The 57,671-nt window shown below is 66.3% G+C and carries 43 protein-coding genes and 1 pseudogene; 30 read left to right on the plus strand and 14 right to left on the minus strand.

The window, feature by feature from the left end; all coding sequences use genetic code 11:
- Positions 1–439 precede the first annotated feature (439 nt).
- The 5 genes from BDI24065_RS32560 (at position 440) to BDI24065_RS32580 (ending at position 14,305) form a co-directional block, all read left to right on the plus strand.
- Positions 440–1,480 carry a rod shape-determining protein gene (locus BDI24065_RS32560; RefSeq protein ID WP_175034662.1) on the plus strand — a complete coding sequence of 347 codons (1,041 nt, stop codon included), beginning with the start codon at positions 440–442 and terminating at the stop codon, positions 1,478–1,480.
- A gap of 273 nt (positions 1,481–1,753) precedes the next feature.
- Entirely contained in the window at positions 1,754–2,377 is a 624-nt protein-coding gene (locus BDI24065_RS32565; protein ID WP_254609904.1) for a YdcF family protein, read from the plus strand.
- 595 nt (positions 2,378–2,972) lie between these two features.
- Complete coding sequence (locus BDI24065_RS32570) at positions 2,973–11,582, plus strand: autotransporter-associated beta strand repeat-containing protein (protein ID WP_175034664.1); 8,610 nt, start codon at positions 2,973–2,975, stop codon at positions 11,580–11,582.
- A 152-nt stretch (positions 11,583–11,734) separates the two neighbouring features.
- Positions 11,735–13,957 (plus strand): amylo-alpha-1,6-glucosidase, encoded by a 2,223-nt coding sequence (locus BDI24065_RS32575; RefSeq protein ID WP_175034665.1) that lies wholly within the window; start codon positions 11,735–11,737, stop codon positions 13,955–13,957.
- A gap of 96 nt (positions 13,958–14,053) precedes the next feature.
- Positions 14,054–14,305, plus strand: a complete 252-nt coding sequence (locus BDI24065_RS32580; protein WP_175034666.1) for a hypothetical protein — start codon at positions 14,054–14,056, stop codon at positions 14,303–14,305.
- 497 nt (positions 14,306–14,802) lie between these two features.
- On the opposite strand, the gene penR is transcribed toward BDI24065_RS32580, so the two are convergent.
- Positions 14,803–15,693 (minus strand): beta-lactamase transcriptional regulator PenR, encoded by an 891-nt coding sequence (gene penR, locus BDI24065_RS32585; RefSeq protein WP_175034667.1) that lies wholly within the window; start codon positions 15,691–15,693, stop codon positions 14,803–14,805.
- Positions 15,694–15,820: 127 nt separating this feature from the next.
- On the opposite strand from penR, the gene blaPEN-bcc reads away from it, so the two are divergent.
- The gene (gene blaPEN-bcc / locus BDI24065_RS32590) at positions 15,821–16,768 is read left to right on the plus strand and encodes a PEN family class A beta-lactamase, Bcc-type (protein ID WP_175034668.1); all 948 of its coding nucleotides are present in this window, start codon (positions 15,821–15,823) and stop codon (positions 16,766–16,768) included.
- A gap of 480 nt (positions 16,769–17,248) precedes the next feature.
- On the opposite strand, the gene BDI24065_RS32595 is transcribed toward blaPEN-bcc, so the two are convergent.
- Positions 17,249–17,449 carry a hypothetical protein gene (locus BDI24065_RS32595; RefSeq protein ID WP_175015810.1) on the minus strand — a complete coding sequence of 67 codons (201 nt, stop codon included), beginning with the start codon at positions 17,447–17,449 and terminating at the stop codon, positions 17,249–17,251.
- Positions 17,450–18,113: 664 nt separating this feature from the next.
- Positions 18,114–19,324, minus strand: a pseudogene (locus BDI24065_RS32600) (IS3 family transposase); the annotation flags it as partial.
- Between the two features lie 538 nt (positions 19,325–19,862).
- On the opposite strand from BDI24065_RS32600, the gene BDI24065_RS32605 reads away from it, so the two are divergent.
- The 6 genes from BDI24065_RS32605 (at position 19,863) to BDI24065_RS32630 (ending at position 27,712) form a co-directional block, all read left to right on the plus strand.
- Positions 19,863–20,546 (plus strand): TagK domain-containing protein, encoded by a 684-nt coding sequence (locus BDI24065_RS32605; RefSeq protein WP_175034669.1) that lies wholly within the window; start codon positions 19,863–19,865, stop codon positions 20,544–20,546.
- A gap of 63 nt (positions 20,547–20,609) precedes the next feature.
- On the plus strand, positions 20,610–22,832 hold the full coding sequence (locus BDI24065_RS32610) for a type VI secretion system Vgr family protein (RefSeq protein WP_254609899.1): 2,223 nt from the start codon (positions 20,610–20,612) through the stop codon (positions 22,830–22,832).
- A gap of 35 nt (positions 22,833–22,867) precedes the next feature.
- The gene (locus BDI24065_RS32615) at positions 22,868–25,420 is read left to right on the plus strand and encodes a hypothetical protein (RefSeq protein WP_175034670.1); all 2,553 of its coding nucleotides are present in this window, start codon (positions 22,868–22,870) and stop codon (positions 25,418–25,420) included.
- A complete protein-coding gene (locus tag BDI24065_RS32620; protein WP_254609900.1) occupies positions 25,410–26,378 on the plus strand; it encodes a hypothetical protein in 969 nt (322 codons plus the stop codon). The genes BDI24065_RS32615 and BDI24065_RS32620 overlap by 11 nt, the downstream gene beginning before the upstream one ends.
- A gap of 214 nt (positions 26,379–26,592) precedes the next feature.
- A complete protein-coding gene (locus tag BDI24065_RS32625; RefSeq protein WP_254609901.1) occupies positions 26,593–27,426 on the plus strand; it encodes a hypothetical protein in 834 nt (277 codons plus the stop codon).
- Positions 27,427–27,457: 31 nt separating this feature from the next.
- The gene (locus BDI24065_RS32630; RefSeq protein ID WP_175034671.1) at positions 27,458–27,712 is read left to right on the plus strand and encodes a PAAR domain-containing protein; all 255 of its coding nucleotides are present in this window, start codon (positions 27,458–27,460) and stop codon (positions 27,710–27,712) included.
- 402 nt (positions 27,713–28,114) lie between these two features.
- Here the strand turns inward: BDI24065_RS32630 and BDI24065_RS32635 are convergent, their stop codons facing one another.
- Positions 28,115–28,483, minus strand: coding sequence for an antibiotic biosynthesis monooxygenase family protein (locus tag BDI24065_RS32635; RefSeq protein WP_175034672.1), 369 nt, complete (start codon positions 28,481–28,483; stop codon positions 28,115–28,117).
- A 32-nt stretch (positions 28,484–28,515) separates the two neighbouring features.
- Positions 28,516–28,962, minus strand: coding sequence for a MarR family winged helix-turn-helix transcriptional regulator (locus tag BDI24065_RS32640; RefSeq protein WP_175034673.1), 447 nt, complete (start codon positions 28,960–28,962; stop codon positions 28,516–28,518).
- Positions 28,963–29,139: 177 nt separating this feature from the next.
- Between BDI24065_RS32640 and BDI24065_RS32645 the strand changes: the two genes are divergently transcribed.
- Positions 29,140–29,646, plus strand: a complete 507-nt coding sequence (locus BDI24065_RS32645) for a hypothetical protein (RefSeq protein WP_175034674.1) — start codon at positions 29,140–29,142, stop codon at positions 29,644–29,646.
- A gap of 145 nt (positions 29,647–29,791) precedes the next feature.
- Here BDI24065_RS32645 and BDI24065_RS32650 read toward each other — a convergent pair whose 3' ends face one another.
- Positions 29,792–31,168 carry an ATP-binding protein gene (locus BDI24065_RS32650; RefSeq protein WP_175034675.1) on the minus strand — a complete coding sequence of 459 codons (1,377 nt, stop codon included), beginning with the start codon at positions 31,166–31,168 and terminating at the stop codon, positions 29,792–29,794.
- Positions 31,165–31,827 (minus strand): response regulator, encoded by a 663-nt coding sequence (locus tag BDI24065_RS32655; protein WP_011354376.1) that lies wholly within the window; start codon positions 31,825–31,827, stop codon positions 31,165–31,167. Before BDI24065_RS32655 ends, BDI24065_RS32650 begins: the two co-directional genes overlap by 4 nt.
- Positions 31,828–32,059: 232 nt before the next feature.
- Here BDI24065_RS32655 and BDI24065_RS32660 point away from each other — a divergent pair, with 232 nt between their 5' ends.
- From BDI24065_RS32660 to BDI24065_RS32690, 7 genes are all read left to right on the plus strand, one after another.
- A complete protein-coding gene (locus tag BDI24065_RS32660) occupies positions 32,060–32,413 on the plus strand; it encodes a YgiW/YdeI family stress tolerance OB fold protein (protein WP_175034676.1) in 354 nt (117 codons plus the stop codon).
- A gap of 55 nt (positions 32,414–32,468) precedes the next feature.
- Positions 32,469–33,329: a MurR/RpiR family transcriptional regulator gene (locus BDI24065_RS32665; RefSeq protein WP_174936872.1), complete on the plus strand. Its 861-nt coding sequence runs from the start codon at positions 32,469–32,471 to the stop codon at positions 33,327–33,329.
- Between the two features lie 55 nt (positions 33,330–33,384).
- Positions 33,385–33,810 (plus strand): GNAT family N-acetyltransferase, encoded by a 426-nt coding sequence (locus BDI24065_RS32670; RefSeq protein WP_175034677.1) that lies wholly within the window; start codon positions 33,385–33,387, stop codon positions 33,808–33,810.
- Between the two features lie 192 nt (positions 33,811–34,002).
- A complete protein-coding gene (locus BDI24065_RS32675) occupies positions 34,003–35,670 on the plus strand; it encodes an ankyrin repeat domain-containing protein (protein WP_175034678.1) in 1,668 nt (555 codons plus the stop codon).
- Between the two features lie 175 nt (positions 35,671–35,845).
- A complete protein-coding gene (locus BDI24065_RS32680; RefSeq protein WP_175034679.1) occupies positions 35,846–36,706 on the plus strand; it encodes an isocitrate lyase/PEP mutase family protein in 861 nt (286 codons plus the stop codon).
- 335 nt (positions 36,707–37,041) lie between these two features.
- Positions 37,042–37,308: a YodC family protein gene (locus tag BDI24065_RS32685; protein ID WP_175034680.1), complete on the plus strand. Its 267-nt coding sequence runs from the start codon at positions 37,042–37,044 to the stop codon at positions 37,306–37,308.
- A 101-nt stretch (positions 37,309–37,409) separates the two neighbouring features.
- Positions 37,410–38,576 (plus strand): cytochrome P450, encoded by a 1,167-nt coding sequence (locus BDI24065_RS32690; RefSeq protein ID WP_175034681.1) that lies wholly within the window; start codon positions 37,410–37,412, stop codon positions 38,574–38,576.
- 15 nt (positions 38,577–38,591) lie between these two features.
- Here the strand turns inward: BDI24065_RS32690 and BDI24065_RS32695 are convergent, their stop codons facing one another.
- Positions 38,592–38,918 (minus strand): superinfection immunity protein, encoded by a 327-nt coding sequence (locus BDI24065_RS32695; protein WP_011354384.1) that lies wholly within the window; start codon positions 38,916–38,918, stop codon positions 38,592–38,594.
- Between the two features lie 101 nt (positions 38,919–39,019).
- Positions 39,020–39,439, minus strand: coding sequence for a rhodanese-like domain-containing protein (locus BDI24065_RS32700; RefSeq protein WP_175034682.1), 420 nt, complete (start codon positions 39,437–39,439; stop codon positions 39,020–39,022).
- A gap of 111 nt (positions 39,440–39,550) precedes the next feature.
- Here BDI24065_RS32700 and ftrA point away from each other — a divergent pair, with 111 nt between their 5' ends.
- Together ftrA and BDI24065_RS32710 are read left to right on the plus strand one after the other, a co-directional pair.
- The gene (gene ftrA, locus BDI24065_RS32705) at positions 39,551–40,525 is read left to right on the plus strand and encodes a transcriptional regulator FtrA (protein WP_175034683.1); all 975 of its coding nucleotides are present in this window, start codon (positions 39,551–39,553) and stop codon (positions 40,523–40,525) included.
- 141 nt (positions 40,526–40,666) lie between these two features.
- Complete coding sequence (locus BDI24065_RS32710) at positions 40,667–41,464, plus strand: hypothetical protein (protein ID WP_175034684.1); 798 nt, start codon at positions 40,667–40,669, stop codon at positions 41,462–41,464.
- A gap of 67 nt (positions 41,465–41,531) precedes the next feature.
- On the opposite strand, the gene BDI24065_RS32715 is transcribed toward BDI24065_RS32710, so the two are convergent.
- Positions 41,532–43,871, minus strand: coding sequence for an Orn/Lys/Arg decarboxylase N-terminal domain-containing protein (locus tag BDI24065_RS32715; protein ID WP_175034685.1), 2,340 nt, complete (start codon positions 43,869–43,871; stop codon positions 41,532–41,534).
- Between the two features lie 3 nt (positions 43,872–43,874).
- Positions 43,875–45,407 carry an arginine/agmatine antiporter gene (adiC, locus tag BDI24065_RS32720; protein ID WP_175034686.1) on the minus strand — a complete coding sequence of 511 codons (1,533 nt, stop codon included), beginning with the start codon at positions 45,405–45,407 and terminating at the stop codon, positions 43,875–43,877.
- A 424-nt stretch (positions 45,408–45,831) separates the two neighbouring features.
- On the opposite strand from adiC, the gene BDI24065_RS32725 reads away from it, so the two are divergent.
- The 5 genes from BDI24065_RS32725 to BDI24065_RS32745 all read left to right on the plus strand — a co-directional run bounded on the left by BDI24065_RS32725 (position 45,832) and on the right by BDI24065_RS32745 (position 51,225).
- Positions 45,832–46,902: an NAD(P)H-dependent flavin oxidoreductase gene (locus BDI24065_RS32725; RefSeq protein WP_175034687.1), complete on the plus strand. Its 1,071-nt coding sequence runs from the start codon at positions 45,832–45,834 to the stop codon at positions 46,900–46,902.
- Between the two features lie 80 nt (positions 46,903–46,982).
- Positions 46,983–48,437, plus strand: coding sequence for a M20 family metallopeptidase (locus BDI24065_RS32730; RefSeq protein ID WP_175034688.1), 1,455 nt, complete (start codon positions 46,983–46,985; stop codon positions 48,435–48,437).
- Positions 48,438–48,492: 55 nt separating this feature from the next.
- The gene (locus tag BDI24065_RS32735) at positions 48,493–49,602 is read left to right on the plus strand and encodes a malate/lactate/ureidoglycolate dehydrogenase (RefSeq protein ID WP_175034689.1); all 1,110 of its coding nucleotides are present in this window, start codon (positions 48,493–48,495) and stop codon (positions 49,600–49,602) included.
- Positions 49,599–50,339, plus strand: coding sequence for a TfoX/Sxy family protein (locus BDI24065_RS32740; RefSeq protein WP_175034690.1), 741 nt, complete (start codon positions 49,599–49,601; stop codon positions 50,337–50,339). Before BDI24065_RS32735 ends, BDI24065_RS32740 begins: the two co-directional genes overlap by 4 nt.
- A gap of 307 nt (positions 50,340–50,646) precedes the next feature.
- Entirely contained in the window at positions 50,647–51,225 is a 579-nt protein-coding gene (locus tag BDI24065_RS32745) for an NnrU family protein (RefSeq protein ID WP_175034691.1), read from the plus strand.
- A 50-nt stretch (positions 51,226–51,275) separates the two neighbouring features.
- Here the strand turns inward: BDI24065_RS32745 and BDI24065_RS32750 are convergent, their stop codons facing one another.
- Positions 51,276–52,655 carry an amino acid permease gene (locus BDI24065_RS32750; RefSeq protein ID WP_175034692.1) on the minus strand — a complete coding sequence of 460 codons (1,380 nt, stop codon included), beginning with the start codon at positions 52,653–52,655 and terminating at the stop codon, positions 51,276–51,278.
- 420 nt (positions 52,656–53,075) lie between these two features.
- Between BDI24065_RS32750 and BDI24065_RS32755 the strand changes: the two genes are divergently transcribed.
- Genes BDI24065_RS32755 through BDI24065_RS32765 form a run of 3 tightly spaced genes read left to right on the plus strand, consistent with a single transcriptional unit; the run spans position 53,076 to position 55,508 of the window.
- Positions 53,076–54,131 (plus strand): aromatic ring-hydroxylating oxygenase subunit alpha, encoded by a 1,056-nt coding sequence (locus tag BDI24065_RS32755; RefSeq protein ID WP_175034693.1) that lies wholly within the window; start codon positions 53,076–53,078, stop codon positions 54,129–54,131.
- A 16-nt stretch (positions 54,132–54,147) separates the two neighbouring features.
- Positions 54,148–54,321, plus strand: a complete 174-nt coding sequence (locus BDI24065_RS32760; protein ID WP_277396401.1) for a rubredoxin — start codon at positions 54,148–54,150, stop codon at positions 54,319–54,321.
- Complete coding sequence (locus tag BDI24065_RS32765; protein WP_175034694.1) at positions 54,318–55,508, plus strand: NAD(P)/FAD-dependent oxidoreductase; 1,191 nt, start codon at positions 54,318–54,320, stop codon at positions 55,506–55,508. Before BDI24065_RS32760 ends, BDI24065_RS32765 begins: the two co-directional genes overlap by 4 nt.
- 158 nt (positions 55,509–55,666) lie before the next feature.
- Here the strand turns inward: BDI24065_RS32765 and BDI24065_RS32770 are convergent, their stop codons facing one another.
- Both BDI24065_RS32770 and BDI24065_RS32775 read right to left on the minus strand, forming a co-directional pair.
- Positions 55,667–56,608, minus strand: a complete 942-nt coding sequence (locus BDI24065_RS32770; protein WP_175034695.1) for a LysR substrate-binding domain-containing protein — start codon at positions 56,606–56,608, stop codon at positions 55,667–55,669.
- 191 nt (positions 56,609–56,799) lie between these two features.
- Positions 56,800–57,537 carry a sulfite exporter TauE/SafE family protein gene (locus BDI24065_RS32775; RefSeq protein WP_175034696.1) on the minus strand — a complete coding sequence of 246 codons (738 nt, stop codon included), beginning with the start codon at positions 57,535–57,537 and terminating at the stop codon, positions 56,800–56,802.
- Between the last annotated feature and the right edge of the window lie 134 nt (positions 57,538–57,671).

Here is a 57,671-nt window from a genome sequence, read left to right on the forward strand (position 1 = left end):
CCGGCGCGCTGGCGGCGGCGACCGGGGCCGCGGCTGCTGCGGCTGCGGCTGCGGCTGCGGATTCCGCGGCCGGCAGCGGTTGCGCGGCGACCGTGCAGCACCAGAAGGCGACGAGCGTCGTGCAAAGCGGGCGCACCCGCGCCCAGCGGAAGGAAACGGTCGCTGTCATGGAGGAAATACCTGGCGTGATCGGGCGTCTGAGGCCTGCCGGGAGCAGGCAAGACCGAGAGATTACCGTGTTTTACAGGCGCAATGCGAGAGGCTGTTGCGTAGCCTGAGGTGTCCGAAACGGCATTTTTGACAATTCCGTCGCGAAAAAATCATCGGAATTGCCTAAAGTATCGGAACGATTTGCCGCTAAGTTCGTGATGGGGCGGCATGGACGCGCCGCGGAAATGCGGCGCGGCTGCCCTGGCCCGTTCGATTACAAAGGTTTGATATGTCGACACCGCTGTTCGGAAAGTTGTTTGCGCAACCCGTTGCGATCGACCCTGGAACGGCGAGTACGCGGATTTATACGCACGAACGCGGCGTGGTGCTGAACCAGCCGTCGGTCGTCTGCTTCCGCAAGGCCGGTGCCGGTGCGACCGACGCGCGGCCGACGCTCGAGGCCGTCGGCGAGCTCGCGAAGGCGCTGCTGGGCCGCGAACCGGGGCATCTCGAAGCCGTGCGGCCGATGCGGCACGGCGTGATCGCCGACGCGCACGCGGCCGAGCAGATGATCCGCAGCTTCATCGACATGTCGCGCACGCGTTCGCGCTTCGGCCGCCGCGTCGAGGTCACGCTGTGCGTGCCGTCCGATGCGACGGCCGTCGAGCGCCGCGCGCTCCGCGAGGCTGCCTTCGCGGCGGGTGTATCGGAGGTCGAACTGATCGAGGAATCGCTGGCGGCCGGGCTCGGCGCGGGCCTGCCGGTGACCGAGCCGGTCGGCTCGATGGTTGTCGATATCGGCGGCGGGACGACCGAAGTCGCGGTGATCGCGCTCGGTGGCATCGTCTACCGCGAGGCGATTCGCGTCGGCGGCAACCAGTTCGACGCGGCGATCGTCAACCATGTCCGCAACCTGTATGGCGTGCTGCTCGGCGAGCAGACGGCCGAGCACGTGAAGCAGACGATCGGTTCGGCCACCAGCGCGGTGCCGCGCAGGTCGACGCGCGCGGTCGGGCGGGGTGTCGGCGACGGCCTGCCGCGCTCGATCGAGCTGTCCAACCACGATGTGGCGGACGCGCTGGTCGCGCCGCTCAAGCAGGTGATCGGCGCGGTGAAGTCGGTGCTGGAGAACGCGCCGGCCGAACTCGTGACCGACATCGCGAATCGCGGCGTGGTGCTGACGGGCGGCGGTGCGCTGCTCGCGGATCTCGAACGCCTGCTGTACGACGAGACGGGGCTCGTCGCCCGGATCGCCGACGAGCCGGCCACCTGCGCGGTGCGCGGCGCCGGCGAGGCGATGGGGCGGCTCACGATGTGCCAGGTCGACTGATCCGGGTCGTGCCGGGCCGGGCATCGCGGTACGGCCATTCCTGTTCTTTCGATCTCCGTATTGGCTGCCCGCTTCGCCGGGCACGTTTCTTCGGTCGACTTGCCGGAAGGCCGGGCGCAGTCCGCCGTCCGGCATCGGTCCGTCGCGTGGACACCTGATCGCGCACCGTGCTAGCGTTACGCGCCCGTCCGGGGCCGGGCAAGCCGACACGCCCGACGACCTGAGAGACCGAAAACCTTGCAAAACCACACCAAACGGGGCGTGTTCGCCCGCATGGGCCGCCTGCTGGCCGTCGTCGCATGCCTCTGGATTGCCGCGGCGGTCGCGCTCGTCGCGTACGGGTTGCGGATGCCGAGCGAGCCGGCCGACGTCGCCGTGATCTTCGGCAACGCGCTCGACGAGACCGGCGCGCCGAAGCCCGTGCTCGCCGCCCGGCTCGACGTCGGCGTGCGCTGCTATCGCACGGGGCAGTGCCCGGCGTTCCTCGTCAGCGGCGCGATCGACGGCCCCGGGCTGAACGAGGCGACCGCGATGCGCGACTATCTCGTGGCGCGCGGCGTGCCGGCCGACCGGATCGCCGTCGACGACCAGGGCGACAACACGCTCGCGACCGCGCAGCACACGCTCGCGTACCTGCAGGCGCACCAACTGTCGCGCGTGCTGATCGTCAGCCAGTACTACCACCTCGCGCGGGCACGGCTCGCGTTCGAGCGCGTCGGCATTGCACGGGCGAACATCTCCGCCGCGTATCCGGGCCGTTTCCAGTTGCGCGACGTCTATTCGAGCTGGCGCGAAGTGCCGGCGTATGCAGTCTATGCGGTGCGGTTGTGGGTGAATCCCGATGCGCGGCCGGTTTCGTTCCGCCCGATGCTTTATCTGATGAGCCTGTTTTCCTGACGGGGCGCGGATTTTTCTGTCGATGCGCGACGAAAATCCAGGCAAGCGAATAGGCGTCCGATATTGTTTATTTGTATGAAGAATTTGAGGGCGGATTATATTTTTCCGATGCTTTCGGGTGCGAAAATATTGCGTCGCAAAAAATGATGGCGATAATCAAGCCGCTATCAGTGTTTTCACGGATGCATCGGTTCTGGTGTTTTTAAGAGAGCTTTATATAAGCTGACAGGTGACATACGAATTTACCTGTTTGAAGTGCTCCGATAAGTAAAAAATGCGCGTTCGCTGATTTCCGGTCCGACTGGGAAAAGATCGACTGGAAAAGCCTGTTTTTTTGAGCTAGCCTTGTCTGACAAAAAGCAGGGCGGTAATCAAATCAACCAGAAAATCGCTGCAGAAAAACGAGGGGCCACCGACATGTCATTCGACTAGTTTCACGCCTGCCTCCCAGGGCCAATTAAAGATTCGTCCATGAATTAGCCGACGTCGCATCGCGACAGCCGGGGCGAATGCTTTTGCGCGAGATTTTCCGCTGCTGGCTGTTCGGTTTCACGGTAATGCGAATTCCAATAACGAACCAATAACGAGGAAAAGCATGAATCTTGCGCGTTCGAAAAAAGCCGGCGAGCCGTTTCCGAAATTGCTGCTGCCGACGGGTGTGTTCCTGGCGCTGTCCGGCGCCGGTATCGTGCCCGCCCAGGCGACCTGTACCACGGCGGGCACGACGGTGACCTGCTCCGGCGTCGCGAATCCGCTGGCGCCCAGCTATTCGAACAGCGCAAACAACATCCACGCGACCGTCAACGCGGGCGCGAGCCTCGGCGTACTGCTCGGCGTCGGCGGCACCGCACTGTCACTGACGGGCAGCAACACCCAGCTGACCAACAACGGCACGATCGACCCGTCGGCGCTCGGCACCGGCCTCGGCGTCCTGTCGAGCGGTACGGTGATCGGCAACTCGGCAGCGAGTGCCGGCACCAACGTCATCAACAACGGCACGATGAACGGCTCGACCGGCGTGGCGATCAGCGGCGTGACGGGCATGGCGCTGTCGGTCCAGAACGGCACGGGCGGTACGACGACCATCGCCAACACCGGCACGATCGGCTCGAATGCGCTGGTCGGCGCGACCCTCGTCGGCGCGGATGCCCCCGTGGTCGCCGCATACGGCGGCGCCACGGTCAACATGACGAACAGCGGCACGATTACCGGCCGCGTGTCGCTCGGTTCGAACGGCACGCCCGGGGCGGGCAACTCGTTCGTCAACTCGGGCACGATCAACGGCAGCGTGTCGATGGGCGCGAACAGCACGAACTCGTTCACCGCGGTGACGGGCTCGTCGGTCAACACGGCGGGCGGCACCGGGGGCGCGCTCAACATCACGGTCGGCCCGGTCACGCTCGGCGTCGCGGCGACGGGCACGGTCGACGGCGGCGCGGGCGGCGACAACACGCTCAACCTGCAGCAAGGGGCCGGTGCGAACGGCACGATCGCGGTCAACAACTACATCAACTTCAATCACGTCGACGTCCAGAGCGGCAACTGGACGATCAACGGCGCGTCGAGCGCGCAGGACGCGACGCTGGCGGGCGGCGTCGCGATCATCAGCAACAACGCATCGCTCGGCACGGGCACCATCACGGCCACCGGCGGCGCGCTGCAGGCGGGCACGGCCGGGCTCAACGTCTCCAACAACGTGCAGCTCAACGCGGGCGGGCTGACGGTGCAGGGTTCGACCGGGCTCACGCTGTCGGGCACGGTGTCGGGCGGCGGCGCGCTGACGAAGAACGACAGCGGCACGCTGACGCTGTCCGGCGCGAACAACTACACGGGCGGCACGAACCTGAACGCCGGCGGCATCGTGGTCGGCAACAACGGGGCGCTCGGCACCGGCGCGCTGAACGTCAACGGCTCGGTCACGCTCGACTCGAGCACGAACACGACGCTCAACAACACCGTCAATGTCGCCACGGGTACGACGCTGACGGTCGGCGGCAGCAACAATCTCGGGCTGGCCGGCAGCATCAACGGCAACGGCGGCCTCGTGAAAAACGGCGCGGCGACGCTGACGCTGACGGGCGCGAACACCTACACCGGCGACACGACGATCAACAGCGGCACGCTCGCGCTGGGCGCAGGCGGCAACCTGGCGGCGTCCGGCACGGTGAACCTGACCGGCGCGGGCGCGACGTTCGACATGAGCAACGCATCGGGCACGCAGACGATCGGCGCGCTGGCGGGCGCGGCCGGCACAAACGTGAACCTCGGTGCCAACGGGCTGACGCTGGACGGCAGCGGCAATGCGACGTACGCCGGCACGATCGGCGGCACGGGCGGCGTGACGCTCGCCGGCACCGGCACGCAGACGCTGACCGGCAGCAACGTCTACACAGGCGGGACGAACCTGAACGGCGGCAACCTCGTAGTCGGCAGCAATACGGCGCTTGGCCTTGGCGCGGTGAACGTCAACGGCCCGGCGTCGCTCGATGCGACCACCAACGTGTCGCTTGCGAACGGCATCAACGTTGCCACCGGCACGACGCTGACGCTCGCCGGCAGTAACAATCTCGGCCTGGGCGGCACAGTCTCGGGCGGCGGCGGGCTCGTGAAGAACGGCGCGGCGACGGTGACGCTGTCCGGCGCAAACAACTACACCGGTGGCACGACGCTGAATGCCGGCGGCCTGGTGCTCGGCAACAACGCGGCGCTCGGCACCGGCACGTTGACCGTCGGCGGTGCGGCGACGCTCGATACGAGCACGAACCTGTCGGTCAACAACGCGGTCAACCTCGCCACCGGTTCGACGCTGACACTGGGCGGCAGCAACGCGCTCACGCTGAGCGGCGGCATCGGCGGCGCGGGCGGTCTCGTGAAGGACGGCGCGGCGACGACGACGTTGACCGCCGCGAACACCTACACGGGCGGCACGACGATCAATGCCGGCACGCTGGCCGTGGGCGCGGGCGGCAGCCTGGCAGCGACGGGCGCGGTGAACCTGGCTGGCGCGGGTGCGGCGCTCGACGTGAGCGCCGCGACCGGTGCGCAGTCGATCGGCGCGCTGTCGGGTGTCGCGGGGACGAACGTGAGCCTCGGCGCGAATGCGCTGACGCTGGGCGGGACCGCCAGCGGCACCTTCGGCGGCGCAATCGGCGGCACCGGCAGCCTGACGCTGGCCGGCACCGGCACGCAGACGTTGAACGGCGCGAGCACTTACTCGGGCGGCACGAACCTGAACAGCGGCAGCAGCGTGGTGCTCGGCAACAATGCGGCGCTCGGCACCGGCGCGCTGAACGTCGCAGGCGCAGCGACGCTCGACACCAACGCGAGCCTGTCGGTCGCCAACGCGGTCAATCTTGCGAACGGTTCGACGCTGACGCTCGGCGGCAGCAATGCGCTTGCGCTGGGCGGCGGCATTTCCGGGGCGGGCGGTCTCGTGAAGAACGGCGCGGCGACCACGACGCTGACCGGTACGAACTCCTACACGGGCGGCACGACGATCAACGCCGGCACGCTGGCGGTGGGCGCGGGCGGCAGCCTGGCGGCGACCGGCGCGGTGAACCTCGCCAACGCGGGCGCGGCGCTCGACCTGAGTACGGCGACCCGTGCCCAGACGATCGGCGCGTTGTCGGGTGTCGCGGGGACGATCGTCAACATGGGCGGCAACGGGCTGACGCTGGGCGGCACCGCCAGCGGCACCTTCAGCGGCGTGATCGGCGGGACGGGCAGCCTGACGCTGGCCGGCACGGGTACGCAGACGCTGACGGGTGCGAACGTCTATACGGGCGGCACGAACCTGAACAGCGGCGGCGTCGTGCTCGGCAACAGCGGGGCGCTCGGTTCCGGCGCGCTGAACGTCGGCGGCGCGGCGACGCTCGACACGAGCGCGAGTCTGTCGGTCAACAACGCGGTCAATCTCGGCACCGGTTCGACGTTGACGCTCGGTGGCAGCAACGCCCTCACGCTGAACGGCGGCATCGCCGGCGCGGGCGCTCTCGTGAAGGACGGCGCGGCGACGACGACGTTGACTTCCACGAACACGTACACGGGCGGCACGACGATCAACGCCGGCACGCTGGCGCTCGGTGCCGGCGGCAGCCTCGCGGCGACGGGCGCGGTGAACGTGGCCGGCGCGGGCGCGACGTTCGACGTGAGCGGTGCGACGGGGGCGCAGACGATCGGCGCACTGAGCGGCGTCGCCGGCTCGGCCGTGAGCCTTGGCGCCAACGGCCTGACGATGAGCGGGACCGCCAGCGGCAATTTCGGCGGCACGATCGGCGGCACCGGCGGCCTGACCGTGGCCGGCACGGGCACGCAGACGCTGTCCGGCGCGAACACCTACACGGGCGGCACGACGATCAATGGCGGCAGCACGCTGGCGCTGGGTGCGGGCGGCAGCCTCGCGTCGACCGGTACGGTGAATCTCGCTGGCGCGGGCGCGACGTTCAACCTGGGCGGTGCATCGGGCGCGCAGACGATCGGCGCGCTGACCGGTGCGGCCGGCTCGGCCGTGAACCTCGGCGCGAACGCGCTGACGTTGAGCGGCAACGGCAACCACACGTTCGGCGGCGCGATCGGCGGCACCGGTGGCGTGACGTTCGCGGGCACCGGCACGCAGACGCTGACGGGCGCGAACACCTACACAGGCGGCACGACGATCGGCGCCGGCGGCACGCTCGCGCTCGGTACGGGCGGCAGCCTGGCCGCAACGGGCGCGGTGAATCTGGCCGGTGCGGGCGCAACGTTCAACCTGAGCGGCGCATCGGGTGCGCAGACGATCGGCGCGTTGAACGGCGCGATCGGTACGAACGTGAACCTGGGCGCGAACGGTCTGACACTGAGCGGGACCGCCAGCGGCACGTTCGGCGGCGCGATCGGCGGTACGGGCGGTGTGACGTTCGCGGGCACGGGCACGCAGACACTGACGGGCGCGAACACGTACACCGGCGGCACGACGATCAACGGTGGCAGCACGCTCGCGCTGGGCGCGGGCGGCAGCCTCGCATCGGGCAGCGCGGTGAATCTGGCCGGTACGGGCGCGACGTTCAACCTGAGCGGCGCATCGGGCGCACAGACGCTCGGCACGCTGACCGGCGTCGCCGGCACGAACGTGACCCTCGGAGCGAATGCGCTGACGCTGAACGGCAGCACCAACGGCACGTTCGGTGGTGCGATCGGCGGCACGGGCGGTGTGACGTTCGCGGGCACGGGCACGCAGACACTGACGGGCGCGAACACCTATACGGGCGGCACGACGATCAACGGCGGCAGCACGCTGGCGCTGGGTGCGGGCGGCAGCCTCGCATCGGGTGGCGCAGTGAATCTGGCCGGCACGGGCGCGACGTTCAACCTGAGCGGTGCATCGGGCGCACAGACGATCGGCTCGTTGAACGGTGCGGCCGGTACGAACGTGACCCTCGGCGCGAACGCGCTGACGCTGAGCGGGACAGCTAGCGGTACGTTTGGCGGTGCGATCGGCGGCACGGGCGGTGTAACGTTTGCGGGCACCGGCACGCAGACGCTGACGGGCGCGAACACGTACACCGGCGGCACGACGATCGACACCGGCAGCACGCTCGCGCTGGGTGCGGGCGGCAGCCTGGCTTCAGGCAGTGCAGTGAATCTTGCCGGCACGGGCGCGACGTTCAACCTGAGCGGTGCGACGGGCGCGCAGACACTCGGCACGCTGAGCGGCGCGGCCGGCACGAACGTGAACCTGGGTGCGAATGCGCTGACGCTGAACGGCAGCACCAACGGCACGTTCGGCGGCGTAATCGGCGGCACGGGCGGCGTGACGTTTGCGGGCACCGGCACGCAGACGCTGACGGGCGCGAACACGTACACGGGCGGCACGACGATCAACGGTGGCAGCACGTTGGCGCTGGGTGCCGGCGGCAGCCTGGCGTCGGGCAGCGCGGTGAATCTCGCCGGCACGGGCGCGACGTTCAACCTGAGCGGCGCATCGGGCGCACAGACGCTCGGTACGCTGTCCGGTGGCGCCGGCACGAACGTGAACCTGGGCGCGAACGCGCTGACGCTGAACGGCAGCGGCAACAACACGTTCGGCGGTGCGATCGGTGGCGCGGGCAGTGTGACGTTCGCGGGCACCGGGACACAAACGCTGACCGGCGCGAATACCTATACGGGCGGCACGACGATCAACGGTGGCAGCACGCTGGCGCTGGGTGCGGGCGGCAGCCTCGCATCGGGCAGCACGGTGAATCTGGCCGGCACGGGCGCAACGTTCAACCTGGGCGGCGCGACGGGCGCGCAGACACTCGGCGCGTTGAATGGCGCGGCCGGCACGAACGTGAACCTGGGCGCGAACGGTCTGACGCTGAGCGGGACCGCCAGCGGCAATTTCGGCGGTGCGATCGGCGGCACGGGCGGCGTGACCTTCGCGGGCACCGGTACGCAAACGCTGACCGGCGCGAATACGTACACGGGTGGCACGTCGATCGGTACTGGCAGCACGCTGGCGCTGGGTGCGGGTGGCAGCCTGGCGTCGGGTAGCGTGGTGAATCTGGCCGGCACGGGCGCAACCTTCAACCTGGGCGGCGCATCGGGCGCACAGACGCTCGGCACGCTGACCGGCGGCGCCGGCACGAACGTGAACCTCGGCGCGAATGCGCTCACGCTGAACGGCAGCACCAGCAGTACGTTCGGTGGTGCGATCGGCGGCACGGGCGGCGTGACGTTCGCGGGCACCGGCACGCAGACGCTGACGGGCGCAAACACCTACACGGGCGGCACGACCATCAACGGCGGCAGCACACTGGCGCTCGGCGCAGGTGGCAGCCTCGCGTCGGGCAGCGCGCTGAATCTCGCCGGCGCGGGTGCGACGTTCAACGTGAGTGGCGCGACCGGCGCACAGACGATCGGTGCGCTGAGCGGCAGCGCCGGCACGAACGTGAACCTGGGCACGAATGCGCTCACGCTGAACGGCAGTGGCAACGGCACGTTCGGCGGCGCGATCGGCGGCACCGGTGGTGTGACGTTCGCGGGCACCGGCACGCAGACGCTGACGGGCGCGAACACCTACACCGGCGGCACGACGATCAACGGCGGCAGCACGGTGGCACTCGGCGCGGGCGGCAGCCTCGCTTCGACGGGCGCGGTGAATCTCGCGGGCGCGGGCGCGACGCTCGACGCGAGCGGCGCGACCGGCGCGCAGTCGATCGGCACGTTGAACGGTGCGGCCGGCGCGACCGTCAATCTCGGCGCCAATGCGCTGACGTTGAACGGGAGCGGCAACGGTACGTTCGGCGGGACGATCGGCGGTGCCGGCGGCGTGACGATCGCCGGCACCGGTATCCAGACGCTGACCGGCGCGAACACGTACACGGGCGGCACCACGATCGCGGCCGGCGGTGCGCTGCAACTCGGCAACGGCGGCACGTCGGGCAGCATCGCCGGCAATGTCGTCGACAACGGCGCGCTGATCGTCAATCAATCCGGCAACGTGACGATGGCGAGCGTGCTGTCCGGCGCGGGTTCGCTGACGCAGGCCGGCAGCGGGCAACTGACGTTGACGGGCACCAGCACGCTGAGCGGCCCGACCACGGTCAGTGGGGGCACGCTCGCCGTCAACGGTTCGCTCGGCCAGTCGACCGTCACCGTGCAGAGCGGTGCGACGGTCACGGGCACCGGCACGATCGGCGGCCTCGTGGTGCAGGGCGGTGCAACGGCGGCCGCGTCGCAGCCGGGCGCGGCGCTGAACGTGGGCGGCAACGTCACGTTCCAGCCGGGCTCGACGTTCCAGGTCGCGGCCGCGCCGCAGCAAAGCGGCAGCCTCGCGGCGAGCGGCACGGCGACGCTGAACGGCGGCACCGTGCAGGTGCTCGCGAACCAGAGCGGCTACCAGCCGAGCACGACCTACACGATCGTGACCGCGGCGTCGGGCGTGCAGGGCGCGTTCAGCCAGGTGAATGCGAACTATGCGTTCCTGATGCCGACGCTCAGCTACGACCCGAATCACGTGTACCTGCGACTGGTCGAGAACGGCACGTCGCTGCCCGATGTCGCGACGACGCCCAACCAGCGCTCGGTCGCGGCCGCGCTCGGCGGGCTCGGCGCGGGCAACCCGCTGTACGACGCGATACTGACGACCGATGTGGCGACCGCACGCCGCGCATACGGGCTGCTCGACGGCGAACTGCAGGCGAGCCTGAAGAGCATGCTGCTGCTCGACAGCCGCTATGTGCGCGACGCGGTGACCGACCGCGTCCGCCAGGGCCTCGCGCCCGGATCGGGGCCGCTTGCCGCGCTGTCGTCGGGTGGCGCAGCCTTGTGCGGCGACAACACGGCCGGCGCGGTCGACCCGACGCTGCCGCCGGAACGCCGGATCGGCTCGCGCGACGGCTGCTACGGCGGCACGCCTTACCAGCCGGTCGTCTGGGGGCAGGCGTTCGGCGGCCGCAGCCGGCTCACCGGCGACGGCAACACGTCGACGATCAACCGCAGCATGACCGGCTTCATCGCCGGCGCCGACATGGCACTCAACGACAAGTGGCGTGCGGGCCTGGCCGCCGGTGTCACGCACAGCTCGCTCGACAACGACCAGAGTTCGTCGGCGTCGGTGAACAGCTACTACCTGTCGCTGTACGGCGGCGCGCAGTACGGCGCACTCGGCGTGCGCGGCGGCGCGTCGTACACGTGGTACCGGATCAACAGCGATCGCTCCCCGGGCTTCGCGGGCTTCTCCGATCACGACTCGGCCGGCTACGACGCGAATTCGGCGCAGGTGTTCGGCGAAGTCGGCTACGCGCTGCCGGTCGGCCCCGTGGCGATCGAACCGTTCGCGGGCCTCGCGTATGTGAACCTGCACACCGACGGCTATACGGAAACCGGTGGCGCGGCCGCGCTGCGTGCCGGCGGGCAGACGACCCACGTCGGCTTCTCGACCCTCGGCTTGCGCGCGGCGTCGCAGCTCGGCTCGATCGGGAGCGGCACGTTCACCGCGCGCGGGACGGTCGGCTGGCGGCATGCGTTCGGCAATGTGAGCCCGTCGTCGGCGTTCACGTTCGCGAACGGCGGTACGTCGTTCCAGGTATCGGGCGTGCCGATTGCCCGCGACAGCGCGGTGCTCGAGGCCGGCATCGACGCGAACATCACGAAGCGCCTGACGCTCGGCCTCACGTACAGCGGCCAGTACGGCAGCGGCGTGCGCGACAACGCCATCCTCGGCAACATCCTGTGGAAGTTCTGACCAGCGCCTGACGTGCCTGCGCGATGCCATGCGGCGGCGACTCTGTCGCATGGCATCGCGTCTTTTTCGTCGCTGCGCACGTCCCCCGTTCTGTCCTATCCTGTGCGAAACACGCGACGCGCCGCGCGTTGCGTTCCGACACAGGAGCATCGATGCCGAATCACGCCGAAGCCAAGACGACGCAGGCGCAGTCAGTCGCGCCTGCTGCCCCGACCCCAGCGTCGGCCACCGCATTCATCGCGCCCGAAGCCGATCCGCAGGCACTGGCGCGCAACAACCAGTACGTCCTGAAATCCGGCGACGCGTTCGTGGTCAGCGACGCGCTCGGCGACATCGGCGGTCGCGACGACGGCCTGTTCGTCGACGACATGCGCGTGCTGTCGACGTGGCGCCTGACCTTCGGCGGCCGCGCGCCGTCGCTGCTGTCGGGCGCGACGAGCGCCGACAACGCGTCGTTCACCGCGCACCTGACGAACCGCCCGCTGCCGCCGCTCGGGGGCCACGAAACGCCCGAGGGCGTGATCCACATCGAGCGGATGCGCGTGCTCGCGGGCGACGTGCTTTACGAAGCGCTGACGCTGACGAACTACGGCGCGAGCGAAGCCGAGGTGCCGCTGTCGCTGTCGTTCGCGGCCGATTTCAAGGACATGTTCGAAGTGCGCGGCACGCAGCGCCCGAAGCGCGGCACGGTCGTTGCTCCGCGAGTCGATGCGGGCGCGGTGCGGCTGCGCTATGACGGCCTCGACAGCGTCGAGCGCAACGTGACCGTGCATTTCTCGCCGGCACCCGATGCTTTGTCGGTCGATCGTGCCGATTACACGCTAACGATCGCCGCGCAGGCCTGCGTGTCGATCTACCTGACCGTCGATGCGACGCTCGGCCCGGTGCATGCGGCAGGACCGGGATGCGGCCGCGTCGCGCTGCGCACCGCGCTCGTCGGCGTGCACCGCGAGATGCGCGCGCGGCGCGAATCGATGGCGCGCGTGAACACCGGCAATCCGCTGTTCGACGCGTGGCTCGACCGCTCGCTCGCGGATCTCGGGCTGCTCACGACGCAGCTCGACACGGGGCCGTATCCGTATGCGGGCATTCCGTGGTTCTCGACGCCGTTCGGCCGCGACGCGGTGATCACGTCGCTGCAGATGCTGTGGCTGCAGCCGTCGCTCGCGCGCGGCGTGCTGCGGTTCCTGGCCGAGCACCAGGCGCGCGAGACTTCCGCATTCCGCGACGCGGAGCCCGGCAAGATCATGCACGAGTTCCGCCGCAGCGAGATGGCCGCGACGGGCGAGGTGCCGTTCGCGCTGTACTACGGTGGCGTCGATACGACTCCGTTGTTCATCGTGCTCGCGGGCGCGTATGTCGAGCGCACCGGCGACGATGCGCTGATCGACGAGCTGTGGCCCGCGCTCGAACGCGCCGCGCAATGGGTGATCGACAAGTGCGACCGCAATCCTTACGGACTGCTCGATTACCAGCGCACGTCGGAGCGCGGCCTCGCGAACCAGGGCTGGAAGGACAGCCACGATTCGGTGTTCCACGCGGACGGCCGCTTCCCGGACGGGCCGATCGCGCTCGTCGAAGTGCAGGCGTATGCGTGCGCGGCACTCGATGCGATGTCGATGTGCTCGCACCGGCGCGGCCACGCGGCCGACGCGACGCGCTACGCGTTGCGTGCGAAGACGCTGCGCGAGCAGGTCGATGCGCTGTTCTGGATGCCGGAAGGCGATTTCTACGGCATCGCGCTCGACGGTCATGGCGACCTGTGCCGCGTGTTTGCGTCGAACGCGGGCCACCTGCTCGCATTCGGGCTGCCCGACGCCGAGCGCGGCGCGGCGGTCGCCGGCGTGCTCGGCTCGACGCTGTTCCAGACGGGCTGGGGCATCCGCACGCTCGCGGCCGGCCAGCCGCGCTTCAATCCGATGGCGTATCACAACGGCTCGGTGTGGCCGCACGACAATGCGCTGATCGCGCGCGGGCTCGCGCGCTACGGCGACAAGACGGCCGCGGTGAACCTGCTGCGCGCGCTGTTCGAGGCGGCGGTGAGCTTCGAGATGCGGTTGCCCGAGCTGTTCTGCGGGTTCCCGCGCCGGCGCGGCGAACCGCCGACCGCGTATCCGGTGGCCTGCCTGCCGCAAGCGTGGGCGGCAGGCGCGCCGTTCATGATGCTGCAGGCCTGCCTCGGCGTGAGCATCGATGCGTCGCGCCACGAGGTGCGCGTCGAGCGCCCGGCGTTGCCGGAAGGCGTCGACTGGCTGCGGATCGACGCGTTGCGCGTCGGTGACGAAACCGTGTCGCTCACGTTCCGCCGCGTCGACGGCCAGGTCGTCGCGTCGGCGGAGCAGCCGGGCCGCGTGAAGGTGGTCGCGGTGCTGTAGCGTGGGGCTGCGCGAACGTTGCGCGATGTCGCGCCACGTTCGCGCGACGCGGCATAGAATCGTGACATGACCCTTGAACGATGGCGGAGGTAGACGATGACGACCGACAACCGGCCCGACGACGGCGAGAACAAGCTCGAGAATCTGGAAGCGGCGGTCGACCACCTGCACAAGTCGATCGAATCGCAGAGCATCGCGGTCGGCGCGGCGAAGGGCATCCTGTTCAGCCTGATCGAAACGCTCGGCGCGCTGATCGGCGATCCCGACCTGCCCGAGCACGCACGCTCGGGCTACGAGGCGCTGCGCGACAAGGCGAGCGAATTGCGCGGCGGGCTTGACCGGCATTGATGCCCGGATGGCGCCGGCGCCTGCCGCACGGGCCGCGCCGGTGCTGCCCGATTCTGCAGACGGAGCACAAAACCCCGTGCGCTCAATGAGTTAGGTGGCCGATGCGCAGGATATCCACAAGCTTGCCAACACAATCTGTGGAGAACCGTCCGGGCCCGGATCGGGGGTGCGGCGCGTGCCGCGCGAAAGCACGGGCGCTGCCACAGGGTTGACCTCGCAAGGTCCGTGTATCGAATCCCCTTTTGTATCATGGTGTTACACGCCCGATTGGAGGGATATCCACAGGCTTGCCAACATATTCTGTGGACAACTCGCAATCGATTGCGTCGCGACAGTTGACGATCGGGCCGCCGAAGGCCGGCGTGTGAAGCCCGTGAATACAGGCTGCCCGATGTCTGCGTCGGCGTGCTAATTCGTGCGCGATCAAGGGCTTAGGCGCCGGGTACCCAGGATATCCACATCCTTGCCAACACTTTCTGTGGACAAACAGGACCGTGTCATTCGGCCTGGGCCGTGTCGGCCGCTTCGGCCACGATCCAGTCGCGAAAGAGCGTCATCGCCGGCGTGAGCGGCTTCGACTTCAGCGAGGTGAGCCAGTAGCCGCCGGCGCGCACGTCGATGTCGAGCGGCTGCGCGAGCAGGCCGAGCTGCAGTTCGCGCGCGAACATGCACGCCGGCGCGAGCGCGACGCCCGCGCCCTGCATCGCCGCCTCGACCATCAGCCGCGACGAATCGAACACGGGCCCGTTGACCGCCCACGGCGCGAGCTGCGCGGCATCGAACCAGCCATGCCATTCGTCGGTGCGGTACGAGCGCAGCAGCGTTTCGTTCGCGAGATCGGCCGGCTGCGAGAGGCGCCGCGCGATGTCCGGCGCGCACAGCGCGGTGAGCGGCGCGTCGAGCAGACGCTCGTTGCGCGTTGTCGGCCAGTTGCCTTCCCCGAAACGGATCGCGAAGTCGAGGCCTTCTGCGGCAAGATCGACGACGTTGTTGTTGGTTCGCATCCGCAGTTCCACAAACGGGTGCGTATCGCCGAACTGCTTCAGGCGCGGCATTAGCCAGCCTAGGGCAAAGGTGCCGACGACGCCGAGCGTCAGCACCTCGTGGAAGCGCCCGCCGTCGAACTGCTTGAGCACCGTCTCGATGCGGCTGAACGCATCGCTGAGCACGGGCAGCAGCGCGCGCCCCTCGTCGGTGAGGCCGAGGCCGCGCGGCAGCCGTGTGAACAGCGTGCAGCCGAGCCGCTCCTCGAGCGAGCGCACCTGCTGGCTGACCGCCGCCTGGGTCACGCTCAGCTCGAGGCCGGCACGCGTGAAGTTCAGGTGGCGCGCCGACGATTCGAACGCGCGCAGCGCATTGAGCGGAAGATGAGGGCGGAGCTTTGTCATAAGAAATTCTTTTGTCAGCGCTCAATTATCGTTGCTTGTCAGGCAACCGTAAAGTCCCGATAGTGCTGTCTCGCCGGCCGGGCGTGTTCCACACCATTTGCCTCCATTCCACCACGAGACAACCGACATGACTTACTCATCGAAACGTCGAACCCTGTTGCTGGCTGCCGCAACGGCGCCACTCGCCTTGACCGTTGCCGCGTGCGCGTCGACGCAGACTGCTGCACCGTACCCGTCGAGCGACGCCGCCGCCGCGGTGGCAGCGGCCACGACGGCCTCGCGCGACGCGGAGACGTTCGATGCGCTGGCGGCGCTCGAACGCAGCGTGGGCGGCCGCCTCGGCGTGTGCGCGATCGACATCGCGAGCGGCCGGCGCGTGGAACATCGCCAGAACGAGCGCTTCCCGTTCTGCAGCACGTTCAAGGCGATGCTGAGTGCGGCGGTGCTCGCGCAGAGCGTCGCGCGTCCGGCGTTGCTGCAACAGCGCGTGACCTATACCAAGGCCGATCTCGTCAACTATTCGCCGGTGACGGGGAAGCATGTCGACGATGGCATGACGGTCGCCGCGCTGTGCGAGGCCGCGATCCAGTACAGCGACAACTCGGCCGCGAACCTGCTGATCAAGCTGCTCGGCGGCCCGTCGGCGGTGACGGCCTACGCGCGCTCGATCGGCGACGACGCGTTCCGGCTCGATCGATGGGAGACCGAATTGAATGACGCGGTGCCGGGCGACCTGCGCGATACGACGACGCCGGCCGCGATGGCCGCGAGCATGAACGCGGTGATGCTCGGCGAGGCGCTGCCGGCCGCGCAGCGTGCGCAGCTCGTCGCGTGGATGCGCGGCAACAAGGTTGGCGACAAGCGGATTCGTGCCGGCGTGCCGGCCGGGTGGACGGTCGCCGACAAGACGGGCACCGGCGACTACGGGACGACCAACGACGCGGGTGTCGTGTGGTCGCCGTCGGGCGCGCCGATCGCGCTGGTCGTGTATTACACGCAGGCGAGCGCCGATGCACGCGCGAAGGAAGACGTGATCGCGTCGGTCGCGCGCATCGTGGTCCGGGCATTCGGTTGAGGCGGGACGGCGCGGCGTGCGTGACGCGACCCGCATGCATGCCGTGCCGCAACCGTGACCCGCGCGATCAAACGTTGTGCGATCAACGACTTAGGTCACGCATGCTCAGGATATCCACATGCTTGCCAACAAAAATTGTGGACAAGCCCGCGCGCGGCCACGTCAGGCGTGGCGCGGGCCGCCGTGCCGCGTTTGAGGCAGCGCGGACAAAGTCTTTCGGATCAAGCGCTTGGCCTCGGTATGCGCAGGCTATCCACACGCTTGCCAACACAATCTGTGGACAAGCCGGTTCGCACGCGCGGCTGGCGGCCCGTTACGTGGCGATTGGGCGTGTGAGCGGCACTTTGCCGGCCGCGTGCCGCATTTGAAGCGGCGCGGACAAAGTCTTACGGATCAAGCGCTTGGTCGCGGTATGCGCAGGCTATCCACATGCTTGCCAACACAATCTGTGGACAAGCCTGGCGGCCGCGGTGGCGACGATCAGGGCTGCCGATCGTCGACGGTGGGCCAGCGCGCGAACGCGAACACCCACAACATGATGAAGTTCAGGATCGGGACGAACATCGTCAGGATCCACCAGCCCGAATGCCCGGTGCGCCGGACGATGCGGACGTACGGATAGATGACGACAACGACGAGCACAAGTGAGACGACCAGCTGCCACGCGGTGAAGTGTTCCATGGTCTTCCTCGGAGTGATGTGTCGTGGTGCGGTACCGGCGGAACGGCCGGGCCGTCGAGCCGTCGCGCGAAGCCGATGATGCGCGGCTGCGTGCGGCTCGCGTGATCTTGACGCGTGGCGGGTGCGAGCGTCAAGGCAACGGTGGGGCGCTGCCGATGCGCGGGATCGTCCGCATGCGCGCCCGCCCGGGCCGCCCGTTGCCGCAACCGTGACGCCGCGCATGAACCGTAGCCCGATCAACGGGTTAGCGCAGGCTTGCGCAGGATATCCACAAGCTTGCCAACAAAATCTGTGGGTAAGTCGCGCCGCGCATGGCGAGCACGTGTGCGCCGACTTCGGCGTGCATCGTCGTGGCGTCGTGACGCGAAGTGCGGCGAAGCGGTGTGTGCGATGGCCATCACCAGGGCCTCGTCTGCATCACGCGTGCCAAAGTCCGTCGGATCAAGGGCTTAGCGTTGTGGTGCGCAGGATATCCACAAGCTTGCCAACATTTTCTGTGGACAACTTTGGCGGTGGCAGCGAACCCTTGTCAGGCGGGCAAGATAGACGATGTGGCGAAACTGGGGGCTGCTTCAGGCCATTCCCCCACGATCCACCATCCCGCATGACGAATTGACATGATACCCCGCTGGAGTTGCCCCTGTAATACCGGACGCGGCATGACACTAAGGATTGCTGAATCCATCGAACGCCGGAACTCGCGAGGCGAGCGATGTTTCAGTGCGCTATGGGGATGCTTCTCGTTGTAATGCTCGAACGCGATGGCCAAATTGCGTGCAGCAGTCGCTGCGTCCGGCGTCGGCATGAAGGCGACGTAGTCGCGTTTCATCGTCTTCACGAAGCTCTCGGCCATCCCGTTACTTTGCGGGCTGCACACCGGCGTGGTCAATGGCTTCAGGCCGATGGCCACTGCGAACCGGCGCGTGTCGTCAGCCGTGTAGCCCGAACCGTTGTCGCTCAGCCACTCGATTTCGGACGGGGTATGCAGGTCGTTGCCAAATCGATTTTCCACAGCAGCCAGCATCACGTCGCGCACGATGTCACCGCTTTGGCCTGCCGTCGCGGCCGCCCGGCTCATCGCCTTACGGCCACAGCAATCCAGCGCGAACGTTACGTGCAGTGGTTCGCCATTGTCGCAGCGGAACTCAAAGCCGTCCGAGCACCACCGCTGATTGCTGTGCGCGACGGCCACCTTGCCGTCGTGTCGACGTTGGGGGGGGCGAGGCGGAGTCGGTCGGCGCTGCATCAGCAACGCATGCGTGCGCATGACACGATAGATGCGCTTGGCGTTGAACGGCACTAGCCCAACCGCGACGCGCTCGTTGCGCAATATGCCCCAAACCCGGCGATAGCCATAGCTGGGCAAATCGCCGACGACCCGGCGGATTTCCTCGACAGCGACCGCGTCGTCAGGCTGCCTCGATTGACGGCCATCGCGCCACGTCGCCGGACGCGACAACCGTGCCGATACGTTCGAGCGCGACACGCCGAGAACTTCACAAACCCGTTTCACTGGTCGTCCTCCGGCAGCGAGGGTGAGTGCGCTATCCATTTTTTTGCCCGGCCGTACTCGACTGCTTCGCGGAGAATCTCGTTCTCCATGGTCTTCTTGCCGAGCATCCGTTGCAGCTCACGAATCTGCTTGAGCGCGTCGGCCAGTTCCGAGGCCGGAACCACTTCCTCGCCAGCCTTGACCGCTGACAGGCTCCCATCCTGATACAGCTTGCGCCAGTGGAACAGCTGGTTCGGATTCACACCGTGCTGGCGCGCGACCATCGAAACCGATTTCCGCGGCTCGAAACTCTCGCGAACCATCGCCAGCTTCTGCTCCGCCGTCCGGCGCCGCCGGCGCTCCGGGCCCGTCAACACTTCCATCACTTCCTGCCAGGTGTTAGTCAAAGACACAGTCTTATGCCTGCCCGTTATTGTAAGTGGGTGACTGTGTCCGGCGTTTCAGGGGGCTGCTCCAGGCATCCAGCACTGAGTCCGATGTGCTGGCAGTGTGTCTTGTTATCTCTATAAGTAAGGATACCTATGGATATGGGTAGGATTTATCTCAACTTGTCGTGTGGTTGATTCGGTCTGCTGGTTGTTGTTCTGCTGGTGTGAATTTGCTTCGGCAGACGGCGCAAGCCATGATGGAGGAGCGTCCAGAAGGCTGCAATATGTCCGTGCCGCCCGATTGGGTTCGCGTGAGGCAGCAAGTCACTTGCCGTTGTCCGCTTGAGCCAGCCCCGGTTGTGCAGACGTTGTGTGTGCAACTTATACGCGGGGCATGTCCATTGTCGCGACAAAAAAATCACACCCTGTGATTTTTGCTGGGCTTTGTTAATTTCGGACGCGTCTTATGTAATTTTCCCGGTGTGTTCGGTAAATTCGACGCAGGAGAAATTCCGTTCGACGGAGATGAAACGTGAAAGACAATACCTCAGGAAAGGATGTCGCTCGCTTTGGCGATTCAACGGATCACGGCGGCACGGTTGTTCACGTCGCAGACAATGTTATGCGCGGGGGATTTCGGGCACTGTCCATTGGTGACGAATGCGGCGGTGGGGCAGTATTTGGTCTGCTTGGATCATCAGCGTCCCTTCGTGGCAGCGAGGCCCTTCGCGAGCTCGATGACAATAACGTTGCTGTGGAGGACGCAAATATTATTGCGTCACTGTACAGTCAATACCTTAGATTTCTCGATGATCCGCTTTCATTGGCCGAGCGGGCAATCTCTTATACACAGGAAGCCACTCCATCTGCGTTGCCCGTGCAGGCTGAACCGGGATTGGGTTTGCTCACTATGGTGGAGTTGCCGCCGCAACCGGTTAAGCCGGTTGCCAAGCCTCACGGGATCACGGAGCTACTCAGGCCACCGGTCAAACTTGAACAGCTGTTCGGCGACCTCAGTGGGGTACCGGACCTCTGTGAACCGGAGCAATGGAACGACGTGCTGGGTCTGTTCGCGCCTGCCGAATTCCTCGCTGCCGCATCACGCCGTGCTGCCCAGCGGCCACCCGAACTGACACGACGTGAACATCATATGGTCGCAATGGATAGCCCCGTGTCCCTGCCGGTCGGGTTGTTGCCTGATAGCGAAACGTCCTGACGTGTCAGTCTGCATACGCTCGCCAAGTAGGCCAATACGATCCACCTTATTGTCGGAATCACCATGTCCAACGCGTTTGATGTTCAGAAGCTATATCCGGTCATGCAGAAATTCAGCCGGCCCAGAACGCTCTCTATCAGTGGGGCGGCCGTCCCGTTATCGCACAATGGCGAGCCTATATTGCAACTGGTTGCGATCGAAGGCGAGGAAGAACTTTCCAAAATCTACACCTACGATTTGGAGGTTAAAACCTCGCTCGACGTGGGATTGAGTGACGAAGAGGCGGCGAATCTCAATACGCTCGACATGATTGGGAAGGAACTGACCGTCACCATCCAGCTTGACGGGATGGGCACTTTTGTCCCTGGAATGCCAGGGGCGACCGGTGCAGCAAACATCGGACGCGGGTTACGCGAAATCAGCGGGATTATCACGGCGGTGAGTTTTGCCGGTCAGTCAAACCGACAGAGTAGGTATCGACTCAAATTGCAACCGTGGATCGCGCTGGCTGAGAAACGCTCGGATTACAGGATTTTCCAGAATAAGTCTGTTATTGAAATCATTCACGAAGTGCTGAGCGACCACTACCTCTACTCGTGGGACATGCGGCTAAGCGAGTCCTATCCGAAGCTGGTATATCAGGTCCAGTATGGCGAAACCGACTTTCATTTTATCCAGCGTCTAATGGAAGAAAACGGGATTTACTGGTTCTTCGAGCATTCAGATACGGTGCATCGCATGGTTCTGGTGGACCAGTTGGGGGCGCACAAGCCGGTTGACAGTGAAGCCTATCAGACGCTGTCGTACCATCCGCCAGGCCGCAGGGTTGACATGGAGCACATCGACAACTTTGATACGACTGCGCGTATCCAGTCGGGTCAGTGGACCACGAACGATTTCGACTTTACCCGGCCAAGGGCAAATCTGGAGGCACAGATTCAGTTGCCGCAGAACACCTCGCACAATACGCTTGAACGCTACGAGTGGCCCGGCGACTACACCGAACTGAAGGCCGGTGAGCAGTTTGCACGGGTACGCATGCAGGAAATGCGTGCCCTGGGTGAGCGGGGCACTGGCGGTGGGAATGTGCGGAACGTTGTGTGCGGGACGACTTTTACGTTGGCGGGCTTTCCGCAAACCGGTGCAAACCGCGAATACCTTGTTATCCGGGCTCGGCTGGATGCGGCTGAACTCGACGGGGCAACCGATACCGGCGAATACCGGATTCGGACACGGTTTGAAGTGCAGCCGGCCACGACCGTTTTCCGTCCACCGCGCATGGTCAGCAAGCCACGCACAACCGGCCCGCAGACGGCCATTGTCACGGGGGCCGACGGGAGCGAAATCTACACGGACCAGTACGGCCGGGTGAAGGTGAAGTTCCACTGGGATCGCTCGCCAGTACATGATCAGACATCATCCTGCTGGCTGCGGGTTTCCTATCCGTGGGCAGGCAACAACTACGGGACCATCAGCGTTCCGCGGGTCGGCTCGGAAGTGATAGTGGACTTCGAGAACGGCGACCCTGACCGGCCATTTGTGACGGGGCGGCACTACAACGCGCACAACATGCCGCCGTGGGAGTTGCCCGCCAATGCGACCCAGAGCGGCACGCTGACGCGCTCCACCGATAAAGGCGGCTACGAAACCGCCAACGCGCTGCGGTTCGAGGACAGGAAAGGCAGGGAGGAAATATGGTTCCATGCCGAAAGGGATATGCGAACCGAAGTTGAAAACGATGAATTGCATACGGTTGCACACGATCGCGCGAAGACAGTCGGACATGATGAATCGGTGACGATTGACAACGATCGTACGGAAAAAGTCGGCCGCGGCGAACAGGTCGATATTGGTGTAGATCGTCGTCACACCATTGGCCAGGATGCGTTTCTTTCGGTTGGGCGCGATCACCGCATCCAGATCGGCAAGGATCGAATCGAGGAAACCGGCAACAATCGCAAGGACACCATTGCGGCCAACTTCCAGGTCACGACTGGCGGCAACGCCGAACACAAGGTGCAGGGGCGTCACCAGATCGAAGCGGGACAGGCTATTGAGCGCAAGACCCGTATCTACCAGCTACAGGCGGGCGACAAGGCTGAAATCATCGGCCCGGCCGGAAAGATCACGCTCGACGGTGAGGGCGTCACGATTGAAGGAGTCCGGATCAAGCTGAAGGGGCCGGTCCAGACCGAGACCGGCTGGGTCAAGAATGCCCTGGACATGCGCTCGGACGTGAACAAGGGCGACCCGTTCACACCGGACTACTTCCCGTTTTCAGGCTGACGCCTGCCGTTTATTCCATCAAGGAACCGTGCCTCGTGATTGTGACTTTCCCATTTGAAGACGATCCTTATTACAGCGCCCCGCAGCCAGCGTCTTACCCGCAGTCAGCCAGTGCCGCGCTGAGTACGTCAGCACTTGTCCGCAAATATATTGATCTCGCGAAGCACGTCGCTGGAGGTGTATTCCCGGTAGGGCGCAACCGCTTCTGGCACGGCGGCGTACACCTGAGCGGAAAAAAGCCGGTGCGCGCGGTCGCAGACGGCACCATCGTCGCATTCCGACTGGATCGGGACTATATCGACAGCGAACTCGGCCGGCAGATCAAGGCGGCAGTACCCGTGAAGGCGTCAGCGACGAAAGCCAAGTCGCAGCCGTTAGCGCTCCGGCAGTTCAGCAGCAGCTTTGTATTGATACGGCACGAGTGCGAGGTCAATAGAGGAGGCGGTGAAATGCAGCCTGTGGCGGGCGTTTCGCAGGGTGTCAGCGCGAGCATCCCCAGATACATCGGAGCGCACTTCTACTCGCTCTACGCGAATCTGCTGCCGCAGAAGCAGTTGCAGAACAAGGCACTCCTGCCGCCGTTTCTCACGACCACCAATACAATTGTCCCGGTTGCCGCGCTGCGCGGGGACGAAGTAACGGTAAGCGCGGTGATCGATGACGGGCACCACATGGTCAAGATCAGGATTACTGACATCAATACACGCAACAGTGGCGAGGGATGGATCGAGCGCATGTATCTGGACGTGGAGCCAGGCGTTCCACTGAGGCCCGAGCAGAAAATCCGGCTGAGCTATCCCATTTCGTTCATGTATTGCTGCCATCCTACGGAAAAGCGGTGGATGCCGTTGGACCGCACCTTCTCAATGGAGTATCCGGTCAGGGCCGGACAGGTGATTGGTTACGCCGGGATAACGGACGGCGATCTTGGCCCGGTGGCGGACAGCTTCCACTTCGAGATTTTTACGGGTGAGAATAGGCTGGTGAAGCAGATGAAGCCGCTTGTTCCGCTGAACATTATCAACCCAAGTTCGTCGTACCAGGAATATGCGGATGGACAGAAAAGCGATGGTATGGGGAAGGTGTGGTTGACGAAGAATGCTAGCCTCGCAAAAATAAATCTTGATAAAACCGTTGCAACCCTGTCGGCATCCGACATGCAAGTGTTTCCAGCTGGATCCTGCTTTTTTGCAGCGATACCCTGCGGGTTGGATGGAATGAAGCCTGATGCGGTTAGCGACCTGATATGTTTCAAGCTATTTGGCATGAATGGAAGCACCTATTACGCGTACGTCGATCAAGCGAGGGCAGTAGCCGATGGGCGGGAATTTGTCCGCGACGCGTGGGTTACGCTGACTACCGATAGCGACTGGGTAGCGCGGGGATGGCAGGCCTATGAGGATAGCGAGCTGAACACGACAGACGACGGCTTCGTTGAGGATGACGATGCGGTCATGCAGAAAATCCTGTCCGCCGCACACAAGTCTTCTGCGAGCCTGAGTCCCGAGGATCTTCACGCCGATGGCGTTGACGCGATCTTGCGCACCGCCGCTGTCCGATTCCACACTGAATGGGACAGCAGTAACAACAGCAAGCGATACGACAAACTTCAGCAAGGTGGCCATCCGCCGCTTCCGCAATTATCCGACAGCCAGTTCAAGGCGTTCTTGCAGGATATTCAGCGTCAGCAGTTCTGGAGCGACGCGAAGGTACAGCAGGACGGTGTGAACAATGCCATGAAGCCGTTATCCACGCCGATGGATACGAAGAACTGGCATTTCCACCCTGTGGGCTTTCTGGCCCAGATGCGGGAATGTCTCGCAACGGACGCAACGCTGTCCGAGGAGGCGTTCGAACTGGAAATCCGGCAGAGCTGGATAACCTGCCTGAAGCTGATCGAGAAGCGCCTCAAACAACTCGAACCCTGGGCGGACGCCAACGCCGCCATGCCTGATGCGCCCTCGGCGCGGGCGCCAGTCGTCAGGGAATATGCGACCCTGCAAACGATTCACAATGTTGCCCATCACGATCTCTGGTCAAACTTCGAATACTGGTTTGGCGTAACGCCCAATGACATCGCTGCCCCGGAGACGTTGCACGGACAGCTTGCAGCCAAGCCTGCCGGGCATCACGTCCATAACTACCTGAAAGGCATGCGGGAGTTCTTCCGCCATATATCCATGCAACGGGTGGTCAAGGGCGCACTGGGTTTTGAGGCGGGTGCCTATGTGCAGCCGGGGGTGTATCCGGCCAAGGCGCTCACGCCTGCCCGATCAGGCTTCCGGATGGAATACGTCAATATCGCTTGCCAGTATGGTCCGTTCTTCCGAAGCTTTAATAACAGGGATCCGGTCGATCAGAACCGTATGGAAATCCAGTTGCACGAGGTGGCGCATTTGCAGAATACCGCTCATGCCAAGGACCAGAGGATCGACGTTAACGGGGCAGATGACCCTGACAAATACAACGGAAAGACTGCCTATGGGGCACGCGCGGCACGGGTACTTGCCGAGTTCATGCCTAACAGGGCGTTAGCTAATGCCGAAAGCATTGCACTTTTTATCGAGAGCGCGAAGGATGAAGCCTGACCTTCTGATAGTGAACGGCGCCCGTCTCGTTGTTTCGATCTGGGGAATGGCGATGCTGATCGCCTGCTCATCCCATACGGAACAGCGCGCGGTGCCGTCTTCGAACCAAACTACGAAAAGTTCTATGACCGACAAGCAAAGTGGAAACCAGACGGGCGTCGTGCCGAATGAGCGGGTAACCTGGGTCAAGAATCCGTTGATCACCCAGATCAGGTTCCATGGCGCGATCGTACGTGACGATAGCGTTAAAATTCGGTACTACCTTTCCTATATCAATCCAAGTAAGCAGGACGTTAAATGGACCGGTAAACCGACACCGGATGGTCCTGCAATGCGGCTGTATTCGGGGGGTAATGAGATTAAGCCTGCACCGCCTAAGTACAGTGGCATTGAGCCTTATGTCGCGGCTCCCCGGGACGAAGATATAAAGCGATCTACCCATGTGGTGAAGGCAAAGGAGAAATGGGTAGGCGAGGTTGCAGACGAATTTGTAATCTTGAATACCCAGTTCCTCACCGGCACGCACGTCTACGAGATGGTCTACTGGCATACGCAACTTGACTGGATCGACGTGCGCGAGGTTCTGGACCGTACCGATACGGGCAAAGGCAGGATGATGTATCCGATCACGGATAACGCGCCGTCGAACCGCCTCTATTTCAGGGTCTACAAGCCGACCGATGAAGAAGCGCGTGAGGGGCAGCACATTGAATTCCTCGGCGAAGTGGATGCCCGTACGCAGGTCCCCGCGCTGCCGTACGCCCGTCCGGGTGACTACGCGCCAAAGACCGGATACTGGGCCGCGACAGGCAAGAGCATCGAAAGGCTCGGCGGCTATCACGAAGTGTTCGTCAAGGAAGGAGATTCACTGCCGAACCTGCCGGGGGACCGGGGCGTGGACCCCTTCAGCTTCCAGTGGAAGTACGTGGGCGAACAGAGTGCGGCTGCTGGAAAGTAACGGGTACTCGCCGAGTTCGCGCCTAACAGGGCGTTAGCTAATGCCGAAATTATTGCATTTTTTATCGAGAGCGCGAAGGATGAAGCCTGACCGTCTGATAGTGAACGGTGCCCGTCTCGTTGTTTCGATCTGGGGAATGGCGATGCTGATCGCCTGCTCATCCCATACGGAACAGCGCGCGGTGCCGTCTTCGAACCAAACTACGAAAAGTTCTATGACCGACAAGCAAAGTGGAAACCAGACGGGTGTCGTGCCGAATGAGCGGGTAACCTGGGTCAAGAATCCGTTAATCACCCAGATTGGGTTCCATGACGCGATTGTACGTGACGATAGCATTAAAATTCGGTACTACCTTTCCTATATCAATCCACGTAAACAGGACGTTAAATGGACCGGTAAACCGACACCTGATGGTCCTGCAATGCGGTTGTATTCGGGGGGTAATGAGATTAAACCTGCCCCGCCTAAGCATCGTGACATTGAACCTTATGTCGCCGCTCCCCGGGATGAGGAAATAAAACTGTACGCCAACAAGGTTAAGGCTGAAAGCAAGTGGACTTCAGATGGCCCCGGTGAATTTGTGATTATGAACAGCCAGTTCCTTCCTGGCACGCACGTCTACGAGATGGTCTACTGGCATACGCAACTTGATTGGATCGACGTGCGGGAGGTTCTGGACCGTACCGATACGGGCAAAGGCAGGATGATGTATCCGATTACGGATAACGCACCGTCAAACCGCCTCTATTTCAAGGTCTATAAGCCGACCGATGAAGAAGCGCGTGAGGGGCGGCACATTGAATTCCTCGGCGAAGTGGATGCCCGTACGCAGGTCCCCGCGCTGCCGTACGCCCGTCCAGGCGACTACGCACCAAAGACCGGCTATTGGGCCGCGACGGGCAAGAGCATCGAACGGCTCGGCGGCTATTACGAAGTGTTCGTCAAGGAAGGGGATTCACTGCCGAACCTGCCGGGGGACAGGGGCGTGGACCCCTTCAGCTTCCAGTGGAAGTATGTGGGTGAACAGAGTGCCGCCGCTGGAAAGTAACGGCTGATCAATATCACCATCGGAGATTTTCATGCGACCCGTTGTGCTTGTCGGCCATCGCCATGTCTGTCCGGTGCACGGACCTGGAACTGTTATCAGCGGCACGGACGGCGTGACAGTCGGGGGGAGAAAAGCGGCCTGTGTCGGTGACTCTACGAGTTGCGGTGCTGTCATCGTCACCGGGGGCGTAACCACGTTTGGCGGCCGGGCGGTCGCCCGCGAGGGTGACACCACCAGCCACGGCGGCACGCTGGTCGAGGGCGATAACGGCTGGTTGCTTGATTGAGCGGAACAGGGAAAGCACGCCATGATTCAACTTCCAGGCAGACATGCACCGGGCGACGCATCGGCGTCCGCCGAGTCACCGCAGCTTGTCGCTGTTCGCATGAATCTCAATAGTAGACAGGACGGGGTGGCTACCGTTTGTGTGGCGGCAGGCAAAGTTCTTCACGCTTTCGCGTCTTACTTTGACGCGATGATCAGAGCAACGCACTTGGCTACGCCGAACAGCTGCATCGGTGTTTGGGTGGAGGGCATTTGCCGCCGGGGACGATCCAGCCCCCCAACCGGGATGGGTACAACGTGCTTCTGCAAACGGGTTGGGCCGCCCGCCAGGGACGATTGATTACTGGACCGGACAACCAGCCGCCAGGATGTTTTCTTAAACTTCGCCGGGCAGGTCATGCCCTCACGCCGTGCAGATACCGGCCACGCCGACTTTCCGGAACAGGTGCGGGCTCGCGACGGCAGACGACGGATAGGCCGACAGCTTGGCGACGAACTCGGGATGCGTGAAGGCCGCGCGAAACGCTGCGGTCGATTCCCAGATTGCGTAGTTCAGGTAAGTCGGACTGTCGCCGACCGCGCGATGAAGCTGGGTCGAGATGAATCCCGGCTGCCGCTTCATGAATTCGGCATCGTCCTTCCACACGGCGAGAAAGTCCGCTTCGTCGGCGGCGGCCAACGTGAACAGGTTGACGAGGACGACCGGCTCCGCGTCGATCGCGATCTGTTGCTGGATCGGAAACGCCGGATCCATCGGCTTGAAATGAGGCATGGGAACTCCTTCGGATGAGGGGGACTGAGCGCTCACGCCGGTGCATCGGCACCGTGAGCGCGGGACATCGCCGACAGAACGCGGATCGCCGCATCCAGGTCAGCCGAACTGAAGTCGCCGGCGATGTCGCGGACATGCTGTTGCCACTGCCCGACCACGGCCTGATAGGCGGCCTCGCCGCGAGGCGTCAGCGCGTACAAGGGCGAGCGCTTGTGCGCCGGGTTGGGAAGCGACGCCACCAGCCCTTCGTCGGTCAGCACGTTGATCTGTTTCAGCACCGCCTGCCGCGTGATGCCCATCGCGTCGGCGATCTGCGGGATGTTCGGAGCTTCCGGCGCCAGCGAGATGGCGCCCAGCACCTGCCAGCGCGCACTGGTCAGGCCGTGCGGCCCGGCAAACGCGTTGCCCCATTCGATCAGGAGGCCGTTCAACCGGAATACGGACAGCGCGACGGCGGTCAACTTCGCGGATTTCGTCATGGTCGATACGCGTGATGAATTGCCAACTATTTTACGTAATAGACAACCAGTTGTCAATTAGACGAATGAACGTCGCTGAACGAAACGGGGGGCGGTAGACTGGCGACGCGAGCCGGCACCGGTAACATTTGCCGCGCCGGATGGCGGGCCAACAACAAGGAACCTGGAGAGAAATCAGTGAGAACGATCTGGAACACGATCGCCGTGCCGTTGGTGGCGGTGGTATGCGGCACGAGTGCGCATGCCTGCCAGCCAGCCTACCGTCACACCGAGTATTTCGGCGAGAGCACCTACCTGAGTGAAGAAATTCGCGACAAGGTGCTCGACGACATCCGTGTCAATCACTACACCGTCATCGAACCGCAAATCGGCTTGCTGTTCTACCCGATCGTCAGGAAGGGCAACGCGATCTACCTCGGCAACCAGCCGATCGCGACGGAGAAGGACTCGTTCTGGTATCTCGGGCACGGCTATTACCAGTTGAACGGCCAGCTCTATTACATGGGCGAGCGAGTCGGTGCGTATCCGACCGGCGGCACCGTCGTCGTTCACGAGGAGAACCGGACCAAGCCCAGGCCGAGCGACGATCCGCCGGGGCGTCGCTATTGCTACGTGTCGAAGCACGCGAACATCCTCGAAACCTCGACCGGCCTGCGAATAGAGCAAATCGTCGACGACAACTGAGTCGCGTACGCAGCCGACCCGGCCTGGCGCATTTGCCGCGCACGACGGACAAACCCTTTCCGATCAATGGCTTGGTGTCGTTAATGGAAGGTTGTCCACAAGCTTGCCAACACAATCTGTGGAAAAGCCGCCCGCCGCCCGCGCGTCAGGCCGGCAGCGGAAAGCGCACCGTGACGGTCAGCCCGCGCCCGCCGTGCGTGGTGCCGAGCGCGACCGTCGCGCGATGCTGCTCGGCGATCCGCTTGACGATCGACAGCCCGAGCCCGCTGCCCGACGACGTGACGGCCTGCGCGCCCTCGCCGCGATAGAAGCGCTCCCACACGTCGGTGCGTTCCGCTTCCGGGATCCCGGGGCCGTCGTCGGCGACTTCGAGTACGGGCGTCGTGCCGTCGATGCGTGCGGACACGTCGACGCGCGCGCCGTCGCCCGCATAGCGGATCGCGTTGTCGACGAGGTTGTTCAGCAGCACGCGCAGCGTGTCGGCGTTGCCTGACGTCATCACCGGCGTCGACACGATCGCGCCGAGATCGATCCGGTGCGCGTCGGCGACGCGCGTGCGTTCCGATACCACCGACCGGCACAGCGCGGCGAGATCGACGGGTGCCGATGCGGAGGCGGCCGCCTGCGCATCGGGCTCGAGGCGCGCGAGCGTCAGCAACTGCTCGGCGAGGTGGCCGAGGCGCGTGGTGCCTGCATGGATCTGCGCGAGGATGTGCTCGCGTTCCTCGGCGGTCGCCGCGCGACGCAGCAGCTGCGACTGGATCGACAGCCCCATGATCGGCGTGCGCAATTCGTGCGCGGCATCGGCGATGAAGTGCCGCTGCAACGTGAACGAGCGGTCGAGGCGCGCGAGCAGGTCGTTGATCGCTTCGGCGAGCGGCCGGACTTCGTTCGGCATCGAGCCGACGTCGACCGGTTCCAGATTGTTCGCATTCCTGCGTTTGAGGCCGGATGCAATCGAACGCAGCGGCCGCAGCCCGGCGCCGATGCCGAACCACAGGCCGATCGCGAGCAGCGGCAGCATCGAGAACACGGGCCACAGCAGGTGTACGGCGATGCCCGCGATCGCTTCCCATCGTGCATGGCGTGCCTGCGCGAGACGGATCGTCGTGCCGCCGCGCTCGGTCACATAGGTGCGCCACGGCTGGCCGCCGACGTCGACGCTTGCGATACCTTTCTGCTCGGGCGGCGGCAGTTTCGAATCGCGGTCGGTCGAATACACGAGCGTGCCGTTGCGCCAGACCTGCAGCAGCACGGCGTCGGGGTCGCTCGCTTCGAAGCCGTGCTTGCCGTTGGCGTGGTTGCTGAACGACAGCTCGCCGTTCGGGCCGACGACGATCTGCTTCGACATGCTGCGCATCTGGTCGTCGAGCAGGTCGTCGAGCTCGCGCAGTGCGCCCCAGTAGGTGCCCGCACTCGCGACGAGGCCGATCACGCACGCGGCCGGCATCAGCCACGTCAGCAGGCGCCGCCGCAGCGACGCGTTGCGCCAGCGCGCGATGGCCTGTTGCATGTGCGTCATGCGCCGTCACCGATCCGGTAGCCGACGCCGCGCACCGTGCGGATCATGTCGTGGCCGAGTTTCTTGCGCAGGTTGTGGATATGCACCTGCACGGCGTTGCTCTCGATTTCCTCGCCCCAGCTGTACAGCCGCTCCTCGAACTGCTCGCGCGAAATCACCGCGCCCGGGTCGCGCATCAGCTCGTGCAGCAGCACGAACTCCTTCGGCGACAGCGGCACTTCGTCGTCGTTGAGCCAGACGAGGTGCTTGACGGGGTCGAGCCGCAGCGGGCCGATCACGAGCGTCGTCTGCGCGCGGCCCGCATGGCGGCGGTTGACCGCGCGGATGCGGGCGAGCAGCTCGTCGAGCTCGAACGGCTTGACGAGATAGTCGTCCGCGCCGCTGTCGAGGCCCGCGATGCGGTCGGGCACGCCGTCGCGCGCGGTGATGATGATCGCGGGCAGGTTTTCGTCGCGGCGGCGCAGCGCGGCGAGCACCGACAGGCCGTCGCGGTTCGGCAGCCCGAGATCGAGCAGCAGCAGGCCGTAGCCGGTCGCGCGCAGCGCGAGCGACGCGGCGTCGCCGTCCTTGACCCAGTCGACCGCGAAGCCTTCCTGTTTGAGGCCCTGTTCGAGCCCGCTGCCGATCAGCGGATCGTCCTCGACGAGCAATACGCGCATGAATTGGTGTCTCTTCAACGGGGTGCCGTGGCACCCGGGGTTCCCATGATAAGCGCCCGTGTCTTAGGCAGACCTTAAATGCGGGCGGCGGGCGGCGCGCTTTCGTACTCGTCCAATGCGGCACCGTGTCGCCTCGGCGCGACCTTCAGGTTTGCTTAATCTTACGGTCCGTAATCTGGCGCCGTCGCGTTCAACGGGGCGCGGCGTCACATCGAAGAAGAGGACCGAAATCATGAAACACCTGGCCAGAATCCTGACGGTTGCGCTCGCCACGCTGCCTGCCGCCGTCTACGCGCAATACACGGGGCCGTCCACGCTGACCTCGACGACAGTGAAGGAACTGCTCGCGAACGGCAAGGACGACCAGCACGTGCAGTTGCAGGGCCGTATCGTCAAGCATGTCGGCGGCGAGGATTACGAATTCGCCGACGCGACCGGCACGATCCGCGTCGAGATCGACCACAAGCTGTGGGCGGCCGGCCAGCCCGTCAGCGACAAGAACGAAGTGAAGGTGACCGGCGAATTCGAGCGCAAATGGTCGGGCAGCGTGAAGGTCGACGCCGATCACGTCGAAGTGCTGCGCTGATCGGTGCGCGCGGGGCCGGTGATACCATGGACGACCGGTTCCCGTTCCCACCAAGATGGCCGCCAATTTCGACGAACTCGCGTCCCGGATCCGGGCGCAATTTTCCGAGCTGAGCCCGCAATTCCAGGCGGGCGCTGCCTTCCTGCTCGATCATCCCGACGAAGTCGCCACCTCGTCGATGCGCAAGGTCGCGCAGCGCGCGCAGGTGCAGCCCGCGTCGCTCGTGCGGCTCGCGCAGCAATTCGGCTTCCCCGGCTGGAACGAGCTGCGCGACCTGTGCGTCGCGCGCGTGCGCACGCGCCCCGAGCCGCTCACGCAGCGGGCGCGCTCGCTCGTGCGGCCCGACGCGAAGGCGTCGCTCGCGCACGACCTGCTCGCCGCGCAACAACACAACCTGTCGGCCACCGCCGCGCAGAACGAGCACGCGCTCGCCGATGCCGCGAAGCTGATTCGCAAGGCGTCGCACGTGCACGTCGCGGGGTTTCGCTCGTGCTATCCGGTCGCATTCGGCTTCGTGTACGGCTACCGGCTGTTCCGTCCGACCGTGTCGCTGCTCAACGGCGTCGCCGGTTCGCTCGAAATGGAACTGCGCACGATCGCGAAGCAGAGCGTGACCGTCGTCGTCAGCTTCGCGCCGTATTCGCAGGAAGCGACGCGCGTCGCGCAGGCCGCGAAGGCGCAGGGCAGCCGGATCGTCGCGATCACCGACAGCGCGGTGTCGCCGATCGCGCTGCACGCGGATGCGCAACTGATCTTCACGCACGACAGCCCGTCGTTCTTCCCGTCGCTGGTGGCCGCGCACGCGATGGCCGAAGCGCTGGTCGCGCAGTTGCTGGCGCTCGAAGGCAGCGATGCGATCGCTGCGCTCGAGCGCACGGAGGCGGAACTGCACGCGAAGGGCGCTTACGTCGTCTGACGCGGTACGTGCGGCTTCAATCCTTCCTCATTCACGATTCAACCGGACTCGACCGATGACGTTCACATACGAGGTGACCGACGCGGGCGACGCGAACGTTCGCAAGCAGATCGTCGCGCCGCTCATCCGGTTCAACGAAAGCCAGGCGGGCCCGAACGACTTCCGTGCGCTGGCCGTGGTCGTGACCGATGGTGAAGGCGCGGTGGTCGGTGGCCTGTGGGGCGGCACGGCGTACGGCTGGCTGCACGTCGACCTGCTCGTGGTGCCCGAGGCCGCGCGCGGCCAGGGCGCGGGCACGCGCATCATGGATCTGGCCGAGGCGGAAGCCGTCGCGCGCGGCTGCCACAGCGCGTGGCTCGACACGTTCGACTTCCAGGCGCGGCCGTTCTACGAGAAACGCGGCTATGTCCGCTTCGGCGAGCTGCCGGACTATCCGGTCGGGCACACGCGCATCTTCCTGACGAAGAAGCTCGCGGGCTGAGCGTCGCCGCCGCATGGCGCGGCACGGTTGACGACGTCACCGGCCGTCGCCTAGGATACCGGTCAGCGATGCAGGTCGCTTCCGGGTCCGCGGAAAGGGTTGAACCCACCTGTTGCAGCAAATTCAGCTTTCCACCTGTCCTTTGTGCTGGCGGTATTGCGGACCTTCGGCCACTACTGCACGAGGATCCGCATGAAAAAGCTGCCTCCCAAGGCCCATCCCGATCATCTGAAAAAGCAGGCCAAGGCATTGTTGCGCCTGTACCGGCAAGGCGACGCCGATGCCGTCGCGCGCTTTGTCCGGTTTCTCCCCGCCGCCGCGAACCGCACGCACGACGAAGCGCTCGCGCTCGGGCTCCGGTTGCACGATGCGCAGTCCTGCATTGCGCGCGAGTACGGTTTCGCGTCGTGGGCCGATCTCGGCGCGTTCGTCGAAATGCATGCGCTTGGCGGGCAACAGCGGTCGCAACTGGTCCGGCGCTGGCTCGACCTGGTGTACGGCGGTGACGTGACCGGCGGCTTCGACGCGGCCCGGCCGCGCGTCGCCGCGCAATTGCTGCTCGACCATCCCGATCTCGTCGCGGTCGATCCGACCGTCGCCTGCGCGGCCGGCGACCTCGACGCCGTGAAGGCGGCGCTGGCCGCCGATCCCGGCTGGATCGCGCGTGCCGGCGGCGCGCTGAAGCTGCCGCCGCTGGTCGCCGTTACGCATTCGCGGCTCGGGCAGATTCCCGAGTTTGCCGCCAGGCTGCGCGCCTGCGCGCGCCATCTGCTCGATGCCGGCGCCGATCCGGACCAGCGGATCGGCAACCGCTTTCCGCCTGCGTCGCTCGACGCGCCCGACGAAGCGGGGCCGTTGTCGGCCCTGTACGGCGCGGCGGGCGTCAATCGCGATCCGGTGCTCACCGCGATGCTGCTGGAAGCCGGCGCCGACCCGAACGACGGCGAATCGCTGTATCACTCGGTGGAAAATCCGGCCTGTACGCGCGTGCTGCTCGAACACGGCGCGCGGGTGGGCGGGACGAATGCATTGCGGCGCGCGTTCGACATGCGCGACGCGGACGCACTCGAACTGCTGCTCGAGCATGGCGGCGACCCGAACGAGCCGCCCGGGCCGGGGCTGGCGCAGACCTGGGGCGCGCCGTTGTTGCGGGCGATCGGCGTGCGCTGCTCGGCGCGCCATGTCGCCGCGCTGCTGGCGGCCGGCGCCGATCCCCGCGCGCAAACGCCGACGGGCGTCAGTGCGTACCGGCTGGCGATGCAGACCGGGTTGCCCGACGTCGCGGCCTTGTTGCGTGCGGCCGGCGCGGACGAGCCGCTCGACGCGGCGGATGCGTTCGTGGCGGCCTGCGCGCGCGCCGACGCCGACGATGCGCGGCGCATCCAGGCGCGGCACCCCGAACTGCCCGGCGCGTTGCCCGAGGAGCGGCTGCGGCTGCTGCCGGACGCCGCCGCGTGGGGTTCGGGCGACGCGGTGAGGGTCATGGTCGAACTGGGCTGGCCGATTGCCGCGCGGGGCGGCGACTGGGACGCGAGCGCGCTGAATCAGGCCGTGTTCCGCGGCGATGCGGACCTGCTGGCGTTCCTGCTCGCGCACGGCGCGAGCTGGCGCGACATGCACGGGTTCGGGAGCGACGCGCTCGGCACGTTGTCGTGGGCGTCCGTCAACGAACCGGAGCATGTCGGTGCGGCCGACTGGGAGGCTTGCGCACGGGTGCTGCTCGCGCACGGCGTGCCGCAAGCGGCGCGGGACCCGTCGAATCCGGACGGCGTGCTGATCGACGGCCGCGCGATGCGGTTCTCCGAAGCCGTCACCGACGTGTTGCTCGGCATCGACGGCGGGCCGACCGCATCGATCTGAACGACCGTCGGCCGGCGACGGGCAGGCGGCGGTGCCGGCCCGCTCGTTGCCGGCTGCCGGCGCGCATTCGGCGCGCCGGGTTTTTCCAGTCGCACGCCGACATTTCGGCGAACGCTGAAACGTCGCGTGCACGACCGGCGTAAGCTCGGTCGTCAACTTCTTCCCGGAGTCCGTGATGACCCGTTCCAATCTGCAAGCCCGCCAAGCCGAAGCTTTCCGCGCACTGCATGCGCGCGCGGGCGCCTTCATCATCCCGAACCCGTGGGATGCGGGCACCGCCCGCCTGCTCGCGATGGCCGGCTTCGAGGCGCTTGCGACCACGAGCGCCGGCTACGCGTTTTCGAAAGGTCAGCCCGACAATGCGATCGACCGCGACGCGATGCTCGATCACATCGCCGACGTCGTCGCCGCGGGCGGCTTGCCCGTCAGCGCCGATCTCGAGAACGGCTTCGGCGACGCGCCCGACACGGTGGCCGAAACGATCCGGCTCGCGGCGGAGGCCGGCGCGGTCGGCGGCTCGATCGAGGATGCGACGGGCCGCGCCGACACACCGATCTACGCGCGCGAAGCGGCGATCGAGCGCATCGCGGCGGCCGTCGCCGCGGCGCGCGCGCTGCCGTTCCCGTTCACGCTGACCGCGCGTTGCGAAAACTACCTGCATGGCCGCCACGACCTCGCCGACACGATCGCACGGCTCGTCGCCTATCGCGATGCGGGTGCCGACGTGCTGTATGCGCCGGGCATCACCGATGCGAACGACATCGCGGCGGTGACGCAGGCGGTCGGCGCGCCCGTGAACGTCGTGATGGGGCTGCAGGGCGGGTTGCTGAGCCTCGATGCGCTGGCGGCGCTCGGCGTGAAGCGCGTGAGCGTTGGCGGTGCACTGGCGCGGGCCGCGCTCGGCGCGTTCCTGCGCGCCGCGAAGGAGATGGCGCAGGAAGGCACGTTTACATTTACGCAAGCTGCCGTGCCGGGACGCGATATCAACCGCTGGTTTGCGTCGCCCGATAATTCACCGGTTTTGTTCGGTGAATGAGCGCAGATAAATCGTGGGATCGTTTCCAGCTGAAAGCTGATTGACAATAATCAACCGATTTCGCGTCTGAATTAAACGTCGGTGACGACGCAAAATAGATCGTCTATTCTCCGCATTTCGCCCGTTTGACCCGACCCGGCGTGCAAGCCACGCCGGGCCGGGCGATCGGGCGCCGGCCGTGCGCGTCGATGCCGCGCATTGTTGCATTTTCCCGATCAGAGCTTTTTTGAACGCGGGAGTTGCCGGCCGGTTTTTTGATTGATAATCTGCGGCACGTTCTATTGAACTGTCGGTAAGCCGCCGGGAATATCGATATATAAAATGCTGAGAGAGCGATGACGAACCGAGAAAATCAACGCGTCAGGTTTCGCGTCGGCGATGTCGTGACGCTGAAAACGGGTGGGCCGCGCATGACCGTCACCTATGCCGGGCCGGTCGTATTCGACGACGGCGACTGGCTGATCTGCCAGTGGTTCGACGAAAGCGGCGAATTCCGGCAGGAAATGTTCCCTCACGACACGGTGGTGCCCGAGCCGCGCGCGATTTCGGCCGGGCGCGTCCGCATGCGCATGCAGTCGAATCGTTACCGGTCGGCTGCCTGACATTCCGCTGTCGTCGCGATGCGGCCACGCGCAACGCCCGCACCGCGACATTTCACGCCAGCCCGAAACATGCGGCGGCGCGCTGCGCCGATACTGTCCGCATGAACCCGACCGATCCCATCGCAGCGGTCACGCACCGCGATCCCTATCCCTACTATGCGGCGCTCGTCGACGGGCCGCCGCTCGCGTTCGACGCCACGCTCGGCCTGTGGGTCGCGAGCGGCGCGGCCGCCGTGACGGCCGTGCTCGGCCATCCGGCCTGCCGCGTACGCCCGCTGGACGCACCCGTGCCGCCCGCCTTGCGCGGCACGACGGCCGGCGCGCTGTTCGGCGAGCTGGTGCGCATGAACGACGGCGCGCTGCGGCACGACGTGCCGAAGCAGGCGCTGCGCACGGCGTTCGCGCCGATCGACACGGCCGCATTGCGCAACCGTGCCGCGCAGATTGCCGCGCGGCGCTTGCCGGCGCCCAGCGACGCCGGTGCGCTGAACGCGTGGTGCATGACGGTGCCCGTTTGCGCGGTTGCCGATCTGCTCGGCTTCGACGAGACGCAGCTCGACGGCATCGCGGCGCAGGTCGTCGACTTCGTCGCCGCGCTGTCGCCGTTGTCCGACGCGGCGGCACTGGCCCGCGCGAGCGACGCCGCGCGGCAATTGCTCGACCGGATGACGGAGCGCGTCGCGCAGACGCATGCGCACGACGGCACGCTCGTTGCCGCGGTGCAGCAGGCGGCCCGTGCGTCGGGCTGGCAGGCAAGCGGCGCGCTGGTCGCGAATCTCGTCGGGCTGCTGTCGCAGACCTGCGAGGCGACCGCCGCGTGGCTCGGCAATGCGCTGGTGGCGTGGAACGGGGTAGCGGCAGCGGGCGCCGCGCCGGACGATACCGCGCTCGACGCATTCGTTGCCGAAGTCGGGCGCTTCGATTCACCGGTGCAGAACACCCGCCGCTTCGTCGCGTCGCGCGCGACGATCGAAGGCGTGACCGTCGAAGCCGGCGACGCGATCCTCGTCGTGCTTGCCGCCGCGAACCGCGACCCGGCCGTGCATCGCGACCCGCACCGGTTTATGCCCGGCCGCGCGGCCGGCCCGAATTTCGGGTTCGGCACGGGGCCGCATGGCTGCCCGGGCGAGCGGATCGCGCGAGCGGTGACGGCAGGGGCGTTCGGGGCGTGGCTGCGTGCGGGCGGTGGGCCGCCGCACGACGGGCTGGCGTGGGATTACCGCGCGTCGACCAACGTCAGGATGCCGAAGTTCGACGCAGCGGGGTGAACGGGAAAGCGGGACTTAACGGCAGCCTTGCTTCTCCGCCCATTGCTCCTGGGCGGCAACGCGGCGCTGCACCCGTTCGACGAGACCGGTCGAGAAGGTCCGCATGCTGATGCCGCGACGCTTGGCGAGGATCGTCTGCGCGACATCGGTGCGCGGGTTCGGCTGGCAGGCCCAGTACAGCGTCATCAGCCAGCCGATGCCGGTCCACCCGAACAGCGCGTTGAACATCGCGACCGTCAGCTTGTCGTGCCGGCCACGCCGGTCGGCAATGACCGCCGGCAGAAAATAGATCGCGATCGCGGCCACTGAACCGGCCACTTGAATCAGGACTGCGTTCTGCATGTTGCTGCTCCATCCGAACTGCAATGGGACTGATTGTCGCGCTTTTTCCGTTTGTGTGCAGGCCGTGGACTGGCAATTGATTGTTGCGTTTTTAATGACGATCAGCCGGCTTCGGCGTTCGCCGGCTGCACTTCGTTGCTCAACGCGAAACCTTCGTCGAGCCAGCCCGTCACGCCGCCGATCATCAGCTTGACCGGCCGGCCGAGGCGCGCGAGCCGGATCGCCGCGCGCGCGGCGCCGTTGCAGTGCGGGCCCGCGCAGTAGACGACGAACAGCGTGCCGGCCGGATAGCCGGCGAGCTTGCTTTCGATGATCTTGCGGTGCGGCAGGTTGCGCGCGCCGGGCACGTGGCCGGCGGCGAACAGGTCGGGGCCGCGCACGTCGAGCAGCACGAAATCGGGCGTGCCCGATGCGAGCGCGTCGTGCACGTCCCAGCAATCGGTCTCGAAGCGCAGCGACGCCTCGAAATGCGCGAGGGCGGCGGGGCTGTCGGCGGCGGGCACGTCGGTGACGTAGGACATGGGCAAGTTCTCCTGAAGGTTGCGCGGAACGCGAGGGAATGAGGGGCAGTATCGCGGTTCGGCGCGGCTCGCGGCAGTGGCGCGATCGACAAGTTCCGGTAACATCGCGCCATGCAAAATCATCTCGTCGTCGCGCTCGCCTACGATCGCCTCTGCACGTTCGAATTCGGCTGCGTGGTCGAACTGTTCGCGCTCGAACGCCCCGAACTCGGGGTCGACTGGTATCGCTTCGCGGTCTGCGCGAGCGAGCCGGGGCCCGTGCGCGCGGCGGGCGGCATCACGGTCGCCGCGCCGTATCGGCTCGCGACGCTCGACCGCGCCGATACCATCGTGATCCCCGGCTGGCGCGATCCGGACGAACTGCCGCCGGAACCGTTGCTGAAGAAACTGCGGGCCGCGCATCGCCGTGGCGCGCGGCTCTGCTCGATCTGCTCGGGCGTGTTCGTGCTGGCCGCGGCCGGCGTGCTCGACGGTCTCACGGTGACGACCCACTGGCGCTATGCGGAGAAACTGCAGGCGCGCTACCCGGCGCTGCGCGTGAATCCCGATGCGCTTTACGTCGACGAAGGGCAGGTGATCACCTCGGCCGGATCGGCGGCGGGGCTCGACATGCTGCTGCATCTCGTGCGCCGCGATCACGGCGGCGCGATCGCGAACCGGGTCGCGCAGCGCCTCGTGCTGCCGCCGCATCGCGACGGCGGGCAGGCGCAGTTCGTGCCGCGCCCGGTCGCGCCGGGCGGTACCGACCGGCTCGCGAAGCTGATCGACTGGATGCGCGCGCACGCGGCCGAGCCGCACACGCTCGCGTCGCTCGCCGCACAGGCCGCGATGAGCACGCGCACGCTGCAGCGTCAGTTCGCGGATGCGACGGGAATGTCGCCGCTCGCGTGGCTGATCCGCGAACGCGTGAACGTCGCGAAGGACATGCTCGAAGCGCATCCGGCGCTGTCGCTCGCGCAGGTCGCGGCGCGGGCCGGGTTCGGTTCCGAGGAATCGCTGCGCCGGCATTTCCGGCGCGTCGCGGCGACGAGCCCGGCCGCGTACCGGCGCGGGATGAGTCGCGGCGACAACGCGCGGGACGCTTGAGCGCGGCGCCGATGCCTGTCGACGTTTTCCTCGGATGACACCGCCGTGGCGTAAGATCGCGCAGCACTGAGAGAAGCCGGCCGCGTGACGGCCGGCTTGCGCCGTTCATGCGGCACGACGAAAACGACAAGGACAACGATCATGGGCCTGCTGGGAAAGCTGTTCGGGAAGAAACCGCGCGATGAAGCGTCGTTGCCTGCGCCGTCGACGCACGACGCCGCCGAAGCGGGCGAACAGGGCGAACAGGGCGAACAGGGCGAACAGGGCGAACAGGGCGAACAGGGCGAACAGGGCGAACAGGGCGAGTCGCGCGAGCCCGACATCGCCCCCGAACTCGCGTCCGCGCTGGCCGCGCTGCAGGCGGGACGGTACAAGAAGGCGATCGAGGGCGCCATGCCGCACGTGGAGCGGCTGGCCGATGCGGCGCGCCTGTGCGCGATCGCGTACTCGGAAATGGAGCGCTACCCGGAAGCTTTCTCGTACTGGCACAAGCTGTTCGCGCAGGAGCCGAGCGCGCACAACGCGCTGCAGCTCGCGACGACGTCGGTGATGTGCGGCGAAGTGGAGCGCGGCGAAGCGTGGCTGACGAAGGCTGCCCAGGTCAATCACGACACGCACGAGCAGTCGGACGCCACCGCGCGCGTGAACTTCATTTCGGCGCTGATGCAGAGCGGCCATCTGCGCGAGACGTTGCCGCATCTTGCATGGATGCGCGACGTCTATGCCCACATGCGCATCACCGATTCGACCTTCCTCTACATGCGCGGCATTCCGTTCTTCTCGTCGTTCCTGGAGAAGAGCCTCGAGATCCTGAAGGCCACGCAGCCGACCGATGCGATCGTGTCGTGGTACGGCGAACTCGAGGGCAAGCTCGACGAAGAGGGGGCGGCGCAGCTCGCAGAGTGGGTCGGTCAACTGAAGGCGCCGCCGGCCGCCTGAGCGGCCGACGCCGGCTGCAAGTGGCGACGCCTGCCGCCGATCGGTGGCGCGGTGTCGCCTCGCGCAATCACCGCGTGTTGGTGTCGCGCGCCTTCTGCTTGATGCACGCGATGCGGTACACGCCATCCTCGACCTCGACGCCGTGCGTGTCGTGCGTGAAGCCGGGGAAGCGCAGGTCGTACTGCTCGAGCGCCTTCAGGTAGCCGAGCAGCGGGCCGTCGGCCGGCCCCGCGTTCTCGCCGGGCATCAGCAGCGGAATGCCGGGCGGATAGGGCACGACGCCCGTCGCGACGGTGCGGCCTTCCATCTCCGATAGCTCCAGCATCTCGATGTCGTTGTGCACCAGATGCTCGAACGCCTCGGCCGGGCTGTAGTCGGGTTTCGGCAGCGTCGAGAAGCCGCGCGACATCATCTCGGTCGTCTTCAGGTCGCTCATCGCACTGAACATCAGGTCGCACAGGTCGCGCAGGCCGAGCTTGCCGTAGCGCTCCGGATAGCGTGCGACGAGTTCGGGCAGCGCCTGCTCGAGCGGTGCGTTCGCGTCGTAGTCGCGCTTGAAGTCGAGCAGCGTGTTGACGAGCGTGCCCCACTTGCCCTTCGTCACGCCGAGCGAGAACAGGAACAGGATCGTGAAGTCGGTCGTCTTCTCGACGACGATCCCGTGACGGTCGAGATACGCGGTGACGACCGACGCCGGAATGCCGACCGGCATCAGCCCGCCGTGCGACGCGACGCCCGGCGTGACGATCGACACCTTGATCGGGTCGAGCATGCAGTAGTTGTCCTCGATATCGCCGAAGCCGTGCCACGTGTCGCCCGGATGCAGCACCCAGCACGACGGATCGGTGGCGAGCAGCGTCTCGTCCGCTTCGTGGAAGCGCACGCGGCGGCCCGTCTTGCGATCGACGACGCTATCGGGCTGCCAGCCGTTGAAGAACCAGTCGTTGTTCTCCGCGCATTCCGTATGCAGCCGCGCGAGCATCCGGCGGAACGCGACGGCCTCGCGGATCGCGTCGGTCGTCAGCGCCTCGCCGCCGGGGCCATCCATCATCGCGGCGCTCACGTCGTTCGACGCGATGATCGCGTAGTTCGGCGACGTCGACGCATGCATCATGTACGCCTCGTTGAAGCGTGCGTGCTCGATCGGGTTGCGGCCGTCGCGGACGTGGATGAACGATGCCTGCGACAGCGCTGCGAGCAGCTTGTGCGTCGATTGCGTCGCGAACACGGTCGGCTTGCTCGCATCGTGTTGCGACGGATCGCCGTGCATCGCGTGACGGTCGCGGTAGATCGGGTTGAAGCGCGCGTAGCCATACCACGCCTCGTCGAAATGCAATCGATCGACGCTCTGGCCGAGCAGTTCCTCGACGCGCGCGACGTTGTAGCAGAGGCCGTCGTACGTCGAGTTCGTGATCAGCGCATGCACGGGCGTCGGGTCGATACCGTCGCGGCCACGCACGAGCGGGTTCGCGTCGATCGCGAGGCGCACGGCGGCGGCCGTCAGCCGCTCGGGCATGATCGGCCCGATGATCCCGTAGTGGTTGCGCGATGGAATCAGGTAGGTCGGAATCGCACCGGACATCGTCATCGCGTGCTCGGCCGACTTGTGGCAGTTGCGGTCGCACAGCGCGACCTGGTTGCGCGTGACGCTCGCCATCAGGATCACGCGGTTCGACATCGACGAGCCGTTCGTCACGTGATACGTGCGATGCGCACCGAACACGCGTGCCGCATAGCGTTCGCTTTCACCGATCGGGCCCGAATGGTCGAGCAGCGAGCCGAGTTCGCCGACCGAGATCGACAGGTCGGAGCGGAACAGCGATTCGCCGAAGAATTCGAAATACGCTCGGCCGACCGGCGATTTCAGGAACGCGGTGCCGCCCGTGTGGCCGGGCGTATGCCACGAATACTCGTACACACGCGAGAACTGCGCGAGCGCGCGGAACATCGGCGGCAGCACGGTTTCGCGGTAGCGCTCGATCGCGGCGACGATGCGGCCGCCGATGAACGCGGTGGTGTCCTCCAGCATCCAGATGAAGTCGTCGGCCTTGCGCATCGCGTCGACGGGAATCGCGGATGCGCTTGCGCGGCTCGCGAGCAGGAACACGGGCACGGTCGCGTTGCGCGCGCGCATCGCGTCGAGCACGGCCTGCGCAGGCGCGTGGTCGGCATCGTTGCCGAGTTCCCAGTTGAGCAGCAGGCACTGGATCGCCGGGTCGGCGGCGACGACCGCGCACGCATCGTCGGCGGACGTCGCGATCACGACGTCGACGAGCCGCGAGCGCAGCTCCTCGGCAAGCGCCGTCGCTGCGCGCCCGGTGGCCGTGCGTTCATCGATGTCATGCTGCACGAGCAGCGCCTTCATGCCGAGGCGGCGGAAGGCCGGTTGGGTCAAGGAAGCGGTCATGTTTTATTCCCCCTGTTGCTGGGTTGCCTGGACGCTCGCGGCGATGGCCGGCGAGCGCGCGTGAAGGATGTCGGCCTCATGTCGGCCCACGGAGATCCAGAAGGTGGCGGCGAGCGCGGCGATGGTCACGCCGAGCGCGAGATAGCGCACCCAGCGCGGCGAGCGGCCGCCCGGATGGATATGGTTTTCCTCGATCTCGCGCTGGCGGTTGATCGACAGCTCGTAGAAGACGATCGTCGCGACGACGAAGATCAGCGACCAGCGCGTCTGCTGGCCATCGGAGCCGACCATCGCCCACAGCGCGTAGACGGCGCCGATCAGGCCGACGATCGTGTAGAACGTGAACTGGTGCGACGGCATCTTGCCGTAGCCGAGCACCTTGATCGCGATGCACGAGTAGATGTACGGCAGGAGCGTCATGATCACGGCGATCGACGCGATCTTGCCGAACTGCTCGCTGGCGCTCGGCGACATCGTCGCGAGCACCTGCACCGACATGATCAGCGCGACGATCGCGAGGCCGGCCGACGGCACGTTCTTCGAGTTCACGCGGGCGAACACGCCGGCGAACAGGCCGTCGTCGGCGGCCGCCTTCGCGGTCTGGCCGACCAGCAGCGTCCAGCCCGCGAGCGAGCCGAGGCAGCCGAGCGCCGCGCAGATCGCGACCGCGTTCGCGGCCGTATTGCCGAGCGCGAGGCGCGCGGCATCCGCGAACGGCGCGCTCGATGCGAGCAGCGCCTTGTTCGGGATCATCCCCATGATCACGGTCGAGCTGAGCACGTAGCAGACGGCCGCGAGCACGACGCCGCCGACGGTCGCGATCGGCACGTTGCGCGACGGGTTCTCGACGACCCCGGCCGATACCGACGCACTCTCGACGCCGATGAACGCCCACAGCGTGAAGTTCAGCGTCGCGCCGATCGCGCTGAAGCTGCTCGCGCCCGACACGTTCCAGCCGGCGAAGTACACGTCCTTGCTGAACCAGAACCAGCCGAACACGGCCATCCCGAGGATCGGCACGAGCGCGAAGATCGTCGTGACCGACTGCACGCGGCCGACGACGTTCGGCCCGAGGATGTTCGCGTACGTGAACAGCCAGATCACGAAGATCTGCGCGAGTGCGAACACGAGCGGATCCCTCAATACCGGGAAGAAGTGCGTGAGGTAGCCGAGGCCGGCAACCGCGAGGCCGACGTTGCCGAGCACGTTCGCGAGCCAGTAGATCAGGTTGGTCTGGTAGCCCATGTACGGGCCGAACGACTTGCGCGCATACGCATACGGGCCGCCGGCGGCCGGGTCGATCGCCGCGAGCTTCGCGAACACGAGTGCAAGCGACACGGCGCCGACGACGGTGATCAGCCAGCCGAAGATCGCGATGCCGCCGGTGGCGGCGAGGTTCGCGGGCAGCATGAACACGCCGGAGCCCATCATGTTGCCCGCGACCATCAGCGTGGCGGGAATGACGCCGATTTTCGGCGCGGAAGCCGCGGCCGATGGGGCGGCGGCGCGGGAGGAGGACGAGCTGGCATCGGACATGCGACGCTCCTTGAGAAGACGTGTTGCGGTTGAGGTGGCGCGGCGCGGCGCCGGTCGACGATTCCGCTGCGGATCGTCGATTTAATTAACGTGTTCATGTTATCGCCTGGATGATTTTTAATAAGGGTAAACGCCGGTATTTAATAACTTGAATATTGATGGATGTCATTGAATCCGGTGAATCGGTGTTTGAATGCGGGCGTGGATGGCCCGTGTCGTAAGGCTGGATGCGTTTTTGTTGATCCCGGCCATGGGTGGTGAGATCGCGGTGTCTAAGCTTCCGCGAATAATCGCTTTTTCCGAATCGGTTAAATCAATTTGTGATGTAAATGAAGCCGCAATCGGAGTTTGGGTTTGTCGGTTAATATCGAGCCCAATAAATGCGCGCCGCCTGTGCGCGCGACCACCTCCGAGGACGATTCCGATGACGACGCTGCCTTCCCGTTTGCCGCTGATCCAGGCCCCGATGGTCGGTTCGCTGAGCCCGCTCGCGATCGCGGTGTGCGAAGCCGGCGGGCTCGGCTCGCTCGCGTGCGCGGCGCTCGGCCCGCAGCAACTGCGCGACGAGATCGCGGCGATTCGCGCGCGAACGCCCGCACCGTTCAACGTGAACTTCTTCTGCCACACGCCGCCGGCGCCCGACGCCGAGGTCGACGCACGCTGGCGTGCGGCGCTTGCCGGCTACTACGCGGAAGTCGGTGTCGATCCGGCCGGCGTGAAGGGCGGCCCCGGCCGGGCGCCGTTCGACGATGCGATGTGCGCGGTCGTCGAGGAGCTGCGGCCGGCCGTCGTGAGCTTCCACTTCGGATTGCCGGACGACACGCTGCTCGATCGCGTGCGTCGCACGGGCGCGCTGGTCGTGTCGTCCGCGACGACCGTCGAGGAGGCGCGCTGGCTGGATGCGCGCGGCGTCGACGCGATCGTTGCGCAGGGCGCGGAGGCCGGCGGTCATCGCGGGATGTTCCTGACCGACGACATCCATGCGCAGCCGGGCCTGTTCGCGCTGCTGCCGCAGATCGTCGATGCGGTGCGCGCACCGGTGATCGCGGCCGGCGCGATCGCCGACGGGCGCGGTATTGCGGCTGCGTTCGCGCTTGGCGCGCGCGCGGTGCAGATCGGCACGGCTTACCTGCTGACGCCGCAGGCCGGCCGCTCGGCGCAACATCGTGCGGCGGTGCGCGCCGCGCGTGACGACGGCACGCGCATGACCAACCTGTACACGGGCCGCCCCGCGCGCGGGCTGCTGACGCGCTTCATGCGCGAGCAGGGGCCGATGAGCGCGCTCGCGCCGGCGTTCCCGCTCGCGACGGCCGCGGTCGATCCGCTGCGTGGCGCGTTCGAGCGGCAAGGTCGTGACGACTTCTCGCTGCTGTGGTCGGGCGAAGCCGCGGCGCTCGCGCGAGAAGAGGAGGCGGGCGAGCTGACGCAACGCCTGTGGCGCGACGCGCTGGCGTGCGCGGCAGGGCTGCGCGACGCGTTTCCGCAGGCGGTCTGAACGGCCGGGAAAGGGGCGCCGGCGCGGGAGCATCGGCGTATCATCTGGGTTTTCGTCAGCCCGATCCAGGCACCCCCACCATGACCTCCGTCGACACTACCCCCGTCCTCGACCATGACAAGCTCGTTACCTTCATCGAGCGCAAGTGGAACGATGAAATCCTCCACGCCCTGACCGATTACATCGCGATCCCCGCAAAGAGCCCCGCATTCGACCCCGACTGGGCGAAGCGCGGCTATCTCGAGCGCGTCGTCACCGATGCGGCTCAATGGGCCGAGCGCCAGCCGGTGAAGGGCCTGAAGCTCGAGATCGTGCGCTTGGCCGGCCGCACGCCGGTGATCTTCTTCGAATCGCCGGCCACGCGCTCGGGCAGCACGGACACGATCCTGCTGTACGGCCACCTCGACAAGCAGCCCGAATTCGACGGCTGGCGCGCGGACCTCGGCCCGTGGACGCCGAAGTACGAGAACGGCAAGCTGTACGGCCGCGGCGGCGCCGACGACGGCTATGCGATCTACGCGAGCCTCGCGGCGCTCGGCGCGCTCGACGAGCAGGGCATCGAGCGGCCGCGCTGCGTCGGCCTGATCGAAACCTGCGAGGAATCGGGCAGCTATGACCTGCTGCCGTACGTCGACGCGCTGCGCGAACGGCTCGGCCAGGTGTCGCTCGTCGTGTGTCTCGATTCGGGCGCCGGCAACTATGACCAGATGTGGCTCACCACGTCGCTGCGCGGGCTCGTGTCCGGCGACCTGCAGGTTGAGGTGCTCGAGGAAGGCGTGCACTCGGGTGTCTTCGGCGGCATCGCGCCGTCGAGCTTCCGCGTGATGCGCCAGTTGTTCGAGCGCCTCGAAGATGCGAAGAACGGCAACCTGCTGCCGGGCGTGTTCCATTGCGAGATTCCCGACAGCCGCGTGCGCGAAGCCGATGCGGCCGCCTCGATCCTCGGCGACGCCGTATGGAAGGGGCTGCCGTGGGCCTGCGGCGCGGACGGCAAGCCGGTGCTGCCGACCACGACCGATCCGCGCGAGGCGCTGCTGAATTCGACCTGGCGTCCGTCGCTGTCGGTCACCGGCGCGGCCGGGCTGCCGGCGCTCGCCGATGCGGGCAACGTGCTGCGTCCGCGCACCGCGTTCAAGCTGTCGCTGCGCCTGCCGCCGCTCGTCGACGCCGCGCAGGCCGTGCAGCAACTGAAGGAACTGCTCGAACTCGATCCGCCGTACAACGCGAAGGTCACGTTCAAGCCGGACGCGGGTGCCGCGACGGGCTGGAGCGCACCGGATCTCGCGCCGTGGCTCGCGTCGTCGCTCGATGCCGCGTCGCGCCGCCACTTCGGCGCGGACTGCGGATACATGGGCCTCGGCGGCACGATCCCGCTGATGAACGTGCTGCAGGAAGGGTTCCCGTCCGCGCAATTCATGGTGTGCGGCGTGCTCGGGCCGAAGTCGAATGCGCACGGCCCGAACGAATTCCTGCACGTGCCGTACGCGAAGAAGCTGACGGCGGCGGTCGCGGACGTGATCGCGACCGCGCGCTGATCGCCTGGCGCTCAGCAGTGACAACTACCCGACTCGACCTGACGGAGCCTTGCCGATGACCGCACTGCCGACGCCCGATACCGAACCGCTGCGCATGCGCGCCGAACCGCTGCATGCATTCGTCGCGGCACTCTGGGAACGGGCGGGCAGCAGTGAGCGCGAGGCCAGGCTCGTCGCCGATCACCTGGTCGGCGCGAATCTCGCGGGCCACGATTCGCACGGGATCGGGATGATCCCGAACTACGTTGCGTCGTGGCGGGAAGGGCAGTTGCAGTTGAACGGGCACGCGTCGATCGTCCGCGACGGCGGGGCGGTGCTGACGATCGACGGCGGGCGCGGTTTCGGCCAGGTGATCGCGTTCGAGGCGATGGTCGAAGGGATCGACCGCGCGCGCCGGATGGGCATCTGCGCGATCGGGCTGCGCGACGTGCATCATCTCGGCCGCATCGGGCACTGGGCCGAGCAGTGCGCGCGCTCGGGGCTCGTGTCGTTCCATTTCGTCAACGTGCCGGGCGATCTGCTGGTCGCGCCGCTGCACGGCACCGATCCGCGCTTCGGCACGAACCCGTTCTGCGCCGCGTATCCGCGTGCGGGCCAGCCGCCGTTGCTGCTCGATTTTGCGACGAGCGCGATCGCGTACGGCAAGACGCGCGTCGCGTACAACCAGGGCAAGCGCGTGCCGGCCGGGTCGCTGATCGACTCTCGCGGCCAGCCGACCGACGATCCGGCCGTGATGCACGAGCAGCCGTTCGGTGCGCTGCTGCCGTTCGGGCTGCACAAGGGCTATGCGCTCGCGGCGATGTGCGAGATTTTCGGCGGCGCGCTCGTCGGCGGGCATACGACCTACGGCGATACGCTGCAGAAGACGAGCGCGATCGTCAACGGGATGCTGTCGGTGCTGATCGATCCGAACGCGTTCGATGCGGCTGACGCGCAGCGTGAAGCCGATGCGTTCGTCGCATGGGCGAAGGCGTCGCCGCAGGCGGGCGACGCGCCGGTGCAGGTGCCGGGCGAGCCGGAGGAAGCGAGCCGTGCGGCGCGCGGTGCGAACGGCATTCCGGTCGACCGTGCGACGTGGCGGCAGATTCGCGAGAGCGCGGCGGCCGTCGGCTTCGACGAAGCCGGGCTCGACGCGTGGACGCAGCGCTGCACGGCATCCGCATGAGCTGGCAATCGGAAAAGGCGCACGGCGAGGAGATCGCGTATCAGCTCGCGCCGCTCGGCAACGTCACGGTCGTGCGGTTCTTCAGCGGCGCCGCGCTGCGGCTCGACGGCGTGATGTTCGGCTTCATGTCGCGCGGGTCGCTGTTCCTGCGCGTCGACGACGTGAACCGTCCGGCGTTCGTCGCGGCGGGGATGGGGGCGTTCTCGTACGAACGTCCCACGCGCACCGTCTCGCTCGTGGGCTATTACGAAACGCCGGCCGACGTGCTCGAGGATGCCGGCGCCCTGTTCGACTGGTGCCGCAGTGCGTATCGCGCGGCGTTGCTGGCGGGGCCGCCGAAGCGCAAGGCGAGGGCGGTGCCGAAAGCGGCGGTGCAGGAAGCGAAGCCGGCGTCGAAGCGGGCGGCCAAACCGGCATCGGAAGTGTCATCGAAATCGGCACCTGCGCAGGAAGCCAAGCCGGTGTCGAAGCGAGCCGCCAAACCGACATCGAAAGTGTCGCCACAGCCTGCGCCGGCACAGGAAGCCAAGCTGGCATCGAAGCGTGTCGCCAAGCCGGTGTCGAAAGCGGCGCCGGTTCGGGAAACGACGCCGGTGTCGAAGCGAGTCGCCAAGCCGGCATCGAAAGCGTCGCCAAAGCCTGCGCCGGTTCAGGAAGCCACGCCGGCATCGAAGCGAACCCCCAAGCCGACGTCGAAACCGGCTGCGAAATCCCTAACGAAGCGCAAGCAAGCATAGTGCCGGTCGCGCGAAGCGAAAGCCGCGCGATTTTTCCTGATGTGTCGTCCCGGCCGTCGCCGGGCGATTCGCGCGACGCGCGCCGGCTGGCGCACGGGCCGCCGGGGTGCACAGTCACGAAAGCGTCAAACTCGTGCCGCACCGCACGTCCCCCGCGCTTCACAACGGCCGCCCCGGCGTTTATGATCGGCGCGTTTGCGCCCGTGCCCGGCGCGATCCGCGCCGGCCTCGCCGCCGGCCCCGCGAACGGTGCATCGTATGCCGTGCGGGATGCTTCCCCACTCATCATTCCAGACGGAGACAACCGATGCTCGTCCTGATTCTCGGTTTAGCGATCTTCCTCGGTGTGCACTCGATCCGGATCGTCGCGGACGGCTGGCGGTCAGCGACGATCGAGCGGATCGGCGAGAAGCGCTGGAAGGGCCCCTATGCGATCGCGTCGATCGTCGGCTTCGTGCTGATCGTCTGGGGTTACGGCATCGCGCGCCAGGGCGCGACGCTGCTGTGGGTGTCCCCCGTCGGGGTGCGCCACCTCACCGGCATGCTGACCGCGATCGCCTTCGTGCTGATCGCTGCGTCCTACGTGCCCGGCAACCGGATCAAGACGCTCGTCGGCCATCCGATGGTGGCCGGCGTGGCGGTGTGGGCAATCGCGCACCTGCTCGCGAACGGCACGCTGCACGCCGTCGTGCTGTTCGGCGCTTTCTTCGTGTGGTCGCTCGTCGATTTCGTCGTGTGGCGCGCGCGGGATCGCCGCAATGGTGTTCGCTATCCGGCAGGCAGGCTGTCGGGCGACGTCGTGGCGATCGTGGCCGGGCTCGTCGTGTGGGCCGTCTTCGCGCTGTTCCTGCACGGCTGGCTGATCGGCGTGCGACCGTTCGGCTGAGCGGCTGAGCGGCGGCCGGCCGGCGCGCCGCTCGCTCGCCAAGGCAACGGTCAGCGCAGCTTCGCGCCGGCCGTGTCGCCGAGTTGCGCCGTTTTGCGGCGCAGGAAATACGCCGCGACGATCGCGAGCGCCGTGGATACCGTGAACCAGAACTGGAAGCGCGAGTCTGGGTTGAACGCCTGCGAGCCGAGCACGGCGACGAGCGCCAGCAGCGCGATCCAGTTCGACACCGGATAGAACCACGCGCGGAACGCCTGCGGGTCGCGAGGTGCGTGCTTCTCCTGCCGGCGCATCGCGAAGTGCGCGACGATGATGAAGATCCACACGATCATCACGAACGCGCCGCTGCTTTTCGCGAGCATCAGGAACAGGTCGCCGCCGCTCACGAAGTGAATGCCGAGGATCGACACGCAGATCGCCAGGCACAGCACGAGCGCGTTCATCGGCACGCCTTTCGTGTTGGTCCGGCCGAACATCGCGGGCGCGTGGCCCCGTTGGCTCAGCGAAAACAGCATGCGCGAATTCGAGAACAGGAACGAGTTCATCACCGACATGAACGACACGAACAGCACGATCTTCATCGCGATGGCCGTGCTCGTGAAGCCCGCCATGTTGAACAGCGAGACATACGGCGATTTCAGGTTGGCCTTGTCGGTCCACGGCATGCACAGGATCAGGATCGACACCGAGCCGACGTAGAACACCATCACGCGCACGATCACGCTCTTGATCGCGCGGATCACGTTCTTGCTCGGGTTTTCGGATTCACCCGCCGCAACGGCCGCGATTTCGCTGCCGCCGAGCGAGAAGATCACGACCATCACGCCGGCGAGCACGGGCGACATGCCGTTCGGCATGAAGCCGCCGTGATCCGTGAGGTTCACGAGCCCCGGTGCGGGAATGCGCGGCTGGAAGCCGAGCAGGATCGATGCGCCGAGCGCCATGAAGATGATGATCGTCGTGACCTTCGCGAACGACAGCCAGTATTCGGCTTCGCCGAACGAGCGCACCGAGTACGCGTTGCTTGCGATCAGCGTGACGAGCATGAACAGCGCGCCGCCCCACACGGGCAGCCATGGCAGGAAATCGTGGAGGATCGCGCCGAGCAGGATCGCCTCGACGGTGATCGTCATCATCGACTTGAACCAGTACAGCCAGCCGACCGCGAAGCCGGCCCATTCGCCGAGATAGCTGCTCGCATAGGTGGAGAACGATCCGCTGTCGGGATTGCGGGACGCCATTTCGCCGAGCATGAACATGACCAGCGTGACGATCACGCCGCCGATCAGGTACGACAGGATCGCCGCGGGGCCGGCGGTCGCGATGATGGCGCCGGAGCCGACGAACAGGCCCGCGCCGATCACGCCGCCAAGCGCGATCATCGTGATGTGCCGTTGCTTGAGGCTTTGCCTCAACGAGTTGTCCTGCATCTCCTACCTCTAGTTATTGTTGGCTCGTTGGCCGGGAACGCATCGGGCGGCGCGGCGGCAAGCGTTCTGCCGCCGCATAAGGCGCCGATGTCGAGGGAGCGTGTGTGACGCGATGTGCCGGGCCGCCGGCGGTGAATCGGAATGGCGGCCGCGTAGTGCCGGTCGATGCCCGCGAGAGGGCGATGACGACGACAACCCCGGATTGTGGGTGGACACCGCCGTCACGGCAAACGAGATATGCGAAAGACGTCTTGCGGTTTGCTCATCAATTGCCGGTCCGTCCATGCCCGCGTCGACATGAACTACATGAAGGCGCGGCGATGGGAGCGGCGCCGGTCTCTCGATATCGTTGTTTCCACGCGGCAACGTCTCGGGTTCGACGGTCGCCGCGTCGACGACAACGCTTCCATGGAGACACGAATGACGCATACCCAGGTCGTGCCGTTGACTCGGTCACGCGCGCCGGTTCCACCCCGCCATTGCACGTTCGACGTGCGCGATTGGGACATCCTGAGCCGCTACTGGCATCCGGTCGCGTTCGCGACCGAGGTGGGCGATCGTCCGCTTGCCGTGACGCTGCTCGACGAGCGCATCGTGCTGTTCCGGTCCGGCGGCGCCATCGTCGCGGCACGGGACGTATGCCCGCACCGCGGCGCGCCGCTGAGCCGCGGCTGGGTGGTCGAGGATCGGCTCGTGTGCCCGTATCACGGCCTCGAATATGCTGCGGACGGCAAGTGCGTGCGCATTCCGTCGCAGCCCGACGGCCCGATTCCGGAGCGCCTGTGCCTGACGACCTATGCGGCACAGCAGGCCTACGGGCTCGTGTGGGTGTCGCTGGGCGGCGGCGAACTGCCGCTGCCGGATTTCCCCGCGTGGCATGCGGAAGGCTTCCAGCAGATCCTGCCGCCGTCGATCGACATCCGCGCGTCGGCCGGCCGGCAGACGGAAGGCTTCATCGATGTTGCGCACTTCGCGTGGATTCATCACGAGAGCTTTGCCGACCGCCGCAATCCGGTCGTGCCGCAGTACTCGGTGGAGCGGCGCGAGAACGGGCTGCATGCGGAATATGTGAGCACGGTCAGCAATTTCCCCAAGTCGATGCAGCATCGCGCGCCCGAGGGCTTTTTGTGGCGGCGCGTGTTCGAAGTCGACGTGCCGTTCTTCGCGCGCCTCACCGTGCATTTTCCGGAAGGCGGCCGGCTCGCGATCCTGAACGCGGCCAGCCCGGTTTCCGCCCGTCTGACGCGCCTGTTCGTGCCGATCGCGCGCAACTTCGATCACGACCTGCCGCTCGACGACGTGTATGAATTCAATCGCCAGGTCTTCGAGGAGGATCGCGAGATCGTCGAGCAGCAGTGCCCGGAGGACTTGCCGATCGACCGCTCGCACGAAGCGCCGATCCTGGCCGATCGCTCGTCGGGCGCGTACCGGCGTGCGCTCGGCGAGCTCGGGCTTGGCCAGTCTTATGCACGCTGAGCGGCGCACGGGAGCCATGATGAAGATCTGGGAATGCGTGATTTGCGGGTTTCGATACGACGAGGCCGAAGGCCTGCCGCAGCACGGGATCGCGGCCGGCACGCGCTGGGAAGACGTGCCGGACGACTGGATGTGCCCGGACTGCGCGACCGGCAAGCACGATTTCGACATGCAGGTGGTGGCGGCATGAGCACGAACGAAACCTCAGGCAGCCGGGGCGATCCGGTCGTCATCGTCGGCACGGGCCTCGCGGGCTATACGGTCGCACGCGAGTGGCGCAAGCTCGACGGCGACACGCCGCTCGTGATGATCAGCCGCGACGACGGCAGCTTCTATTCGAAGCCGGCGCTGTCGAACGCGCTCGCGCAACGCAAGACGCCCGAGCAGCTCGCGATGTCCGATGCGCGGACGATGGCGCAACAGTTGCACGCAACCATCCGGACGCACTGCGCGGTGCAACGGATTTGCGCCGACGAACACGAGATCGTGCTCGATGATGGCGGTGTGCAGCGTTATCGCGCGCTCGTCCTGGCGACGGGAGCAGATGCGCGGCGCGTGCCCTGCGAAGGCGACGGCGCGGCTGACGTGCTGTCGATCAACGACCTGGCCGACTACGCGCGGTTTCGCGGCGGGCTGCGCGACTGCCGCTCGGTCGCGATGCTCGGCGCGGGGCTGATCGGTTGCGAGTTCGCGAACGACCTGGTCGCGGCGGGGCTGACCGTGACCGTGATCGACCCCGCCGACGCGCCGCTGTCGCGATTGCTGCCGGCGGAGGCCGGCCGCGTGTTCGGACATGCGCTGAGCGATGCGGGCGTGCACTTGCGGCTCGGCACGGGCGTGCGTTCGATCGCACGTCTCGCACGCGGTTACCGGCTCGCGCTGACGGACGGCGGGCACCTCGAGGCCGACCTCGTGATATCGGCGATCGGGCTCGTGCCGCGCACCGCGCTGGCGCGGGACGCGGGGCTCGACGTCGCGGACGGCATCGTGACCGACGCAGGGTGCCGCACGAGCGCGCCGGACATCTTCGCGCTCGGCGACTGCGCGGCGATAGAAGGGCGGGTCCGGCCGTATGTGCTGCCGATCATGCACGCGGCGCGCGCACTCGCGCAGTGCTTGCACGGTACGCCGACACGCGTGGACTTTCCGCTGATGCCGATCGTCGTCAAGACGCCGGCGATCCCCGCCGTGGTCGTCACGGCGGACAGCGGCGGCCGCTGGACCACGGAAGTGGGCGTGGGGGATGCGCCGCGCGCGACGCGCGCGCTCTGCGCGGATCCCGATTCCGGTCGAATCACGGGTTTCGCACTGCTCGATGCGGCGACGGCGGAAAAGGCCGTGCTGCTGAAGACGATGGCCGTCGACGCAGCGACATAGCCTGCGGCCCGCGTCGATCCCGACATGGCGCCTTTCCAGATGCGCCATCGACAGGCAGCTTCCTTGCTGACCGACTCCTGTCGCGGACGCGGCCCGCACGCTGCAGGCGGGGCCGTCCGTTCATTGCCGCGAGCATGCGCTCGCGGCTTTTTTGCTTTTCAATGCGGACGGCGCGCGTTTTCCGGCACCAGCTGTTTCGCGACGCCGGACACGAGGCGCCGCAACCAGACGGCGGCCGCGCTGCGATGCGTGCGGTCGTGCCAGAGCTGATAGTAGGTCAACGCCTGCGGCTCGCACGGGATCGGTTCGATGCGCAGCGGCAGCAGGCTGCAGAAGTGCATCGCGAGCGTGCGCGTCGTCGTGAACAACAGGTTCGAGCGCATCAGCACGTAAGGCGCCATGCCGAAATAGGGCATCGTCGTCGTGACGTTTCTCGACAGGCCGCCGCGCGCGAGTTCCCGGTCGATCGTGCCGAGCCCGGTCGCGTGATGGGTCGTCACGCCGAGATGGTCGGCTTCGCGGTAGACGTCCGCGGTGAGCTGGCCGCGCCGGATCCGATGATCGTCCCGCATCACGCACACGAGATCGTCGCGGCATAGCGGCTGCAGATGCAGCTGCTGGGGTGGCGTGCTCCAGTTGCCGACCGCCAGGTCCAGCGAGCCGCTTTCGAGTGCGTGTTCGTATCCGCCGTCCACGGTCATCAGGTGCTGGAACTCGATGCGTGCGCCCGGCGCTTCGTGCTTGAACGCGTCGACGATCGCGGGCAGGAAGAACACGTCGAGATAGTCGGGAGAGCCGATCCGGAAGGTGCGGTGCGTCGTGGCGGGATCGAACGTACTGGCCGGATTCAGCACGGCGGCGATCCCGGCGAGCGCCTGATCGAGCGGCTCGACGAGCGTCATCGCGTGACTGGTCGGCACCATCCGGCTGCCGCTTCGCACCAGCAGCGGGTCGCCGGTGATCGCGCGCAGCCGGCGCAACGCGACGCTGATGGTCGGTTGCGATTGTCCGAGCAACACGGCGGTTCGCGAGACGCTCGATTCGGTGATGAGCGTGTGAAGGATCTTCAGAAGATGCGCGTCGATGACGTATCGGGACATGCCGGCTGCCGGTGGGGATATCGTGTCCCGATGTATACGCAGCGATATTTCGAGCGTCAATCGAGCGGATATCCGGAGCCCTCGAGCGGGCCTTGCGCGGCGGACTTCATAACGGATCGGATATCGCGTCTATGTCCGTGCCGTCATGGCCCCGGAACGGCTGCCGGTGCGGCGCGAGTGGCGCGTTCGCGTCAGATCGGCTTGACGAACAACCCGACGGTCAGCACCGCGCCGATGCAGACGATCCCGATCCGCAACACGCGTTCGTTCACGCGATGCAGTGCCCATGTGCCGAACAGCCCGCCGACGATCGCGCCGCCGCCGAGTGCGAGTGCCTTGTCCCAGTGCAGGTGCGGCGACGTCAGGAACAGCACGACGGCCGATGCGTTCATCACGCCCGCGAGCGCGTTCTTCGTCGACATCGCGTGGCGCGGCGACAGGCCGGCCATCGTCAGCACGGCCATCATCAGGAAGCCGAGCCCGCCGCCGAAATAGCCGCCGTAGATCGCGATCATGAACTGCGAGAGCCCCGCGGGGACGGTGCCGAGGTGGGCCGTGCCTTCGCTCGGCTTGCGGAAAAAGCTGCCCCACGCGAACACGATCGTCGCGAACAGCACGAGCCACGGCACGAGGCGCGAGAAGATCGACGAAGGGGTCTTCAGCAACAGCAACCCGCCGAGCGCACCGCCGACCACGCTGATGAAGAACATCGCGCGAAACGACAGCTTGCCCACGCCGCGCACCATGTTGCGGCTCGCCCAGCCGGTGGTGACCTGCGCGGGAAACAGCGCGACCGTCGACGTGATGTTCGCCGCGAGCGGCGACATGCCCGACACGATCAGCGCGGGCAGCGTGACGAACGAGCCGCCGCCGGCCAGGGTGTTCTGCAGTCCGGCCCAGAGGCCGGCGAGGATGACGAGAGCGAGCATCGGAGCGGGAGCGGAAGGTGACGGGGCTCACCTGCCGGAGTCGGGCAGGCGCGGTGAACGCACGATGTTAATGCAGGACCGCAGGCGGCGTGAACCGGTGCGATTGCGATTGTGGTGTCGTTGCGGGCCTTCCC

This window comes from Burkholderia lata (assembly GCF_902499025.1).
GTDB lineage: Bacteria > Pseudomonadota > Gammaproteobacteria > Burkholderiales > Burkholderiaceae > Burkholderia > Burkholderia lata_C.

What these genes read in the sequence shown, in the direction of transcription:
- BDI24065_RS32620 (WP_254609900.1), top strand. Translation starts at nt 25,410, where the DNA reads ATGAAGCCTGACCTTCTGATAGTGAACGGCGCCCGTCTCGTTGTTTCG.
- BDI24065_RS32595 (WP_175015810.1), bottom strand. Translation starts at nt 17,449, where the DNA reads ATGGAACACTTCACCGCGTGGCAGCTGGTCGTCTCACTTGTGCTCGTC.
- BDI24065_RS32710 (WP_175034684.1), top strand. Translation starts at nt 40,667, where the DNA reads ATGGGCCTGCTGGGAAAGCTGTTCGGGAAGAAACCGCGCGATGAAGCG.
- BDI24065_RS32715 (WP_175034685.1), bottom strand. Translation starts at nt 43,871, where the DNA reads ATGACCGCTTCCTTGACCCAACCGGCCTTCCGCCGCCTCGGCATGAAG.
- BDI24065_RS32680 (WP_175034679.1), top strand. Translation starts at nt 35,846, where the DNA reads ATGACCCGTTCCAATCTGCAAGCCCGCCAAGCCGAAGCTTTCCGCGCA.
- BDI24065_RS32670 (WP_175034677.1), top strand. Translation starts at nt 33,385, where the DNA reads ATGACGTTCACATACGAGGTGACCGACGCGGGCGACGCGAACGTTCGC.
- BDI24065_RS32735 (WP_175034689.1), top strand. Translation starts at nt 48,493, where the DNA reads ATGACCGCACTGCCGACGCCCGATACCGAACCGCTGCGCATGCGCGCC.
- BDI24065_RS32560 (WP_175034662.1), top strand. Translation starts at nt 440, where the DNA reads ATGTCGACACCGCTGTTCGGAAAGTTGTTTGCGCAACCCGTTGCGATC.
- BDI24065_RS32775 (WP_175034696.1), bottom strand. Translation starts at nt 57,537, where the DNA reads ATGCTCGCTCTCGTCATCCTCGCCGGCCTCTGGGCCGGACTGCAGAAC.
- BDI24065_RS32655 (WP_011354376.1), bottom strand. Translation starts at nt 31,827, where the DNA reads ATGCGCGTATTGCTCGTCGAGGACGATCCGCTGATCGGCAGCGGGCTC.
- BDI24065_RS32725 (WP_175034687.1), top strand. Translation starts at nt 45,832, where the DNA reads ATGACGACGCTGCCTTCCCGTTTGCCGCTGATCCAGGCCCCGATGGTC.
- adiC (WP_175034686.1), bottom strand. Translation starts at nt 45,407, where the DNA reads ATGTCCGATGCCAGCTCGTCCTCCTCCCGCGCCGCCGCCCCATCGGCC.
- blaPEN-bcc (WP_175034668.1), top strand. Translation starts at nt 15,821, where the DNA reads ATGACTTACTCATCGAAACGTCGAACCCTGTTGCTGGCTGCCGCAACG.
- BDI24065_RS32690 (WP_175034681.1), top strand. Translation starts at nt 37,410, where the DNA reads ATGAACCCGACCGATCCCATCGCAGCGGTCACGCACCGCGATCCCTAT.
- penR (WP_175034667.1), bottom strand. Translation starts at nt 15,693, where the DNA reads ATGACAAAGCTCCGCCCTCATCTTCCGCTCAATGCGCTGCGCGCGTTC.
- BDI24065_RS32665 (WP_174936872.1), top strand. Translation starts at nt 32,469, where the DNA reads ATGGCCGCCAATTTCGACGAACTCGCGTCCCGGATCCGGGCGCAATTT.
- BDI24065_RS32745 (WP_175034691.1), top strand. Translation starts at nt 50,647, where the DNA reads ATGCTCGTCCTGATTCTCGGTTTAGCGATCTTCCTCGGTGTGCACTCG.
- BDI24065_RS32630 (WP_175034671.1), top strand. Translation starts at nt 27,458, where the DNA reads ATGCGACCCGTTGTGCTTGTCGGCCATCGCCATGTCTGTCCGGTGCAC.
- BDI24065_RS32765 (WP_175034694.1), top strand. Translation starts at nt 54,318, where the DNA reads ATGAGCACGAACGAAACCTCAGGCAGCCGGGGCGATCCGGTCGTCATC.
- BDI24065_RS32660 (WP_175034676.1), top strand. Translation starts at nt 32,060, where the DNA reads ATGAAACACCTGGCCAGAATCCTGACGGTTGCGCTCGCCACGCTGCCT.
- BDI24065_RS32685 (WP_175034680.1), top strand. Translation starts at nt 37,042, where the DNA reads ATGACGAACCGAGAAAATCAACGCGTCAGGTTTCGCGTCGGCGATGTC.
- BDI24065_RS32580 (WP_175034666.1), top strand. Translation starts at nt 14,054, where the DNA reads ATGACGACCGACAACCGGCCCGACGACGGCGAGAACAAGCTCGAGAAT.
- BDI24065_RS32730 (WP_175034688.1), top strand. Translation starts at nt 46,983, where the DNA reads ATGACCTCCGTCGACACTACCCCCGTCCTCGACCATGACAAGCTCGTT.
- BDI24065_RS32635 (WP_175034672.1), bottom strand. Translation starts at nt 28,483, where the DNA reads ATGCCTCATTTCAAGCCGATGGATCCGGCGTTTCCGATCCAGCAACAG.
- BDI24065_RS32610 (WP_254609899.1), top strand. Translation starts at nt 20,610, where the DNA reads ATGTCCAACGCGTTTGATGTTCAGAAGCTATATCCGGTCATGCAGAAA.
- BDI24065_RS32740 (WP_175034690.1), top strand. Translation starts at nt 49,599, where the DNA reads ATGAGCTGGCAATCGGAAAAGGCGCACGGCGAGGAGATCGCGTATCAG.
- BDI24065_RS32755 (WP_175034693.1), top strand. Translation starts at nt 53,076, where the DNA reads ATGACGCATACCCAGGTCGTGCCGTTGACTCGGTCACGCGCGCCGGTT.
- BDI24065_RS32575 (WP_175034665.1), top strand. Translation starts at nt 11,735, where the DNA reads ATGCCGAATCACGCCGAAGCCAAGACGACGCAGGCGCAGTCAGTCGCG.
- BDI24065_RS32625 (WP_254609901.1), top strand. Translation starts at nt 26,593, where the DNA reads ATGACCGACAAGCAAAGTGGAAACCAGACGGGTGTCGTGCCGAATGAG.
- BDI24065_RS32700 (WP_175034682.1), bottom strand. Translation starts at nt 39,439, where the DNA reads ATGTCCTACGTCACCGACGTGCCCGCCGCCGACAGCCCCGCCGCCCTC.
- BDI24065_RS32650 (WP_175034675.1), bottom strand. Translation starts at nt 31,168, where the DNA reads ATGACGCACATGCAACAGGCCATCGCGCGCTGGCGCAACGCGTCGCTG.
- BDI24065_RS32570 (WP_175034664.1), top strand. Translation starts at nt 2,973, where the DNA reads ATGAATCTTGCGCGTTCGAAAAAAGCCGGCGAGCCGTTTCCGAAATTG.
- BDI24065_RS32770 (WP_175034695.1), bottom strand. Translation starts at nt 56,608, where the DNA reads ATGTCCCGATACGTCATCGACGCGCATCTTCTGAAGATCCTTCACACG.
- ftrA (WP_175034683.1), top strand. Translation starts at nt 39,551, where the DNA reads ATGCAAAATCATCTCGTCGTCGCGCTCGCCTACGATCGCCTCTGCACG.
- BDI24065_RS32640 (WP_175034673.1), bottom strand. Translation starts at nt 28,962, where the DNA reads ATGACGAAATCCGCGAAGTTGACCGCCGTCGCGCTGTCCGTATTCCGG.
- BDI24065_RS32675 (WP_175034678.1), top strand. Translation starts at nt 34,003, where the DNA reads ATGAAAAAGCTGCCTCCCAAGGCCCATCCCGATCATCTGAAAAAGCAG.
- BDI24065_RS32565 (WP_254609904.1), top strand. Translation starts at nt 1,754, where the DNA reads ATGGGCCGCCTGCTGGCCGTCGTCGCATGCCTCTGGATTGCCGCGGCG.
- BDI24065_RS32750 (WP_175034692.1), bottom strand. Translation starts at nt 52,655, where the DNA reads ATGCAGGACAACTCGTTGAGGCAAAGCCTCAAGCAACGGCACATCACG.
- BDI24065_RS32760 (WP_277396401.1), top strand. Translation starts at nt 54,148, where the DNA reads ATGATGAAGATCTGGGAATGCGTGATTTGCGGGTTTCGATACGACGAG.
- BDI24065_RS32695 (WP_011354384.1), bottom strand. Translation starts at nt 38,918, where the DNA reads ATGCAGAACGCAGTCCTGATTCAAGTGGCCGGTTCAGTGGCCGCGATC.